This is a genomic window from Luteolibacter yonseiensis, assembly GCF_016595465.1.
In the GTDB taxonomy this organism is placed as follows: Bacteria; Verrucomicrobiota; Verrucomicrobiia; order Verrucomicrobiales; family Akkermansiaceae; genus Luteolibacter; species Luteolibacter yonseiensis.
The window spans coordinates 863,268-920,938 of sequence record NZ_JAENIK010000004.1 but is presented as its reverse complement, the minus strand read 5'-3'; the positions used below and the strand labels follow the sequence as shown (position 1 = coordinate 920,938).

Annotated in this window: 43 protein-coding genes (2 of these 43 cut by a window edge); 18 read left to right on the top strand and 25 right to left on the bottom strand. The window is 60.8% G+C overall.

The window, feature by feature from the left end; genetic code table 11:
• Window positions 1-1,600 carry the 3' portion of a CehA/McbA family metallohydrolase domain-containing protein gene (locus JIN84_RS05450; RefSeq protein WP_200349996.1) on the top strand. 1,031 nt of this gene lie to the left of the window's left edge, so the window shows 1,600 of its 2,631 coding nt (coding positions 1,032-2,631); the start codon falls outside the window, past its left edge; the stop codon is at window positions 1,598-1,600.
• A 93-nt stretch (window positions 1,601-1,693) separates the two neighbouring features.
• Entirely contained in the window at window positions 1,694-3,013 is a 1,320-nt protein-coding gene (locus JIN84_RS05445) for a hypothetical protein (RefSeq protein ID WP_200349995.1), read from the top strand.
• Between the two features lie 52 nt (window positions 3,014-3,065).
• Here JIN84_RS05445 and JIN84_RS05440 read toward each other — a convergent pair whose 3' ends face one another.
• On the bottom strand, window positions 3,066-4,382 hold the full coding sequence (locus tag JIN84_RS05440) for a DUF1501 domain-containing protein (protein ID WP_200349994.1): 1,317 nt from the start codon (window positions 4,380-4,382) through the stop codon (window positions 3,066-3,068).
• Window positions 4,383-4,394: 12 nt separating this feature from the next.
• Window positions 4,395-5,915 carry a DUF1800 domain-containing protein gene (locus JIN84_RS05435; RefSeq protein ID WP_200349993.1) on the bottom strand — a complete coding sequence of 507 codons (1,521 nt, stop codon included), beginning with the start codon at window positions 5,913-5,915 and terminating at the stop codon, window positions 4,395-4,397.
• Between the two features lie 129 nt (window positions 5,916-6,044).
• Here JIN84_RS05435 and JIN84_RS05430 point away from each other — a divergent pair, with 129 nt between their 5' ends.
• Complete coding sequence (locus tag JIN84_RS05430; RefSeq protein ID WP_200349992.1) at window positions 6,045-7,112, top strand: LacI family DNA-binding transcriptional regulator; 1,068 nt, start codon at window positions 6,045-6,047, stop codon at window positions 7,110-7,112.
• A 178-nt stretch (window positions 7,113-7,290) separates the two neighbouring features.
• Window positions 7,291-9,771, top strand: a complete 2,481-nt coding sequence (locus JIN84_RS05425; RefSeq protein ID WP_200349991.1) for a U32 family peptidase — start codon at window positions 7,291-7,293, stop codon at window positions 9,769-9,771.
• 15 nt (window positions 9,772-9,786) lie between these two features.
• Here JIN84_RS05425 and JIN84_RS05420 read toward each other — a convergent pair whose 3' ends face one another.
• The 5 genes from JIN84_RS05420 to JIN84_RS05400 all read right to left on the bottom strand — a co-directional run bounded on the left by JIN84_RS05420 (window position 9,787) and on the right by JIN84_RS05400 (window position 14,372).
• Entirely contained in the window at window positions 9,787-10,605 is an 819-nt protein-coding gene (locus tag JIN84_RS05420; RefSeq protein ID WP_200349990.1) for an SIR2 family NAD-dependent protein deacylase, read from the bottom strand.
• 83 nt (window positions 10,606-10,688) lie between these two features.
• Window positions 10,689-11,549 (bottom strand): STM4011 family radical SAM protein, encoded by an 861-nt coding sequence (locus JIN84_RS05415; RefSeq protein ID WP_200349989.1) that lies wholly within the window; start codon window positions 11,547-11,549, stop codon window positions 10,689-10,691.
• Complete coding sequence (locus JIN84_RS05410) at window positions 11,546-12,871, bottom strand: STM4012 family radical SAM protein (RefSeq protein ID WP_200349988.1); 1,326 nt, start codon at window positions 12,869-12,871, stop codon at window positions 11,546-11,548. The genes JIN84_RS05415 and JIN84_RS05410 overlap by 4 nt, the downstream gene beginning before the upstream one ends.
• Before the next feature lie 5 nt (window positions 12,872-12,876).
• Window positions 12,877-13,665: an STM4013/SEN3800 family hydrolase gene (locus JIN84_RS05405; RefSeq protein WP_234043185.1), complete on the bottom strand. Its 789-nt coding sequence runs from the start codon at window positions 13,663-13,665 to the stop codon at window positions 12,877-12,879.
• A gap of 20 nt (window positions 13,666-13,685) precedes the next feature.
• Window positions 13,686-14,372 (bottom strand): HAD family hydrolase, encoded by a 687-nt coding sequence (locus JIN84_RS05400; RefSeq protein WP_200349986.1) that lies wholly within the window; start codon window positions 14,370-14,372, stop codon window positions 13,686-13,688.
• Window positions 14,373-14,427: 55 nt separating this feature from the next.
• Between JIN84_RS05400 and JIN84_RS05395 the strand changes: the two genes are divergently transcribed.
• Entirely contained in the window at window positions 14,428-15,354 is a 927-nt protein-coding gene (locus JIN84_RS05395; protein ID WP_200349985.1) for an STM4015 family protein, read from the top strand.
• Window positions 15,355-16,518, top strand: coding sequence for an STM4014 family protein (locus tag JIN84_RS05390; RefSeq protein WP_200349984.1), 1,164 nt, complete (start codon window positions 15,355-15,357; stop codon window positions 16,516-16,518).
• Here JIN84_RS05390 and JIN84_RS05385 read toward each other — a convergent pair.
• Both JIN84_RS05385 and leuA read right to left on the bottom strand, forming a co-directional pair.
• Window positions 16,499-21,850, bottom strand: a complete 5,352-nt coding sequence (locus JIN84_RS05385) for a LamG-like jellyroll fold domain-containing protein (protein WP_200349983.1) — start codon at window positions 21,848-21,850, stop codon at window positions 16,499-16,501. The genes JIN84_RS05390 and JIN84_RS05385 overlap by 20 nt on opposite strands.
• Window positions 21,851-22,001: 151 nt before the next feature.
• A complete protein-coding gene (leuA, locus tag JIN84_RS05380) occupies window positions 22,002-23,684 on the bottom strand; it encodes a 2-isopropylmalate synthase (RefSeq protein WP_200349982.1) in 1,683 nt (560 codons plus the stop codon).
• A gap of 346 nt (window positions 23,685-24,030) precedes the next feature.
• On the opposite strand from leuA, the gene JIN84_RS05375 reads away from it, so the two are divergent.
• Complete coding sequence (locus JIN84_RS05375; protein ID WP_200349981.1) at window positions 24,031-24,810, top strand: hypothetical protein; 780 nt, start codon at window positions 24,031-24,033, stop codon at window positions 24,808-24,810.
• A gap of 15 nt (window positions 24,811-24,825) precedes the next feature.
• Here JIN84_RS05375 and lpxA read toward each other — a convergent pair whose 3' ends face one another.
• From lpxA to JIN84_RS05360, 3 genes are all read right to left on the bottom strand, one after another.
• Window positions 24,826-25,599 (bottom strand): acyl-ACP--UDP-N-acetylglucosamine O-acyltransferase, encoded by a 774-nt coding sequence (lpxA, locus tag JIN84_RS05370; protein WP_200349980.1) that lies wholly within the window; start codon window positions 25,597-25,599, stop codon window positions 24,826-24,828.
• A gap of 97 nt (window positions 25,600-25,696) precedes the next feature.
• A complete protein-coding gene (locus tag JIN84_RS05365) occupies window positions 25,697-26,758 on the bottom strand; it encodes a choice-of-anchor M domain-containing protein (protein WP_200349979.1) in 1,062 nt (353 codons plus the stop codon).
• Window positions 26,759-26,760: 2 nt separating this feature from the next.
• Window positions 26,761-27,480, bottom strand: coding sequence for a type II secretion system protein (locus JIN84_RS05360; RefSeq protein WP_200349978.1), 720 nt, complete (start codon window positions 27,478-27,480; stop codon window positions 26,761-26,763).
• 137 nt (window positions 27,481-27,617) lie between these two features.
• On the opposite strand from JIN84_RS05360, the gene JIN84_RS05355 reads away from it, so the two are divergent.
• Both JIN84_RS05355 and JIN84_RS05350 read left to right on the top strand, forming a co-directional pair.
• Window positions 27,618-28,457 (top strand): all3515 family Zur-repressed PEP-CTERM protein, encoded by an 840-nt coding sequence (locus tag JIN84_RS05355; RefSeq protein ID WP_200349977.1) that lies wholly within the window; start codon window positions 27,618-27,620, stop codon window positions 28,455-28,457.
• 84 nt (window positions 28,458-28,541) lie between these two features.
• A complete protein-coding gene (locus JIN84_RS05350; RefSeq protein ID WP_200349976.1) occupies window positions 28,542-30,014 on the top strand; it encodes a protein adenylyltransferase SelO in 1,473 nt (490 codons plus the stop codon).
• A gap of 85 nt (window positions 30,015-30,099) precedes the next feature.
• Here the strand turns inward: JIN84_RS05350 and JIN84_RS05345 are convergent, their stop codons facing one another.
• Window positions 30,100-32,214, bottom strand: a complete 2,115-nt coding sequence (locus JIN84_RS05345) for a prolyl oligopeptidase family serine peptidase (RefSeq protein ID WP_200349975.1) — start codon at window positions 32,212-32,214, stop codon at window positions 30,100-30,102.
• A gap of 329 nt (window positions 32,215-32,543) precedes the next feature.
• On the opposite strand from JIN84_RS05345, the gene JIN84_RS05340 reads away from it, so the two are divergent.
• Window positions 32,544-33,872: a PA14 domain-containing protein gene (locus JIN84_RS05340; RefSeq protein WP_200349974.1), complete on the top strand. Its 1,329-nt coding sequence runs from the start codon at window positions 32,544-32,546 to the stop codon at window positions 33,870-33,872.
• A gap of 43 nt (window positions 33,873-33,915) precedes the next feature.
• Here the strand turns inward: JIN84_RS05340 and JIN84_RS05335 are convergent, their stop codons facing one another.
• The gene (locus tag JIN84_RS05335; RefSeq protein WP_200349973.1) at window positions 33,916-34,353 is read right to left on the bottom strand and encodes a nucleotidyltransferase; all 438 of its coding nucleotides are present in this window, start codon (window positions 34,351-34,353) and stop codon (window positions 33,916-33,918) included.
• A 242-nt stretch (window positions 34,354-34,595) separates the two neighbouring features.
• A complete protein-coding gene (gene lpdA / locus JIN84_RS05330) occupies window positions 34,596-35,975 on the bottom strand; it encodes a dihydrolipoyl dehydrogenase (protein WP_200349972.1) in 1,380 nt (459 codons plus the stop codon).
• Window positions 35,976-36,127: 152 nt separating this feature from the next.
• On the opposite strand from lpdA, the gene JIN84_RS05325 reads away from it, so the two are divergent.
• Window positions 36,128-36,808 (top strand): M23 family metallopeptidase, encoded by a 681-nt coding sequence (locus JIN84_RS05325; RefSeq protein ID WP_200349971.1) that lies wholly within the window; start codon window positions 36,128-36,130, stop codon window positions 36,806-36,808.
• Window positions 36,809-36,927: 119 nt separating this feature from the next.
• Window positions 36,928-37,128 carry a hypothetical protein gene (locus JIN84_RS05320; RefSeq protein WP_200349970.1) on the top strand — a complete coding sequence of 67 codons (201 nt, stop codon included), beginning with the start codon at window positions 36,928-36,930 and terminating at the stop codon, window positions 37,126-37,128.
• 174 nt (window positions 37,129-37,302) lie between these two features.
• On the opposite strand, the gene JIN84_RS05315 is transcribed toward JIN84_RS05320, so the two are convergent.
• The 4 genes from JIN84_RS05315 to JIN84_RS05300 form a co-directional block, all read right to left on the bottom strand.
• The gene (locus tag JIN84_RS05315) at window positions 37,303-42,960 is read right to left on the bottom strand and encodes a beta strand repeat-containing protein (RefSeq protein ID WP_200349969.1); all 5,658 of its coding nucleotides are present in this window, start codon (window positions 42,958-42,960) and stop codon (window positions 37,303-37,305) included.
• A 246-nt stretch (window positions 42,961-43,206) separates the two neighbouring features.
• Entirely contained in the window at window positions 43,207-44,508 is a 1,302-nt protein-coding gene (locus tag JIN84_RS05310; protein ID WP_200349968.1) for a glycoside hydrolase family 43 protein, read from the bottom strand.
• Between the two features lie 155 nt (window positions 44,509-44,663).
• Window positions 44,664-46,922 carry a serine/threonine protein kinase gene (locus JIN84_RS05305; RefSeq protein ID WP_200349967.1) on the bottom strand — a complete coding sequence of 753 codons (2,259 nt, stop codon included), beginning with the start codon at window positions 46,920-46,922 and terminating at the stop codon, window positions 44,664-44,666.
• A 52-nt stretch (window positions 46,923-46,974) separates the two neighbouring features.
• On the bottom strand, window positions 46,975-47,505 hold the full coding sequence (locus JIN84_RS05300; protein ID WP_234043184.1) for an ECF-type sigma factor: 531 nt from the start codon (window positions 47,503-47,505) through the stop codon (window positions 46,975-46,977).
• A gap of 230 nt (window positions 47,506-47,735) precedes the next feature.
• Here JIN84_RS05300 and JIN84_RS05295 point away from each other — a divergent pair, with 230 nt between their 5' ends.
• The 3 genes from JIN84_RS05295 to JIN84_RS05285 all read left to right on the top strand — a co-directional run bounded on the left by JIN84_RS05295 (window position 47,736) and on the right by JIN84_RS05285 (window position 50,025).
• Window positions 47,736-48,440, top strand: a complete 705-nt coding sequence (locus JIN84_RS05295) for a response regulator transcription factor (protein ID WP_200349965.1) — start codon at window positions 47,736-47,738, stop codon at window positions 48,438-48,440.
• 92 nt (window positions 48,441-48,532) lie between these two features.
• Window positions 48,533-49,297: a hypothetical protein gene (locus tag JIN84_RS05290; protein WP_200349964.1), complete on the top strand. Its 765-nt coding sequence runs from the start codon at window positions 48,533-48,535 to the stop codon at window positions 49,295-49,297.
• The gene (locus JIN84_RS05285; protein WP_200349963.1) at window positions 49,294-50,025 is read left to right on the top strand and encodes a hypothetical protein; all 732 of its coding nucleotides are present in this window, start codon (window positions 49,294-49,296) and stop codon (window positions 50,023-50,025) included. The genes JIN84_RS05290 and JIN84_RS05285 overlap by 4 nt, the downstream gene beginning before the upstream one ends.
• Before the next feature lie 302 nt (window positions 50,026-50,327).
• On the opposite strand, the gene JIN84_RS05280 is transcribed toward JIN84_RS05285, so the two are convergent.
• The 6 genes from JIN84_RS05280 to JIN84_RS05255 all read right to left on the bottom strand — a co-directional run bounded on the left by JIN84_RS05280 (window position 50,328) and on the right by JIN84_RS05255 (window position 55,050).
• Window positions 50,328-50,738 (bottom strand): hypothetical protein, encoded by a 411-nt coding sequence (locus JIN84_RS05280; protein ID WP_200349962.1) that lies wholly within the window; start codon window positions 50,736-50,738, stop codon window positions 50,328-50,330.
• 111 nt (window positions 50,739-50,849) lie between these two features.
• Window positions 50,850-51,257 (bottom strand): hypothetical protein, encoded by a 408-nt coding sequence (locus JIN84_RS05275; RefSeq protein WP_200349961.1) that lies wholly within the window; start codon window positions 51,255-51,257, stop codon window positions 50,850-50,852.
• 62 nt (window positions 51,258-51,319) lie between these two features.
• Window positions 51,320-52,006 carry a response regulator transcription factor gene (locus tag JIN84_RS05270; protein WP_200349960.1) on the bottom strand — a complete coding sequence of 229 codons (687 nt, stop codon included), beginning with the start codon at window positions 52,004-52,006 and terminating at the stop codon, window positions 51,320-51,322.
• Window positions 52,003-53,568 (bottom strand): sensor histidine kinase, encoded by a 1,566-nt coding sequence (locus JIN84_RS05265; protein WP_200349959.1) that lies wholly within the window; start codon window positions 53,566-53,568, stop codon window positions 52,003-52,005. The genes JIN84_RS05270 and JIN84_RS05265 overlap by 4 nt, the downstream gene beginning before the upstream one ends.
• Window positions 53,565-54,308: a hypothetical protein gene (locus tag JIN84_RS05260; RefSeq protein WP_200349958.1), complete on the bottom strand. Its 744-nt coding sequence runs from the start codon at window positions 54,306-54,308 to the stop codon at window positions 53,565-53,567. Before JIN84_RS05260 ends, JIN84_RS05265 begins: the two co-directional genes overlap by 4 nt.
• 49 nt (window positions 54,309-54,357) lie before the next feature.
• Window positions 54,358-55,050, bottom strand: a complete 693-nt coding sequence (locus JIN84_RS05255) for a hypothetical protein (RefSeq protein ID WP_200349957.1) — start codon at window positions 55,048-55,050, stop codon at window positions 54,358-54,360.
• A gap of 185 nt (window positions 55,051-55,235) precedes the next feature.
• Here JIN84_RS05255 and JIN84_RS05250 point away from each other — a divergent pair, with 185 nt between their 5' ends.
• The 3 genes from JIN84_RS05250 to JIN84_RS05240 all read left to right on the top strand — a co-directional run.
• The gene (locus JIN84_RS05250; RefSeq protein ID WP_200349956.1) at window positions 55,236-55,895 is read left to right on the top strand and encodes a dioxygenase family protein; all 660 of its coding nucleotides are present in this window, start codon (window positions 55,236-55,238) and stop codon (window positions 55,893-55,895) included.
• Window positions 55,896-56,045: 150 nt separating this feature from the next.
• Window positions 56,046-56,306: a 30S ribosomal protein S15 gene (gene rpsO, locus JIN84_RS05245; RefSeq protein WP_200349955.1), complete on the top strand. Its 261-nt coding sequence runs from the start codon at window positions 56,046-56,048 to the stop codon at window positions 56,304-56,306.
• A gap of 206 nt (window positions 56,307-56,512) precedes the next feature.
• A protein-coding gene (locus JIN84_RS05240; protein WP_200349954.1) for a polyribonucleotide nucleotidyltransferase crosses the window boundary here: on the top strand, window positions 56,513-57,671 show its 5' portion. 992 nt of this gene lie beyond the right edge of the window; 1,159 of the gene's 2,151 nt are visible here — the first part of the coding sequence; the start codon lies at window positions 56,513-56,515; the stop codon falls past the right edge of the window.

Genomic DNA, 57,671 nt, shown 5'->3' with positions numbered 1-57,671 from the left:
GGAGTACATCCGCAAACAGAAGGAACAGAACACCACCGGTGTGCCGAAAGGTTTGGAAGTCCCCGGCATGGTCAAAACCTTCAAGGCACGCGGCGTGAACATCGTGCACCTGGCGGAACTTCACATTGGTGACACCCCGCGCATGAAGCCGGAGGAAAGGCTGCCGCTTCTCAAAGTGATGCATGAGGAGTGCGACCGCCTGTCGGACGACCAGCTGTTGATGCTGCCGGGCGAAGAGCCGAACGTGCACCTCGGCGGCCACTGGATCAGCCTGTTTCCGAAACCGATCTACTGGGTCCTGAACCGCCCTGCGGAAAAACCATTCATCGAGGAAGTCCCGGGCTATGGAAAAGTCTATCACGTCGGAAACCCGGAAGAGGTGCTCAAGCTGATGGAACTGGAGAAAGGCCTCATGTGGACGGCCCACGCACGTATCAAGGCGTCGATCGGCTACCCGGACCGCTACAAGAAGAGCGATTTCTACAAGTCCGAGCACTTCCTCGGCGCGGCATGGAAGGCCATGCCTGCGGACCTCTCACGTCCCACGCTCGGCTGGCGGGTGCTGGACCTGCTGGATGATTCGTCGAACTGGGGAATGCGCAAGCAGGCCATCGGCGAGTCGGACCTCTTCCGGATGGAACCTGACTTCGAAACCTACGCCCACATGAACATCAACTATGTGAAGCTCGGCACGCTGCCGAAGTTCAAGGAGGGCTGGCAGCCCCTGCTCGACAGCCTGCGCGGCGGACAATTCTTCACGACCACCGGTGAGATCCTCATTCCGGAATTCTCCGTCGCCGGGAAATCCAGCGGTGAGGAGATCACCGACGACTCCGGAGAAAAAATGCTGGAAGCCGACGTCGAGTGGACCTTCCCGATGTCCTTTGCGAACGTGGTTTCCGGCGATGGCAGACAGATCTTCCGCCAGCGCATCGACCTCAGCGACACAGACGGCTTCGGCAGCAAGAAGCTGCGGATTCCCTTGGATCTGAAGGGACGTACGTGGGTCCGCTTCGAGGCATGGGACATCGCGGGCAACGGAGCCTTCACCCAGCCTGTGTGGATCGGACCAAAACCCGCCGGAGATTTCGCGGAAGAGGCCCGCAGCCTTCCCGTGCCGAAGGAACAACTGACCGCCGGCTACGATGAAGTCGTCCCCACCGCCGCCAAACAGCCCGCCATCTGGAAATGGACCAAGGCGGATCCCGGTGACGACTGGGTCAGTCCCGACTTCGACGACTCGGCGTGGGCGGAAGGCAGATCCGCCTTCGGCACGCCGACGACACCGGGCACCGATGGCATCCTCAACACCATCTGGGACACGAAGGACATCTGGATCCGGCGCAAGATCAAGCTGCCGGATGACCTCGGGGCGAAGCTCCGGCTGCTCGTCCACCACGACAACAAAGCGGAGGTTTACATCAACGGCATCCTCGCCTGGAGCGCCGCGAACATCGAGACGCGCGACTACGAGGTTTTTGAAATCACACCGGAAGCCGCCGCAAAACTGAAACCCGGAGCCACCATCACCCTCTCCGCCCACGGCCACAACGGGGTCGGCGGTCAGGTGCTGGATGTGGGTATCGTGACTTTGAAGTAAATCGAGACTCATCCTCCGATTCGGAGTCGGAGGATGAGTCACTTACAAAAAATCCACTTGCCAAGGCACTGTGGATTTCCAGCATGCCCGGTAGTGAAGAAAAGGATTCCCATCGCTGCCGCCACCTTGCTTGTCGTTGCTTGTTTGTGGGGTGGAAATCGTGAGTTCCGGCTTCACAAGCGTGTGGCGGCTCATCCGCAGGATTCACGCCGGGGATACCAACCCGATCCCACCGGCCTTGGCGGAGAATCCTCCGCGCTCAAGACCAAGTCCGTGGTTCGCGATGCGGGCAAACCACGGCCCACCCATGGGCCGGAGCGGTTGAAAGATTTTTTCCTGCCGGCTGTGGAAATCGACGGACTGACACTCGGCGAGGCACTGCACAAGTTGACGGGTGCTTACGAAGAGGCCTGCCGGAAAGCAGGCGAGGTGCCCTTGCATCTGACCTTCAACATCTCACCCGGCAGCTCCAAACGGCTTCATCTCAAGCTGGCTAGCCGGAATTTGGATTCATCCATCCGGCTTCTTGCCACTCACGCCGGAATGAAGGTCAACCGTGATAAGACGGAGTACCGGTTCGAATCTTTCGCAACCGGACGCAAGGATGTGGAACGGAAATTCACCGTGTCGCCCTATTTCAAATCCGGTTTGAGTGAGTGCGCCGGACTGACCTCTCCGGATGATTCTTCTCCGAACGGAGATGCGGCCCTTTCCAGCAGGCAAGCGACAACCGCGGAGTCTTCACTCGATGACATACTCAAGGCTTCCGGGCTGGAGCTGGATCCAACCACGCGGCTGTCTCTCAATCATCAGGACGAGTTGGTGTTGGAAACGACGAACGCCTCCGACGCCGAGATGATTTCCGCGCTGGTGAACTCGCTCAAAAGCGACGTTCCACGGCAGCACAAATTCGTCACCCATGTCATCGAAATGGGTTCGGATCTCGCCTTCACTCCATCCTACAACCCGCGGATGACAGCTTCGGAACTCCAGTTGCTGATACGCCAAATGTCTCAGAAGCGGAGTGTGGATGTCGCGACAATGCCTGCGGTGACAGGCAAAGACGGCCAAAGTGTCGATATCAAACTCACCAAACTGCTCGTCACACCTGCGAATGAGGAAGCCGCCGCTCTCGAACCGAAATACGTCGGAACCGTGTTGCAAGTAAAGGGCGGCGCACTGGGTTTCGGACACGACGTGGCTTTCAACTTCACCAACACCACGGGCGAATTGGACAGTTCCGGAAAAAAAACAATCGTTCGGAAACGGTCGGACGTTTCAGACTCCGGATACACCGATGATCACGGTACGAGGGTGGCGGTGCAGACACGCCCGGATGGCTCCCGTGTGATGATATTGCTCACGACGACCATGATCGACGCCACCGGGCGGCCTGTTCATCCGGAAAATTGACAAAGACGGCTGCGCTGCTTCAGAGCCCGGATCTCCGGAAACACCGGGAACCTCAGCCGATCAAACCCATCTTCGGATATTCCGCCCCGAGGATGGGTTTCATCTTCGGCGCTTTCAACCAGTCGCCCAGCACGCCGCCATAGACACTGCGGAAGTCCACCGTGTGCCTGATGTCTCCCTCCGACAGATCCGTCAGGCTCGGGTGGACGCCGTGGAGGCCGCCTTTCACCGCGGCTCCGGCCAGGAAAAGGCAGGATGCTTTTCCGTGATCCGTCCCGGCGCTGGCGTTTTCCGCGACGCGCCGGCCGAATTCCGAGAAGGTCATGAGCACGACCCGCTTGTCATTTCCCTGCTGCTTGAGATCCGCGAAGAAGGATTTGAGCGCGCTGTCGAGCTGTCCGAGCAGGCGGTCATGTGAGTTCGCCTGCTGGTTGTGGGTGTCGAAGCCGCCGTGGCTGACGTAGTAAACCCGTGTGGGCATGCCGCCCGCGATCATGCGGGAAACGAGGTTGAGGTTCCGCGCGAGCGGTGTGCCGTCGTAGCGCACGTTCGTCTTATGCTTCGCGGCGAGCTCGAGGATCGTCTTCGAGCTGACACGGGCATCCAGCGCGACGCGTTCGAGAAACGCCAGGTTCCCCTCGCCTGCGATGCCACCGGTTTTTCCACCGGCGGGCATGGCGATGGAACCGCCGTCGGCGGGCATGTCATCGTCCGCGTGGTCGTCGGGCTGGTTGAGTTCGGCGAAAAACTCCTCCGCCTGCGCCTTTTCACCGCCGCCGTGGATCCAGCGGTAGAGTTCGGGAGAATTCAGGCAGACACCGGGGTTCTTCGCCGCGCCGAAGGCTTCCGGCTGCGTCTTGTTGAAGCTGATGCCGACGGTGGGATCCGCGCCGGGGCAGGCGTTGTCGAAATACCGCCCGAGCCATCCCGTGGCGGAACGGTTGGAGGTATCCGCCGTTTCCCAGATGGAGGTGGAGACGAAGTGGGAGCGGTTCGGATTCGGATAGCCCACACCCTGGACGATTCCGAGGTTCCCTTCCTTGAACATCGAGCCAAGGAACGGCATCGAGCTGTTCAAGCCCACGTGGTCATTCAGCCGGATGATGTCCTTCTCCTTTTTCGCAATGCGGGGACGCGCCTTGTGGTAGGCGTCGTCCGCATAAGGAACGAGCGTGTTCAGACCGTCATTCCCGCCCGCGAGCTGGAGCACGACGAGAATGGTGTCATCCTTGCCGGTCACCGGCTGGATGGCGATGTCACGGGCACCTTCATGAAGCTGGCCGAAGGTGCGCTCGACAAACATGGGCACTGTCCACGCGGCGGAGGCGCCGAGAACGGTGGTTCGGAGGAAGTCACGACGTGTTTTCATCGGATGGCGTAGTCAGTAAAGTTGGTAATAGGGTGTGCTGAGCATGAGGTGGCACAGCTCGGCGGTTTCCTTGTTGGTGAAGATGGCGCCTTTTTTGGCGATGGCGTATTCGACAAGCGGGCCGCGCGCTTTTTCGGGTAGCGGTCCTTGGAAGAAGCGGAAAATGAGCGAGTCCACGAGGTTTTCGGGATTCTCGCGCAGGGGACGGGGGGCGATCTTCTCGTAGTCCGGTCCATCCCAGCCACGGGCCGCCCGCTTGGGGGTGTCTTTCATCCCGGGCATCCTCACCTTTTCACTCGCCATGACTTTTTCCGTCTCTCCGGCCCCTTTTGTGAGGTATCCGGCGAGATTGTAGCGGGTGAGAAGGGTGTTCGTGTTGATCCACGCCTGCCCCCAGTCCCAGCCAGCCACGTTCGGCGGCATGAAGAGCACCTGACCGAGCTGTTCTCCGGAGGTGATCGGAAAGCCGGCGGGCGGGGTGGAAATCTCAAGTTGTTTGAGCAGCCCGACCGAATACTGGACGGGGCATTTGATCTGGCTGCGGATGGAGGAGGCGGCGTAGAATTCGCGGGAGAGAAATATCTCCCGCAGCAGTGGCCCGGTCCGGAAGTCCGCCTGCTGGAAAACCTCCGCAAGCGCGTCGAGAGCGGCGGCGTTCGGCTTTTCGTAAACAAAGAACTCCCAGAGTTTTCCCGCCATGAAACGCGCGGTCTCCTTTTTCGTGAAAATGAGATCGATGACACCCTTGCCGTCGTAGGGAGCGGTTTTACCGAAGATGGTTTTATTGGAACCGTCCCATTGTTTCTTGTTGTGGGTGACGGTGCCGGTGGCACGGTTGATCTGGTATCCCGTGAAGGCCCGGGCGGCCTCCCGGATGTCCTGCTCGCTGTAATTCCCTTCCCCGAGCGTGAAAAGTTCCATCACCTCGCGGGCGAAATTCTCATTGGGCATGCCCTTTTTCGAACTCTGTGTGTCGAGGTAGAGAGTCATCGCCGGGTCCATGAGGATGGCCTGGGTGAGATCGCGGAAGCTGCCGAAGGCATGTCTGCGGAAGAGATCGTTCTGGCGCACGACCAGTGCGGTCTGCTTCACCTTCTGGACGGAGGTGGCGAAATGGTCGTGCCAGAAAAGCGTCATTTTCTCCCGCAGGGGAGCCTCTGTCGTCAGCATGCGGCGGAACCACCACGTCCGCGCCTCCGCCTCGCGTTCGCGGTATTCCCGCCGTACCGCGCGCTGGGCTTCGCGTTTTGCCATCTCCGCCTTCTCGGGCGAGAGGCCGCGCGACTGCTGCCGCAGGGCCTGCCGCCCGGCGATGAGTTTCTTGTAATCTTCCGCCACCTGCTCGTCGGAACTCCACTCCGGAAGCGGGAAGGCGTCCAAGGGCTCTGCGGGTGAAACCAGGGACTCCACCGCCTTCTCCCGGCCCAGCCCATGGAAATTTCTGATATCGGAGGGACTCCCGCCGAAACCCGCACGGTTCAGCAGGTGGGCGGCTTCGAAGATGGTCCAGGTTTGATCGGCTTTCGGCAGCATGGCAGGATGATAGCTGGTCCATTAACCCCCCTGCCCCGGGGAAGTTTCGGGAAATGACGGGAAGAGATTTACCCAAAGCCGAGAATACCCGGCGGTGGCGGGAGAGCGGTTCCCGTGCTTGCATCTGCCATGCAACAAATTGCCGAACGTCGCGCCGTGTCCCAATCCGCCATCGCCCGTGAAGCGGGTGTCGCCCGAACCACCGTCTCCCTCGCCCTGCGCGGGGGTGAGGGACTGAATCACAAGACCATCGCCCGTGTCATGGACGCGGCGGACGCGCTCGGCTACCGGCCGAACAACCTGGTCCACGCCATCCGCTCCGGACGCACCCGCATGATCGGCGTGATGGTCCCGCCCTCCAACAGCTTTTGGTCGGACGTGCTGCACGGCATCCATGACGGTCTCACCGAGCATGACTATGTGCCGCTCGCCCTCTGGTCTCAGCACCAGATGCCGCAGACCAACGAGGTCCTGGAACTCCGCCAGATCGAGCGGCTCATGGATTGGCGGGTGGATGGCGCGATTCTCTGGCCATGGTTCGCGAATTTGTACCGCACCCATATTTCCGACCTGAAACGCCGTGATCTGCCGCTGGTGACCATCGATTCCATGCTGCCGGATTCCTTCCGCGCCGACGTCGTTCAAACGGACGAAGCACAGGGAGCGGAGGCGGTCGTGGACCACCTGCTCTCGCTGGGACACAAGGAGATCCTGCATTTCGCCGGGCCGAATTCCGAGTCCTGGGCGAGGGACCGCCGTTCCTGCTTTGCCGAAGTGCTGCGCCGCGCGCCCGGCGTGAAGCCGCATTTTGTGGAGCTCCCGGTGACGCAATCGCGAAGGACGTATATTCGCGAGACGCTGGAATGCCTGGACAAGGTGACCGCCGTTTTCTGCGCGACCGACGAGATCGCCGAGGATGTCTATCGCGAGGCCGCCGCTCTCGGCAAAAGGATTCCAGAGGACCTCTCGGTCATCGGCTATGGAAACGAGAGCTTCGGCAGCCGTCTCACGCCGGCCCTCACCACCGTGAAGCAAAAGCCTTACAGCATGGGACTTGCAGCGGCCCGGATGATCGTCTCACGCATCGAACAAACCAAGGCCGCCAAGCCGAAGATGGAGCGGATGCCGGTGGAACTCGTGCCCCGCATGTCCACCGCGGTCGCTCGTGGCGGCGACACAAGCGGATACCAGATCTGAGGAACAGACACACGGACCTGGCGAATCTTCAAGACGGGACAACCCGTCGTTTTTGATCCGTCCGGTTCGCGGATCCGCGATTTCCGACCCCTTTTCAGGAAAAATCGCGGAATGAATCAGAAAAGTGTCGCCATTTTCTCGGCTGTTCGTAGTCGGGCAGGCGTGCTTCACTTTCCTCATGCCTTCGCTTCCACCTGACACGACTCCTGAACTCCTTGCCCCTGCGGGCAACTGGGACTGCGCCCGTGCGGCGGTGGCGGCCGGGGCGGACGCGATCTTTTTCGGCCTGCCGAAGTTCAACGCCCGCCTCCGTGCGGACAACTTCATCGAAGCGGATCTCGTGGAGCTGATGGATTTCCTCCACCGCCACGGCGTGAAGGGATTCGTCACGATGAACACCCTGATTTTCACCAGCGAGTTGAAAGCGGCGGAGGAGCAGCTCCGGAAAATCGCCGCCGCCGGAGTGGACGCGCTCATCATCCAGGATCTGGGCCTCGCGAAACTCGCCCGCACCGTCGCCCCGAATGTGGAACTGCACGCCTCCACGCAGATGACGATCACCTCCCCCGAAGGACTGGCGTTCGCCGAGACGCTTTTCCCGATGGAACGCGCCGTGCTCGCACGTGAACTCTCCATCAAGGAAATCGAACGGTTCCACGCACACAATACCGAAAGCCTTGATCTCAAGACCCCTCTGGAGGTCTTCGTGCACGGCGCGCTCTGCGTGGCCTACTCCGGCCAGTGTCTGACAAGCGAGTCGCTCGGCCAGCGCAGCGCGAACCGTGGCGAATGCGCGCAAGCCTGCCGCATGCCTTACGAAATCGTCGTCGATGGCGAGAAACGCGAACTCGGCGCGGTGCGATACCTGCTCAGCCCCCAGGACCTCGCGGCGGTGGACCTCGTCCCGCAACTGGTGAAGGCCGGAGTGAAGTCATTCAAGATCGAAGGCCGGTTGAAATCCCCCGAATACGTCTCCGCCGTCACCCGGGTCTATCGAAAGGCGCTCGACGCAACGATTTCCGACAGTGAATCGCCGATCACTCCCTCCGACCGCTACGAGCTGGAAATGACCTTTTCCCGCGGCCTCAGCACCGGTTGGTTCGCAGGGACGAACCACCCGTACCTCACTCACGGGAAATTTGGGAAAAAGCGAGGACCGCTGCTGGGCACCATCATCGACTGCGGCCCCGGCTGGATCCGTCTCGGAAATCTGACAGGCGTCCCCTTCACCGCCGGCGATGGCGTGGTCTTCGACGCGGGGGAAAACCGCGACCTCGAACAAGGCGCCCGCATCTGGGTCATCGAGGGGGACCGTCTCATTTTCCACCTCACCTACAGCGGCATCAACTTCGACCGCATCAAGCCCGGCCACACGCTCTACAAGACGTCCGACCCGAAACTCGACTCCGAACTCCGCCGCTTCTGGCAGAACACGCGACCCGCTGAGAAAAAGACGCCGCTGCACTTCGTCGTCACCGGCCAACCCGGCGAACCGATCACCGTGGCGGCGGCATATGCCGGCCGCACCTTCTCGGAATCCTCGGCCATGGCCCTTCTGGAGGCGGAAAAACATCCGCTGGGAGCGGAAAAGCTCGCCGAGCAATTGGGCCGGCTCGGCGACTCATCCTTCGAACTCGGCTCGCTCGACAACCGTTTGCAGGGAAACTGCCACATCGCCGTTTCCGCCCTTAACCAGCTCCGCCGCGCGCTCGTCAAACAGCTTGAGGACGCCGCAGCCATCAAGCCGGAACCGCCGAAGATCACCACCACCCATCGGGATCTTCTGCCCGCCGTCACCCGGTCCGCCACTTCCACCGCTCCACACCTGTCCGTGCTCTGCCGCACCATGGACCAGGTGTCCTCGGCGCTCGAATGCGGAGTGGAAACCCTCTACTGCGATTTCGAAGACCCCCGCCGCTACAAGGAAGCGGTCGCGCTCGTCAGAACATCGGACTCGGCGATTCATCTCGCCACTCCCCGCATCCTCAAGCCCGGCGAGATGGGCTACCTGAAACTGATTGAAAAAGCCGCGCCTGACGGCCTGCTGCTCCGCAACCTCGCATCACTCCACTTCTACAAGGACCGCCACGACCTGAAAAAAATCGGCGACTTCTCCCTCAATGTCGCCAACCCGATCACAGCGAAACTGCTGATGGAGAATGCGTCCCTCGACCACCTCACCATTTCCTACGACCTGAACATCGGCCAGGTGCTGGACCTGCTGGCGGGCGCGCCGCCGGAGTGGTTCGAGCTCACGCTGCACCAGCACATGCCGATGTTCCATATGGAGCACTGCGTGTTCTGCACCTTCCTCAGCAAGGGGACGACCTACAAGGACTGCGGCCGCCCGTGTGAATCGCACGTCGTGCACCTGCGCGACCGCGTCGGCCAGCTCCACCGCCTGCAGGCCGACGTCGGCTGCCGCAACACCCTCTTCAACGGCAAGGCCCAGACCGGCGCCCGCTACTACGAACACCTGCGCGCAGCCGGACTCTCACGTTTCCGCATCGAGTTGTTGGACGAAACCGACGACGCAGCAAAAACCATCCGCGCCTACCAGGATCTCCTCTCAGGAAAATCGGACGCCTTCGACCTCATCGACAAGGTGCACGCCCTTGAAAAACTCGGCGTCACCGAGGGAACGCTGGCGGAGTTGTGACCACCGCAGGATTTTTCAAGGCGTGAGGAGCTGCCGGATCCCTTCCTGCGCGCCGACCGGCAGAGAAATTTCTCCGGGGCCGACGTCGCAGTCACGCGGATTGATCCGGATCAACGTTGCTTCCGGCGCTTCCGCAACTCTGGAGGACAGCATCCGGATGCTAGGGATAGCGGTGCCGGCACCGCACTCGACCACCACCAGCCGCTTCCCCCGCACCGACTCCAGCCAGCGGTCGTAGGCGGCCCTCTGTTCCTTTTCCCGCTTCCCGAGCCACCAATAGTCACCGAACATCATGATGTTGGGGCGGGCCATCTCCCCGCAGGCCGGACACGATGGCAATTTGGAGGTTGCTTCGCAACTTTCCAGGTCCACCTCGATTTCCAATCCATCCGCCGACCAGAGGCCTGCCTTGCATGCGGTCCGACATTGCAGGTGATGGATGGAACCATGGATCTCAAGGATGTTGTCCGGCGAAAACCCGGCCTTCTGAAAATGGCCATCCACATTCGAAGTCACCACGAAATAGCCGGCCTTCATCCGGAGCGCGGCTTCCAACAACATCCCGAATCCCTCGTGGGGCAACGTCCGGCGGTAGAGATTGAGGCGATGTCCATAGAATCCCCAGGCCAGCGCCGGATCTTCCTCAAACCATCCCGGATTGGCGATGTCGTGGAAGGCAATCCCTCTGGCCGCCAGCGGCGGGTATGCCTTCCAGAACCCCTCGTTGCCACGGAAATCCGGCAGTCCGGAATCCACACCCATCCCCGCTCCCGCGGTGATCAACAGTGCCTCCGCTTCCTCAAGCGCCTTCCTTGCATGGGTGAGTGATGTCATGATCGGGGGTGACACATCGGCGTCATGGTGATGACAGGAGAAACAACTGACAGGCTTCGAATTTTTTCAAAGGGCAAACGCCATCAACCCATCGGTATACGTTCCAAAATCCCATCGCCATAAACCTCATCCAATCCGAGATGCGGCAGATGCACATACCCGATATGACAGCCGCAGGTGTCGTTGACACACGGGACAGGCGACGGAGCCAGGAACTTGTCGAAGTCCGCATCGTAGAAGCTCCCCAGCGGACTGGCAATGAAATGGCAGCGGCGCGCCATTCCATCACCATCCACGGTGAAACTCGCGTGCCCGGAGTGGCAGGGCAGCCCCCGGCTCGGATGACGTTGGTTGTTGATGGGAAACAGGCGATCGATCGAGCGCAGGAATTCGACGTCCTCCGCACCATAATAGTCCGCCACACGCTTGTAGGCGTTTACCCATAAATAAGTATCCTCCGGCAGAGCGGAGCGAAGGGCGGCGATATCCGCCTGATGTTCCTTCAATCCTACCACGCCGACACTGTGACGGATACCCGTTTCCCGCAGCCGGTGGATTTTTGCGGCGAACTTTCCCACGGTGGTCTCCGTCGGGTGAAACGTGCACCAGAGTGCCACGGTATCCCGGTCAGCCTCTTCCAACCAATCCAGAGAGCACGCCAGATTGGTCTGGATCGCGGCTCGATAGACGTGGTTCATGCGTCCCAACCGGAGCAATGCCTGCTGATAGGCACGATGGACCAGTGCCTCCCCCCATGGCGTGAAGAGCACGCCGATCTCACGATCTTCGCGGCGTTCCACCTGGTCGATAAAACGTGTGAGCTTCGCCGCGTCATCCCGCAATTCCTCACCGGTGTTCCGCGTCTTGGCGAACGGGCAATAGTCACACGCGTAATTGCAGCTCGAAAGCGGACCGCGATAGAGGATGTTCCATCTGTGGCTCATGCGAACTGATAGTGCTGCATTTCATCCGCCACGACAGTGGAATAGAGCCATGGGCCGATGGTATCCGCCCGCTCGAACCCCGCATCCGTCAGAATCAACACACCGTCACACCAAGTGGCGAGCGGCGAACTTTCGAGCTCACCGAGTTCCGGAAAATCCATAAGGCATTCCGTGCCGAAATAATCCGCGTATGCGGAAGCGCACAATCCATCGGCACGAAGCAGGGACTTGATGACGTAACGGCGTTTCTGCTCCGCCGTGTCGAGGGTGCAACCATAAACCGCTGAGGAATGCTCGGCGGCGCTCCTGTCCACATAGTCTCCGATGATTTCCATGATGCCGCCGCGCCCCACCGCGTATTCGGTGCAATAATGCACGTGTCTGGTATAACTCCTCGCGCCCGCGCCAAGCCCCACCATCCCATCCTCCTGGCAACAATAGGCCGCGGATCCCCCATCTTCCGCAGCGCATCCGATCCGACGGAAAAGCCTCATGGAAATCTGCCGGTAACCACGCTGGAGCAGGAAATCCCGGCCCGCCCGATACAGATCCAGCCTCAGATCGGATGGATCACGTCCGATGCGGTCCAGTCCTGTCAACGGTCGCACATAAAGCGGATAAAGGAAAATTTCCTCCGGCGAGTATTCGAGAGCGGCCCGCAACGATTCCTCCCAGGAAACAACCGTCTGCCCCACCGCTCCGTAGATCAGATCAATGTTCAATACCGGAAACGCCGCGTCCCGGAGCCGTCCCAACGCCTGGTGCACGGTGGCGGGTTTTTGCGGCCTGCCGAGCGTCCGGGTCTCGCTCTCGATGAAACTCTGCACACCGATGCTGGCGCGCGTGACACCGCAAGCTTTCAGAACCGCGAGTTTTTCGGGATCCGCCGTGGCGGGGGAAAGCTCACATGAAAGAGGCATCCCGGGCAAAAGCGAACAATGGCGGTCAAGCATTTCAAAAAGCCGTCCCAGCTCATCTGGTGTTAGAAACGTGGGCGTGCCTCCACCGATCGCGCCCCGGACAAAGCCATGCTGCCCGAGCGCTTCCACAGTACAAGCCGTCTGGGTTTCCAGTGCGGCGAGATAACGTTGCACAAGGCCTTCCGCGGGATTCGTGGTGGTGAAGAGATTGCAGAAGCCGCAACGCATTTCACAAAACGGGAGATGCACATACAGAAAGAGCGAGTCCCGATCCTCCCCTTGCCACAGGTTCCGCAGCGGAATGGATTTGTCAAAGTGCCGATAGGCGGTCTTGTGCGGATAAGCGTAGGCATAGCCCTGATAGGGATCATCGGAGAGGCGCTCGGCAAGTGTGTGCGGCATGATTGTCAGGGAAGAAGAGCCGCTGCATACGGCACGGTATAGATGTCAGGATGGCCGAAGCGGTGTCCGGTGAATCCATCCTCACCGTAAAGCGTGCCGTGGTCGGAAAATACCAGCAAATGAACCGGGCCTCGGGATTTCAACGCTTCCAGCAGGATCGGAAACCGGCTGTCCACCTCCCGCAGCGCCGCCGCATGGGTTGCCAGATTGTCCTCCCTGGCACCGGGAATATAATGCCGGTTCGGTTGGTGGATCGCGCTGAGATTGACGAACAGGAAAACCTTCTGGTCCACCCGTATCTCGCCAAGCCGGCGCGCCGCGAGTTCGAACTGGATGCGAGCGGAGTCCGGATGGGTGACGCCGGTTTCCTCGGACCAATGGCTCTCCGCGAAATAGCCGGGTAACACCCTGCTGAGCTCCGTCTGGCGGTTGAAGAAACCCACTCCTCCGATGCACAATGTATGATAGCCCCTCGCCTCCAAACCATGGACGATGTCCGGCTCGTCAAACAACACCGTGCCTGCACCGGCGGTCTCGCTGCCCGCGAAACGTGCCGCAAAAAGCCGTTGTCTATCAGCTGCCGGGTCCGCAGGCGTCGGCAGGAATCCCGCGAAAAACGCCTGATGCGCCGGAAAGGTGAAACTCCCTGGCGAGTGCCGTTTTTCCCAGCCGCTGGGAAAAAGCGCGGCCAGATTCGGCGTGCCGCCATTTCGCATTTCCCGCTCCGCGACATCAAATCGCAAGGCATCCGGCACGACCCAGACCAGATCGTGTGTGCCGAGAAGCTGATTCATGTCCGGAGGCATGTGATGAGCTAAACGTCGGGGATTGCCTTGTCCAGCATCGCCAATCGCCGGAAGGGGTTCATCAATTCAAACAATGAATCAATCGCGAGATCTGCATCTCCACAGTTTCCACTCCCATTACGCCTTCTCAGCCAGCAGGTCTTCAATCCGGCGCACTTCGCCCCTGCGACATCGAACACAGGATCATCTCCAATGAAAAGAATGTGCTCCGGGGGCAAGCCCAGCACTCCGGTCAAAGCGACGAATGCCCCGGGATCCGGCTTGTCCATACCAAGCGCTTCGGAAATGAGAACGCGCTCCGGCAGAAAATACCCGGCCAGTCCGGTGGCTTGCAGCTTGGCCAACTGATGGACCGTGCCGCCATTCGACAACAAGCCAAGGGAAAGACCGCTGGAGGCAATTTGCTCCAACAACCCGCGAGCGGCCGGATCAACCATGACATGCGCGGAAATCTCCTCCCGGAAGCGCCTCCACAGATCATCGCCCAGTCCCGGAAAAGTCTTTCCGAGCCAGTCAAAAAAAAGTTCGCGGGGAGAATGGCCGCCCGCATCCCGCCATAAAATTTCCTCCATGGTTCCGGACGGAACAGGGCCGAGCCATGAACCCAGCAACGACCTAACAGACTCCTCCCGGTCAAACAAGGTGTCGTCCAAATCGAAGGCGACGGCTTTGATATCCGGGAAAAAACTTTGCATCGCCGACGGATCATGTCATCTGAATCAGAGCTTTCGATCAAAAACCATCTCTTCCATGCTCAACGATTCGCATCTTGAAAATTGGTTCGGCCTGCCGGTCGAAGAAGCCTCGGGCGACACGCGATTCCAGCCTTCCGGGGCCATCTATCGCTTCGGTTATTCCTATGATGCGGAAGAAAGCCCGCTCGAACATTTCCAACGCTACCTGGAATCGCCCGAAGTCGCGGATACGGTGGCGATCATTTTTGGAATGGCCGACGAGGCAGGCGGAGAAACGGGGCAGGAGGCGTTTCTCGACCTCTTGGAATCAGGCCGTGCCAAGCTTCCCAAGCTGCGGGGAATGTTTCTCGGTGACATCACCCAGGAAGAGAACGAGATGTCGTGGATCCAACAGGGCGACATTTCGCGGGTCCTGCGGATTTTCCCTGAATTGGAGGAACTGCGGTCCCGCGGGCAGGACGGACTCGCATTCCAGCCCTGCCGACATCTGGGACTCAAGCGGTTGATCATCGAAACCGGCGGCATGCCGAAGGCGGTGCTGCATGGCATCGCGGATTCCGCATTTCCCGAATTGGAGCGTCTCGAGTTGTGGCTTGGAACGGACGAATACGGATTCGACGGTTCCCTGACGGATGTCCTGCCGCTTTTGAATCCGGAGATTTTTCCGAAACTGAAACATCTCGCGCTTGGAAACAGCGACATCCAGAACGAAATCGCCACAGCGCTGGCAGACTCTCCGATATTGGACAAACTGGAATCCCTGGATCTCTCACTTGGTGTCATGACTGACGAAGGCGCGGCAAAGCTTTTGGACAGCCCACGGGTGAGAAATCTCAAAAAACTCAATCTCCACAGGAACTTCATCTCGGAATCCGTGGCCAACCGTTTTCAGTCTCTCGGCATCGAGGTGGACGTGGACGGACAGGAAAAACCGGACGAATATAATGGAGAAATTTACCGCTACGTGGCGGTGGGCGAATAGATGAGCGGACGCATCGCCCTCATCTGCAACCCCGGGAACCGGCGTGCGGCGTTCTTCCGGGACGCCTGTGTAAGGGTTGGGCATCCGGAGCCCCTGATACTGCCATGGATCAACGTCCTGCGGGATGATTTCCCGCTTCATGAACATCTGCAGGGAGCATGCGCCTTGCGTATCGAGTCCGCAGGTGAGGATTTTGAAGTGGAACGGCGGTTGATCTGCTTGGGAAGTGGAACGTCCCAGGTGGAGAATCTCTGGCCTTGGATTTCCGCAGCAGACGCAGGGAACCTTGAGGAAGATCCCGGGCGCGTGCGATTGCAGCGACAATGGTATCACGGCTGGTTCTCGGCCTTGGGAATCATCCAATCCGCGGCTGATGTTTCAGGCGTCCCGATCATGAACGAACCTTTGGACATTGCCGTGGCATTCGACAAGGCTGCCACTCAGGAGCTTCTTCATGATGCCGGAGTTCCGATCGCCAAGAATCTGGGAATTTGCAGAGACTTCCAGGATCTTCACAACCGCATGAGCGAAGCCGGACTGTCCCGGGTTTTCCTCAAGCCATGTCACAGTTCATCCGCCTCCGGAGTGATCGCTTTGGAAACAGACGGCCGGAACCGCTGGCAAGCCACCACCTCGGCGGTTTTTTCTGGAAATCAGCATGTCCACAATTCCCTGCGTCTCGAAAAACTCAAGGATCTGTCACAAATCCGCGAACGGGTGGATGCCATCTGCCAAGAGCGTGCGATGGCGGAAAGATGGATTCCCAAGGCTTCCATCGGTGGACGGACTTATGATCTGCGGATTCTTGTCATTGCCGGACAAGCCGCCCACGTTGTGGTGAGAACCAGCCGCTCTCCGATCACCAACCTCCATCTTGGAAACCAGCGCGGTGATGCGGATGCGGTACGAACCCAGCTGGGAGAGGCGAAATGGCTTGCCGCAATGCGCACAGCGGAAGCTGCCGCAGTCTGCTTTTCCAGATGCCATTACCTTGCGGTTGATCTCATGGTGGATTCCTCCTTCCGCCGTTTCGTGGTCGCCGAGGTGAACGCATTCGGAGATCTCCTGCCAAAAGTGCTGTGGAACGGAATGGACACCTACGAAGCGGAATTGCGAGCGTGGGCCCAAGCACCACCGCAGCATCTCACGGCTCGCTCACCTTGAAGCGGAAGAACTGCCTGCCATCGGGGCTCTCAGGCAACGGGATCTGAATCGGCTCGTCGGTGGCTTTGTAGCTGTTTTCCAATTCCGGGATGGACCATGGCTGCCATTGGCCCAGCTCGTTACTGGTCTGGATGGAATAATAGCGATGGGATTTCCTGAGGAAGTTCAATGAACCATCGGAAATGGCCGCCTGCCATGATCCGCCGCCGGAGAGAGGTGAGCTGCCCAACAGGTATTCCTGATAGTTGGTGACGCCGTCTCCGTCCGGGTCGGCGTTCTTGTCCCCTTTCGAGTCGAACACGCTGAAGAATCCATCGCGCCATTGGTCGTAAAGCGGACGGTTCGGCAGCTCGTTGTTGATCCACTCGGTGATGAGCTGGATGTTGGCGGGGTCCGTTTCCGAGCTCCCCAGCGGGGGCATGCGTCCGAAGCCGTTGGTTCCGGCCATGCGGTTGAGCACGATGCTGTGGGTGGTGTCGCCGGGCACGATGTACTGGTTCAGCGAACTCCCGCCGTTGTTCACCGCGGCACCGTGGATGAGCCCGGTTTCCTCAAGCGTCAGATGGGCGCGGCCATCCCAGAATCCACCGACACTGCCACCCGCCTGATGGCAGTAGGAACAATTCACGGCGAAGTAGGAGCGGGCCCGTTGCTCCAGCGGATACTGCGTTTCCTCCGGCCGGACGTGGCGGGCGAGCGTTGCCACGGGGTCCGGGGCATTTGTGAGAAAACCGTTGTTTGTCAGGGTCTCCAACTGGTTTCCACCGTAGCCGTTGATGTTGAAATCCATGTTGAGCTGGCGGGTGTTGAAGGAAAGCGCGTGCCCGGCCTGCGGCGTGTGGCAGGTGAGGCAGCTCGACCGGCTGGGGATCTGCCAGCGTTGGGTGTGGGGCGTGCCGTGGTCGTCAATGGCCACATCGAACTCCGCTCCCGCATCCTCCACCAGGGTCGCTTCGGTCTGTGCTTCGTTCCAACGGTAACTGACTCCGTAGCTGCCGGTATCGGTTTTCACGAGGACGCGGGTCTCGATGCGTTTCCTGGTCGCCGGATTTCCCCGGCTGAGTTCGAGGTCGAAGTGCTTTACCCAGACCATGCCCGTGGGGCAGGTCCAGTTTCCGTCCTTGCTCCAGGTCATCCTGCTCCCGGCATCGGGAATGGTGAACCAGCGACGCTTGACCGCGAAGTCGCTCCAGAACGTGAGGTTCGGCTGGTAGGGAAGCAGGCCGGGCGCGGGTGACAGGTCGGTGAGATCCGAGAACAATCCGGTGGCGGTCAGGGTTTTCGGGAATCCGTCGTTCGCCGTGCTGCCCGTGGTGAGGCGCATGATTTTCCCGGTGAGATACGCGCAGAAAAACAGATCCTTGTTCGAGGGATCGATCCCCTGGGCGGAAAAAACCCCATAGGCACCGGGCAAGCCCGTCAGGCGGCCTACGGCCCCCGTCGCCGTGTCCATCTGCCAGACATGACCCGAAACAGAGTCGCTGAAAACATAAGTGCCCACCAGCGATGGATAACGCGTTCCCCGATAGACGTATCCTCCCACAACGGAGTTCCCCTTGAAATTCGCATCCCCGGAGATGGCGGCGTGGACGTATTCGTAAACGGGATCGATGCTGGTGAATCCCGCGGGCTTGGCCGGCGGCACGGGATTGGTGAAAGCGGTGTTGTGTTTTCCTTCGCGATAAACCCAACCGTAGTTGCCGCCTTTGACCACTTTGTTCACCTCCTCATAGGTGTCCTGGCCGACGTCTCCGGCCCAGAGGTCGCCGGTCACGGAGTCGAATGACATGCGCCAGACGTGACGCAATCCGGTGGCCCAGAACTCGGTGCGGATGTTCGCGAGTGGAGAAATTTCCACTCCGTTGTAAGTGCCATCCCATGTGCCGCCGAGGCTGGTGTGGACGTAGGGATTGTCCGCGGGAACGGAAAACCGCGCGATCCCGCCGTCGGTGGGAATCGCAGCGTGTGGATTGGGTTCGAGGTTGCCGGGCTTCTTGTCCACATCGATGCGGAACACACCGCCGAAGAAGTCCTTGTTCACCTTCTGGCTGTTCAGACGGAAATCGTTCGGGTTCTCCTCGTCTCCCGCGGCGTAGTAAAGATAGCCGTCCGCGGGGCCGAAGTGGAGGTCTCCGCCGTCGTGGTTCGAACCCTCGTCGAGCTGCTGGAGCAGGATCAGTTCGGAGGATGGATCAGCCACAGCCGGATCAGAACCGACACGGAAGCGCGAGATGCGTTGGTAGTAGATCGTGCTGATGCGGACGGTGTAGGCGACGTAGAAATAACCGTTGGACGCATACTGCGGATGGAAGGCGAGACCCAGCAAACCATGCTCGGCATTCCCTCCACCCTCGATGGTCTCGGTGGGGGTGCGTCCGGCGATGGCCGTCTGCAGATCCAGGAAGGTGCTCTGGGTCGGCGAGGTCGCCGTCACGTCCGGGACGAGCTTGATCTTCGCCATCCGCTCGCAGATGAACAACCTCCTGGCGTCACCCGGTGGAGAGGTGAGGCAGAGAGGTTGGTTGAAGGTGAGACCGGGCAATCCCTCCACAAGCTGCCAGGCGTTCGTCGGCGGAGCCGCGGGCATGGCGAGTTTTTCATTGGTGAGACGGAGGCTGTTTGAAAAGCGGATGGTGACGGTGCCTGTCGCGGTGTTCCCGCTGATATTTCCCACGCGATAGGTGAATGTGACGGGTGCCGTTCCGGCGCCATGGTGGGCATAGAGGATTTTTCCATTGGAAACCGTGGCGGTCCCGGTGGCGGGAGGAATGAGAATTTCCAAAGTTCCGGGCAGCGGTCCTCCGGTGTCGTTTTCCAACACGTCCACGAGCACCTTCTGATCCGGGTGGATGGTCGCCTCGTCACCCGCCGCGACAGGTGGGGGAAACACGGCATCCGGACCCGCGGCAAAGGATGAATTCACCTCCGCGGCGGAGATGGCGCGATCGTAGAGGCGGAGTTCGTTGAGCCTGAAATGAGCGTTCGAATCGGCGGCCCACATCGAGCGGCCGATCCAGTTGTTCACGTCGTGGAGATCCGGCAGGCGGTAGGGCAGATCGATGGAGCCGCCCAGCACGCCGTTGCGATACCATTTCACCAGGCAACCCGTCGCACCACTTACACCCGCGCCATCGGCGACGGTCATGGTGAACTGGTACTGGGTGCCGACGGTGGTGGTGGAGGAAAGGTCCGTGTTCAATGCGGTGGCGGCCCCGTTCGCCAGCTTCGCCTCGACCCGGTTCGAACCGAGCGTTCCGCCGTTGTTGAGCGAAAGGAAAAGATTGTCGTTCGAGACAAAATTTCCCGGTGCGTTCGGGCCGTCGATGATTTCTCCGGTGGAAGCACCAGGCCCGCTGGTGAAGGTGGTGTTTCCGAAGTCAAAGATACGCTGCCAGTTTTTCGATGACAGCGGAGTGAGCCACGCCTCGACGGTCATGCTCGGGCGTGAGGAGATGATTCCATCCGGCAGATCCAGATAGGCGGAGATGTTGGTGGCGGACTGGTTCCCGGTGGTGGCGGTGGATGGCAGGATGAGCTCGGTGCCGTTGGTGGTGGCTCCGTTTCCCCGGACCGTGGCGATTTCTCCGGTAGCGGTATCGAGGAATTCAGTGCCGGAAACGGCGTTTCCAGCGGGGGAGTCAAAGCTCCAGCGCCGCGACGGCAGTGGTGCGGGAACCGGTGGCTCCGGCGGACCGATGGTCGGATCCGGCCCGGCGGCATAGCTGGCGAGGATTTCCGCCGGGGTCACGACACGGCGGTAGATGCGGAGTTCGTCGAGCGAAAGATGTGAATTCGAATCCCCCGTGTACATCGAGCGGCCGATCCAGTTGTTCACGTCTTCCATGCCAGACAGATGGAAGGCGAAGTTCGCGGTATTCTGCAGCGCGCCATTCCGATACCACCGCACCTGGCAGCCGGTGGAGGTGTCCTCGACGACGAAGAAGTAATGATACTTCGTGCCCGCCGTGGTGGCGGCGGTGGTGAAGGTGTATTGCGCGGGATTGCCGTCATACTGGCCCTCCAATTGTTGGGAATTCATGTTTCCCGCGTTGTTGAAGGTGAGGCTGAGGTTGTCGTAGGCGGAGGTGTTTCCCGGAGCGACGGCGGTATCCAGGATTTCACCTGGAGCCGCGCCCGCTCCGTGGGATGAGACACAGCGTCCGAAGTCGAAAAGACGAGCCCAGTTTTTCGATGACAACGGCGCGGCCCATGCCTCGAAGCTCACGCTCGGCGTGGCGGTGACGATGCCGTTCGGCAGATCCAGATAGGCGGAAATGGTCGCCGCGGTCTGATTGCCGGTCGTGCTGCCGGGAAGGACGACGGCACCACCGGTGAGAGAGCCGCCATTGCCGCGCAACGTCGCGATTTTCCCGCCCAGACTGTCGGTGAATGCCGTGCCGGAGGAAGCTTCCGAATCCGCCTGGGTGGTGAAAGTCCAGAGGTGGTCAGGGACCGGTGCGGGGACGACCTCGGGCTCGCCGAGATTGTCGGGACCGGCCGTGAGATTGGCGGAGATCTCCGCCGGGGTGAGGGCGTGGTTGTAGAGCCGCACCTCGTTGTAGGAAATGTTCGCGTTGCTGTCCGCCGTGTACATCGACCGGCCCAGCCAGTTGTTGCGGTCCTGGATCTCGGAAAGATGGAAATTGACGTCCAGCGTGGAGATGAGCGTCCCATTCAAATACCATGCCACCTGCCCCCCCGACGCACCGGCGCCCCCCGCGCCGTCGGTGAAGGTGCACACGAAGTGATACTGGGTCCCGGCTGCCAGAGCCGCACCTGTGTTGCTGCCGAGTTCCGCGGCCCCGTCCAGCTTGGCCATGACACGCTGCGTGTTCGCGGTGTTGTCACGATGAAATGCCATGGCGAGGTCGTCGCTCGAGGTGGCGTTCGCCGGGGCCGCGGTGGCCGTGGGCAGGATTTCACCGCTCGACGCACCGTCTCCACGGGCGTTCGCGCTCAACTGGCCGTTGTTGCTGGCCATGCGCCCGAAGTCGAAAAGCCTCTGCCAGTTTTTCACCGACATCGGCGTGGCCCAGATTTCCACGGTGAGATTGGTCTTCGAGGAAATCAGTCCGTTGGGCAGATCCACGTAAGCCGAAATGGCGGCAGGTGTCTGATTGCCGGTCGTCGAACCGGGCAAGGTGAGCGACGTTCCGGTAAAACTCGCGTTCATGCCCACCACGGTCGCGGCGGAAGAACCCACGCGGTCGCTCACGGTGGTGCCGGCGGGGGCCGATCCCGCGTCATTGCCGAAAGACCAACGGTTCGTCAGCTCCGCCGAGACAGGCAGGACGAGGGCGCAGTGAGCCACGACGGCGAGCAATCTCGCCACGGATGGAGGGTTTTCTATGATTGGGGGAAGCTCACGGGAGTCGTGGCCACGGTCAAGGCCTCAAAAAGGGGAGGAAAGGATCGATGAGTGATGAATGCGGGCGATGATCTACGAGGAAATGTTCACCCGTAGATCATCTCTCGTCCGTCATCTACCGCAGCAGGTTCCACGCGGTGACCAACGCCTTGAGACCCGCCATCTCGATCGACGGGTCCACGCCCGCGCCCCAGAGGATGCGGCCGTCCTCCGCCTGGAGCTGGACGTAGGCGGCGGCGTTCGCGTCCGAGCCTCCGCGCACGGCATGCGAGCGGTAGTCGGTGACCTTGAAATCCTTCAGGCCGATGCCCTCCAGCGCGTGGACGAAGGCGTTGATCGGACCGTTGCCCAAGCCTTCGACGGTTTTCACCTCTCCATCCAGCGTGATGCTCGCCTTGCACTGGACCTGCCCGCGCTCGGTGGTGTGGTGGACGAGTTCGTAGTCGGTCACATCAAGCGGACTGGCCAGATTCACGAACTCACGGAAGAAAGCCTCGCGGATTTCGTCGGTGGACAGCTCGCGCCCGTGTTCGTCAGCGAGATCATAAATGCGTTTGCCGACCTGCGGGTGCATCGTCTTCGGCAGATCGAAACCATGCTCGCGGTCGAGGACGTAGGCGACCCCGCCCTTGCCCGACTGCGAATTGATCCGGATGATCGCCTCATAAGAGCGGCCGATGTCCTGCGGATCGATGGTCAGGTAAGGCACGCCCCATGGCACCTCGGGTTCCGAGGCGGTTTCCTTTTCCCGGCGGTCCAGACCCTTCTTGATGGCATCCTGGTGCGAACCGGAAAATGCGGTGAAGACAAGTTCACCGGCATATGGCTGGCGCTCCGGGACGGTCAGGCGGGTGACCCGCTCGTAAACGTTCCGGATGGACTGGAGGTCGGAGAAATCGAGTCCCGTCGCCACGCCATGGCTATTCAGGTTCAGCGCGACGGTGACGATGTCGAGATTGCCCGTGCGCTCGCCATTGCCGAAAAGCGTGCCTTCCACCCGATCCGCGCCCGCCATCAGGCCGAGTTCGGTCGCCGCGACACCGGTGCCGCGGTCATTGTGGGTGTGCAGGGAAACGACGAGCGATTCGCGGTTTTTCAGATTCCGGCACATCCACTCGATCATGTCCGCGTGGATGTTCGGCGTGGTCCATTGCACCGTGTCGGGCAGGTTGACGATCATCTTCCGTTCCGGCGTCGGCTGCCAGACGTCGATGACGCTGTTGCAGCAATCCAAGGCGAAATCCAGTTCCGTGTCGGAAAACGACTCAGGAGAATATTGCAACACCACCTCCGTGCGCGGAATCGTGGGCACGAGCTTCTTCACCAGTTCCGCACCGTCCACCGCGATCTGTTTGATCGATTCGCGCGACGCATCGCCGAAGGTCACCCGCCGTTGCAACGGAGAGGTGGAATTGTAGATGTGGACGATCGCTCGCTTCGCCCCGTCGATGGCTTCGAAGGTGCGGCGGATGAGCGCCTCGCGCGTCTGGACGAGCACCTGGATCGTCACATCCTCCGGGATGCGGTTTTCATCGATCAAGCGGCGCAGGAAATTGAACTCCGTGTCCGCGGCGGATGGAAAGCCCACCTCGATCTGCTTGAAGCCCACCCGCACGAGCAGGTCGAAAAATTCGAGCTTCTCCTCGATCGACATCGGTTGCGGCAGGGCCTGGTTGCCATCGCGGAGATCCACCGAGCACCACTGCGGCGCGTGGTCGAGGATCTGGTCGGGCCAGGTGCGGTCGGGCAGGGAAACCGGCGGGAAAGGCCGGTATTTCGAGAGAGAATTCGGATGCATTTTTTAAAATAGGAAAAGGTGAACAAAGGGTGGCAGCGCCTCAAAAACGGGCGGGCCTGTGAACAAAAGTGGCAGGTGGGGATGGGTCAACGGGAGGCCAACCCTAGAAGAAGGGGGCGCAGCAAATAGCCGTTGAGAAGGAGGTTCACGCCCGAGAGCCTAGGAATTTTCCCGGCCCGGTCAAACGGGAAATTCCGGATGCGGGAAAATCGAACGCTTCCTGAGGAGGGATGGAGGAGCCTTTCCCTTCGGGATCCGGTGCTTCCGGCATTTCAAAATCCATCTGATATTTCCGGTGTTTTCAATTGCCAATCGTCAGCGGGTGTCATCGTTATGAGCCGCCTTTATGAATCGTCCCCTCCTCTCCCTCGTTCTGTTTGTTTTCTCTATCGTCCAGGCCCACGCCCTGACCGATTCACAACTCGCCGCGGCCATTGCCGATGGGAGGGCGCTGGTATTCATGAACTCGCCCGAGACGACCGCCCCCGGACAGGAGCCCGGTTGGAAATTGAAGCTGAAGCCTTCGTCACATGATTTCAATTTCAGCAGGCCGATGAATGACATCAACGGTTCATTCACCATGACCCGCCGCGGAGGCGTGACATCCATCGTTCTTGCCGGACTTTCGGAGGATCCGATCACCCTGACCTTATCCGTTTCGGATGGCGTGGGAACTTTCCGGATGACCGCTTCTCCCCAGTTCGACCAGCCTGTAAACGGAATATTCCACATCAAGCCCAAGGTCACGATTCCCCACGAGATCACCGTCCGGGGAGCGGGCTCGGATTATTCCTGGAAGCTGTACGACGGCAAATCCACGGTCGATCTTGGCATTGATGCTCTGGGGAACCCATCGTTTTCCTACGATCTCGTCATCAAGAACGCCGGTGCCACTCCCTTGAAAGGACTGAGGATCACCACCACCGGCGCGGATCGCTCGAAATTCAGCGTCAGCAAGCTGAAGACGACCACACTGGCCCCGGGAAAAAGAGCAATCTTCACCGTGAGTTATGATGGCAAGGCACCACTCACCACGAAAAGGGCCCGCCTCCACATCTGGAGCAACGACAAGGACGAGAGCCCGTTCGATATCAACGTCACCTGCAAGGTTCCGGCCATCGACTGAGGCCGCACGTCCCGCTCACCGCGTCACACCGCGCTCGGACTCCTCGACGAATTTGATGAGATGCGCGACCTGGGGCGTGTCCGCCGAATGGGTCGCCTTGAGGGAACTGAGCGCGGTGGAGAGATTTCCGTCCTTTTTCAGGAAGAGTTTTTTGTAAGCGAGCTTGAGGTGTTTGATGTCGTCTTCGGAGAACCCCCGGCGTTGCAGGCCCACGAGATTGATGCCGCGGGTGTTCGCAGGGTTTCCATCCACGATCATATACGGTGGCACGTCCTGCACCACCTTCGAGCATCCTCCGACGATGGAGTGCTTCCCGATGCGGCAGAACTGGTGCACCGCCGCCACGCCGGAAACGATGGCGTGGTCCTCGATGATGATGTGCCCCGCGATGCCGACGGAGTTTGAAAGGATGATGTGATCGCCGAGCTGGCAGTCATGGGCGACGTGGGAGTAGCACAGCATCAGGTTGTGCGAGCCGATGCGGGTCGGCAGGTTTTCAAAGGTGCCGCGATGCACGGTGACGTTTTCCCGGAACACGTTGTGGTCGCCCACTTCAAGGTAGGTCGGCTCGCCGATGTATTTCAGGTCCTGCGTTTTCCCGCCGAGCATGGAGAACGGGAAGAACTCGTTGCCCTTGCCGAATTTGGAATGGCCTTCGAGGACCACATGCGAGTGCAGCACGCAATCATCACCGAGTTCCACATTCGCACCGATGATGCAATAGGGCCCGATGCGGACGTTGTGCCCGATTTTGGCGGCAGGAGAAACAATGGCGGTAGGGTGGATCACCCGGCAAATGTCTGCGGATCAGCGGGGAAAAGACGAGGTTTTTTTCCGCAGGCTCCCGGCGGCGGAAAACAAGCCCCGGATTCCGGCGGAATCGTCCTCACCGCAGGGTGTTGATCCGGATCCGGACGAATCCCGGATCCGCAGTCAATTCCGCGGGGTCTCGGATGGTCACACGCTCCCACGTGGCGTCGACGGCCTGCGTCTGGTGGACCACCCCCCCTTCCGTCCACCCGGAGTCCGCGAGGCCTGCCTGCCATTGCACGGCATATCCGATGCCCGCGGCCTGTGGGTCCCGATGGCGGAAGAAGGTGATGGTGGCATGGGGTTTTCCGAGATGCTGGACGACTCCATGCACAGGAGCCGCGGAGGTCCGGGAGTTCGCACGGTGCAGGCCGGTCATCAGCGGATTTCCTCCGAAGGCGTATTCCAGCAGGTTCGACCAACCATCGTGGTCCGGATCGGCGTTGGCTCCGGCGATGGATTCGTCCATCACATGGGCGGCGGCGAAGTTGCGGGCACGCCACTCCGCCTGTTTTCCGATCGCGAAAAACAACCGGGTGGTGTCGGTCGGGCCGGCCACGGCCGGTCCCCTGCCACCGGATTGGCTGGCGGAAACCTTGAGATCCACCGCCCACATCCCAGCTCTGCTGAAAGACCAGTTCAAATGATGATGACCGGCGGGCTTGGAAAAAACGTCACCTTCGCTGATCCCGTCGTGGGTGGACATGAAGACCACAGGCATCCCTGAAATCACCCGGTAGAGCGCGAAATGGCCTCCGGACGGACCGAGGACTTTCACGAGTTTGAACCTCACCGGATCCATCAGGCCTGAAGCCGTGTTGTCAAAGCCAAGCCACGAATGAGCGCTGCTGGATTCCGGATAAATCCACAGTGGCCCGCCCTCCCGGACTCCAAGGAAATTCCATTCATTTCCCGGCGGGCGGTAATCCCTTTCCCCGTCCGGATACTCCGCATCTCTTGCCGGGAAATAGGCGAGCGAAGGATCCACATTCTCACCCTCCGTCATCAGGCTCCATTGCCAGTCCTGCATGGAGGACCGGTAGGCGACCCTGAGATCGATGTGATCCTGAAGTGGGAAAAGCGCCATCGCCTGCTGATGGATCGCGAGGATGATGAAACAGGTACTGAAGGTTCTCATGGTCATGGGTTCCATCCGGGAGGTTGCGCGGGGTTGATGCCGGATTCGATCTGGCGCTTGAGTTCGGTCGCCCGGATGAACGAGACATGGCCGTCGGCGTAGAGATAGTTCGAGCCGCCGTCCATGCCATCGCCGCGGGAAGAGCCGTGACGCCCTGGGGCGATATCGCGGCAAACGACCGACCATTTCTTCCAGCTTTCGGAGTGGGTGTGATCATTTCCCGGTGCGACTCCGACATCGTCCGAGCATACCGTGGCGAGCAGCGTCCGTGTCGGGTCATCCATGTTGATCAGCCGGTTCATCGCCTTCCCCCGGGGTCTGCCGAAGGCATCGACCGATGGGACAAAAACGAAGCTGTTGAGAATGTAGCTGGTGCCACGCGCCTCGAGCCGTTCCTTTCCTCTTGGATCGGAAGGACAGATCCGCACTTCGTCGAAGTTTCCCAGATGATCTTCCAAACGGTAGATCCAGGCCTGATCGAGAGTGGTGGAATGGGTCGTCAGCGGCAGGACACCGCCGTTCTCCTGGGCATGGGCGTGCATCGCCACACCGATGGTCCGGAGATTCCCCATGCAGATGACTTTTTTGGCACTGCTCGAAGACTTCCGCCAGACAGCGGCTCCCACGGCGCAGAGGCCGATCATCAGGCTCATCACCACCAGCAACTCCAACAGGGTGAAACCGCGACGCAGGCGTCGCGGAACGATTCGGGGACATTTCAACGGGCTCACGCCGAAAAATTAATACACAACATTTCCAAATGCAATATTATTGCATTTGGAAATACATGGCATTAGTGCTCTTGCATCTCGCGGAGCCCCACGAGGCCGAGCGGGAGCCCTGAAATCAATCCACACCCATGAAAATCAAACACTTCACATCTTCCAGAAACCCAATTTCGATCCTGAATGTCGCAACCGCCCTGATGCTCGCGGTTGCTCCGGAGGGCGATGCCGCATTCGTCAGTTACTATGTCGGGGTCGACGGGCTCGCCACCATCGCCAGCGGAACCTACGCCGGGCTGTCCAATCCCAACCTCAACCGGCTGACCCTGCTCTATGCGCACGTTTATCCGGACACTCCGGCCAGCAACCACTACCACAGCAAGGGCGTCTACCGATACACCGGCCCGAATCTCGGCGAAGGGCAGACCTCCACGGAAATCAACCCGGCGAACTATCTCCCGGAAGGAACCGCACCGCCACTTCTGATGACGGTGGGGACCGGCGGCCTCTACGATGGAAAATTCGTCAGCGCGCCCGAGCCGGGAAATCCGTTTTCGCTTTCGACCATCCAGGACACCGGAAAACTCTCCGGTTTCTCTCCGGGAAGCGGAGAGAGCATCCTGTTCAACTCCGGTGCGAACCGTTGGAACGGTTCGCTCATCGGAGCGGACGTCCACCTCGAGCTGGTTTCGCTCAGCGCCGGACTGAACGTCGGAAACTCCACCGTGCTGAATCTCTTCTCCAGCCCGGGCGACAACCACCACCTCGACGACAGCTTCAGTTTCACTCCGGTCTTCTGGACCGATGCGGATGCTTCACCGGGAACCTACACCGCGCAGTTCAAACTGACGGATGAGTCCGGCATCTTTGGCGACTCCGGCACGTTCGAATATCGTTTCGATGTCGTTCCGGAACCTTCTTCCGCATCGCTCGGAGCGTTCGGAGTCCTTGCACTGTTCCGCCGCCGCCGCTGATCCGTGGTCCCTCGCCGCCGCATCGATTTTCCGGTGCGGCGGTTTTCGCATTTTGAATCAACCGGGATGGGGGTAGTGTGGGCCATGCAAGGCCCCTTATCCGGCAATCCACCCGCTCCAGTTGGCTGGAACTGGGATCATTCCTACACCCGCCTGCCGGAAATCTTCTTCACTCCCACCTTGCCCACACGGGTCCCGGCTCCCGGACTGGCCATTCTCAACCGCCCTCTCGCCGGCGCGCTAGGTCTGGATGCCGGCGCTCTGGAAAAAGCCGCGGACATTTTCGCAGGAAATGAAATTCCTCCCGGCTCCGAACCCATCGCCCAAGCCTACGCCGGACACCAGTTCGGAAATTTCACCAACCTCGGCGACGGACGCGCCATCTTGTTGGGAGAGCATCTGGCACCTTCCGGCATCAGGTCCGACATCCAGCTCAAGGGTCCCGGGCGCACCCGCTACTCACGCGGCGGAGACGGACGGGCCACACTCGGCCCGATGCTGCGTGAGTACATCATCAGCGAGGCGATGCACGCGCTCGGCATCCCCACCACCCGCAGTCTCGCGGTGGCGACCACGGGTGAGGAGATTTTCCGCAACGAGTTTCTTCCCGGTGCGGTGCTGACCCGTGTCGCCGCCAGCCACATCCGCGTCGGCACTTTCCAGTATGCCGCCGCCCACGAAGACCTTCCCGCCCTCACCGCCCTGGCGGACCACACCTTGAAACGGCATTTTCCCGAACTGGCCGGGTCCGGCACCCGCTACTTCGACTTCTTCGAAGCGGTGATGGACCGGCAGGCATCCCTGATCGCGAGATGGCTGTGCGTCGGTTTCATCCACGGTGTCATGAACACCGACAACATGGCCCTCTCCGGTGAAACCATCGACTACGGGCCCTGCGCGTTCATGGATGACTACGATCCGGAAACCGTCTTCAGCTCCATCGACCGTTACGGACGATATGCCTACGACAAGCAGCCGCAGATCGCCCGCTGGAATCTCGCACGCCTCGCGGAGACGCTGCTGCCGCTTTTCCATGAGGATCAGAACATCGCCATCGACCTCGCCAATGACGCGCTCGGGTCTTTCGAAGCGCGGTTCCAAGCATACTGGTTGTTAGGGATGCGTTCCAAGCTGGGGCTCTTCACCGCGGAAAAAGAGGACGCGGCGCTCGTCCAGGAACTCCTCGACTGGATGCACGCCAACCATCAGGACTTCACCAACACCTTCCGCTCCCTCAGCTCCGCCTCCTCCATCGCGGAGCCGCCGTTCATCGATGCCGCCTTTCTGGCATGGCATGAGAAATGGACCGCACGGCTCGGCCGCCAGCCGGCCACAACCGCCGAAGTTGTGGAAAAAATGCGCGCCCACAATCCCGTCGTGATCCCCCGCAACCACAAGGTCGAGCAAGCTCTCGACACCGCCATCAAGGGAGATCTGACGGTGACGCACCGGCTGCTGGAGATTTTGACAAACCCCTATGCCGACAGCGCGCCGCCGGAATACACCACACCACCCCCTCAGGGCGGTGCGGCCTATCAGACCTTCTGCGGCACGTGAGAAAACCATTCGGAAAATCCGCCGGCTTCGGAGGGTTCGACTCCGGCTGACCCGTTTATCGCGGCCTTTCACAGGAGAATCCCCATCATTTCCCCGGCAGCGCGGCTTCCAGGAACGCCCACTCGTCCGCCGTGCGGTCCATGACTTTGGTAAGGGACGTCCCGGCACCATGACCCGCGCTGGTCTCGATGCGGATCAGAACCGGCGGGCCGTCCTTCGCTTGATATTCCTGCAGCCGTGCCGCGAACTTGAAGCTGTGGGCCGGGACGACGCGGTCGTCGTGGTCCGCCGTGCTCACCAGAGTGGCTGGGTAGCGGGTTTCCGGTTTCAGCGCGTGGTAAGGTGAATACTTGTGAAGCAGTGGGAAATCCTTCGCCTTGTCCGAGCTGCCGTATTCCGCCTGCCATGCCCAGCCGATGGTGAATTTCTGAAAGCGGAGCATGTCCATCACCCCCACCGCGGGAAGTGCCGCACCGAAGAGTTCGGGGCGCTGGGTCATGCAGGCTCCGACCAGCAGGCCGCCATTGCTGCCGCCCTGGATGGCCAGGTTCGCGGACTTGGTGTAGCCTTTCTTGATCAGGGTTTCCGCCGCGCCAATGAAGTCGTCGAAGACATTCTGCTTCTTGGAAATCTTGCCGGCCTCATGCCACTCGGTGCCGTACTCGCCGCCGCCGCGCAGGTTCACGACGACGAGGATTCCACCGCGCTCCAACCACACGGCGCGGGCCACCGAAAAGCCGGGGAGCATGTTGATTTGGAATCCGCCGTAACCATAAAGCAGCGTCCTGTTGGAACCGTCCATCGGCGCGTCCTTCTTGCGGACGATGAACATCGGAACCTTCGTGCCGTCCTTGCTTTCGAAAAACACCTGCTCGGTGACATACGCCCCGCCCTCGAAACCAACCTCCGGCTTTTTCCAAAGCTTGCTTCCGCCGCCGGCCAGATCGAGCTGATAGATCGCACCCGGGTTGGTGAAGCTGGTGTGGCTGTAGAAGACGCTCGTGTCCTTTTCCTCACCACCGAAGCCACCGACCGTGCCGATGCCCGGCAGTTCCAGTTCCTTCGGATTCTTCCCGTCCGCGTCGAAGCGGACCACCCGGCTCTTCGCATCCTTCATGTAGGTGGCGATGAGCTTGCCGCCGACCTTGCTCACGTCATCCAACGGCTCGGCGGTCTGTGGGATGATTTCCTTCCATTCCTTCCGGTCGGGATTTTTCGTATCGATGGCGATCACGCGGAAGCGCGGCGCATCAAGGTCGGTCTTGAAGTAGAACACCGACCCGTTGTTTCCAAGGAAGCCGTAGTCCGCATCCCCGTCCGGCAGAAGCTGGACCACTTCCGCATCCGGAGTCTCCAGGGATTTATAGAACACCCGGTTCTTCGTGTCGCTGCCTTGTGAGAGGTGGATGATCAGGTAGCGGCCGTCTTCCGTAACCCCGCCGCCGATGCCCCACTGGGGCTGGTCCTTGCGCTCGTAGATGAGGGTGTCCTTCTCCTGGGGATCGCCAAGCTTGTGGAAATACAACTTCTGGAACTCATTCTTCTGCGTGAGGGCCGCGCCTTCCTTGGGGGCGTCGTAGCGGCTGTAGTAGAAGCCGCTGTTGTCCTTGGCCCAGGACATGCCGCTGAATTTCACCCATTTCAGGTGGTCTTCCAGATCCTTGCCGGTGGCGATGTCGCGCACGCGGATCTCCAACCAGTCGCTGCCACCGCCGGAGGTCGCGTAGGCGAGCAGCCTGCCATCTTCGCTCGGCCTGCTCTGGGCAAGGGCCACGGTGCCGTCCTTGGACATCGTGTTGGGGTCGAGGAGGACGCGGGGTTCGCCGTCGAGCGTGTCCGCCACGTAGAGGACGGCCTGGTTCTGCAGGCCCGAGTTTTTCGAATAGAACCATTTCCCGCCCTCTTCGTAAGGCAGGCCGATGCGTTCGTAGTTCCACAATTTTTTCAACCGCGCGTGGATCTCGTCGCGCTGCGGGATGGTTTTGATGAATCCGTCCGTCACCTTGTTTTCCGCCGATACCCAGGCTTTGGTCTCGGCCGAATTGTCATCTTCCAGCCAGCGGTAGGGATCCTTGACTTCCGTGCCATGGTAAACATCGGTCACGGATTCCTTGCGGGCTTCGGGATATTTCAACTCCGCGGCGGTCAGATGACCGGCGACGAGGAGAACGCTGGGGATGATGAGATTTTGGGCGAACATGGTTTTTTGGTGCCGGATGACTACACGGTGGAAGAGCGTTCTCAAACAAGGATCATGTCTTTCCGAGTGAAATACATTCATCGCCGGACGATCGGAGTTTGAGAGTGCTGGCATTTTCCAACGTCCGTTCAAGTGACTTGTAATAAGCCAAATGGCCGAAATCCGGGAGCCGGCCTTGGCACGAATCGGGAATCCCCTCCTGCAGAAAATGGGAGCAGCTTCATCCTTGGACTGCGGGAGGGATTGCCAGAGCATGGACAACCAAACCCATTTCCTGACGGCGCGGAGGAATCTCCGGGCGCGTGTTGGAACGATCCCGCTCATTCATCATGGCAAAAACCCTTCCATCCGCCCCACCTTCCGAAACCACTGTCGTCTCCGGTAGGAAACGCACGCTCAGGGAGAAGATCGGCACCGGACCGTTGTTCATCTCGATCGTTTTCCACCTCATCCTCGTGATCGTCGGGTTCCTGTGGGTGTTCCGGATCATCCTGCCCGAAGAGGAAAAGGTGGACTTCATGCCGGCCTCGGGCGGAGGAGGAACCCCTCTTTCCGACTCCAAGGCGAACCAACACCGCGTGCGGATGACACAGCCGAACATGGCCCGGATCGCGGCGCTCGGCGCGACTTCGAACCTCGTGCTTCCCGATCCTGACGAGTCCTCAAGCATCGTCTCGGTGGGCGATATGAGTTCCGGCGGTCTGGCAGGCGGCTTGGGTGGCAGCGGTACCGGCGGAGGAAAAGGAACCGGAGACGGAAAAGGGATCGGCGCCGGTTTTGGCTCCGGACTGGGAACCGGCGGCGGAATGAAAAACCCCTTCGGCATGCTGACCCAGGACAAGGACGCGCTGGTGGGGACGTTTTACGACCTGAAACAGAACAAGGACGGCACGCCGACCGGATTTCAGGAAAAGGAGACGCTCGAGGCGATTTCACAATTCGTCACGCGGGGAAACTGGAACATCCGCCTGCTGGAAAAGTATTATAAGGCACCGAACACGCTCTATCAAACGAAACTCTACATCCCGATCATGGACGCAGCGGAGGCCCCGAACGCGTTCGGCTGCGGCAAGGATGTCCAGCCGGTCAACTGGGTCGCGCTTTACCGGGGCTACGTCACCCCGCCGCGTTCCGGAAAATTCCGGTTCGTCGGCCGCGCGGACAACGTGCTGGTGATCCGCTTCAATTCCAAGGTCGTGCTGGATGGCGGCGACTACTCGGCGGGGATGGCGAGACCGATCTGGGACAAGGGGTCCATCGACCTGCTCGCCGGACGTTCCGGAAACCGCGATGCGGAAAAGGAAGCGCGGCGCGGCGGCTACGATCTCCCGGTGAAAAGCTACGACTACTCGAACGCGGGGCAGTACAACGAACGCGGCGGCCTGATGGCTGGCAAGCACTTCACCGTGAACCAGGGCCAGCGCTATCCCGTGGAAATCCTCATCAGCGAGCTGGGCGGACTCTTCGGTGCCTCGCTGATGATCGAGGAGGACGGGGTGAACTATGAAAAGGACAGTACCGGTTCACCGATCCTCCCGCTCTTCCGGCTCGACCAGAGCCAGCCCGCGCCATCGCAGGAATCGCGCGGCTCGCCTCCTTATGTTTTGGAAAACGCGACCTGGAAAGTCGTGCCTGGGCAGATGGTGGATGGGATTTAGGCTGCCGATAAATCACCTGAACGCATCAGGATCCCGCTGCAATCTACGTAGCGCCAAACTGGTCTTTTTCCCGAACTGAAGCAGATTTCCAATCAATCAAGGAACCTTTCGAAGCGATGGCCACCTGATGTCCACCAACCTCGAAACGATCAGCGTCGATAATGACATCTCCATACTTCCGGCCTGACATACGGGTGAAAATATCAATCTGACATTGCTCTGTTTCTTCGACGATGCGGATAGCTCCTTCTTCATCATCGAAGTCTTCGGCCGAAAGTTCCCGGGCGAATCCTTCTCCATAATTGGCCAACCGTGCCAGCATACGATTCACATTCGCAAGACTGTCCTCAATGAGAATATCCACATCTTCCGTGAGACGGACGTAGCCTTGGATCGAGACTGCGATGCCACCGACTACGATGAATTTCACCTCAGCTTCTGCGAGCAAGGCCAACAACTTTTCGAACGAGGGTTCCATCATCGGCAGGGGGTGACCATGCGGCTTTGCGGATCATCCACGCATTCCGGCGGAGCATCTCCAAACGGGCGAACACCGGCAGCCTTGCAAGGCTTCCACCCACCCTTTTTTTCAGCGGCTCTTGGAAAGGATCGACCACGCGCCAAACCTAATGGCGGAACCCGATAACAACAAGATGAAATCCCGCACACAAGACCTCCTCCCCGGCATAAGCCGGAGAGGAGGTGGAGAACGGGCGGTAATGGTCAGAAATGAATCGCGTGGCCTTCCGCGGCGAGGGTGGCCTCGTGGATGACCTCGCTCATCGTCGGGTGGGCGTGGATGGTGGCGTGGATCTCCTCGCCGGTCAGCTCCTGGTCGAGCGCGAGACCCATCTCGGCGATGAGTTCCGTGGCGTTGTCACCGATGATGTGCGCGCCGAGCAGCTCGCCGTGCTTCTTGCCGTAGAGGAGTTTCGCGAAGCCGTCCGGTTCTCCGGAGGCGATGGCCTTGCCGATGGCGACGAACGGGATTTTCCCGACGACATATTCGATGCCTTCCGCCTTGAGCGCGCGCTCGGTCTTGCCGACGGAGGCAACCTGCGGGTGGCAGTAGGTGCAACCGGGGAAATTCCTGACCTTGCGTGGCTTGTGGCCTTCCACGTAGAGGCCTTCGACCGCCTGGACGGCTTCGAACGACGCGACGTGGGCAAGCCACGGAGGACCGGTGATGTCACCCGCGGCATACACGCCGGGGATGGAGGTTTCGTAGCGGTCGCCGACCTTGATGTAGCCGCGATCCAGCTCCGGCTCCTGGCCGCCGGGAAGGACGGGCTGGATGCCGATGGCGACGAGGCACACAGGCGCGCTGATGGTGCCGTTTTCCTTCGGACCTTCCACGGTGAGCTCCACGGACGTGCCCTTGTCCACCGCGTTGGTGATCTTGGTGTTCGTCAGGACGCGGATGCCCTGCTTGATGAGGGATTTTTCCAACGCATCACCGACCTCGTCGTCCTCGACGGGAAGGATGCGCGGGGCCATCTCGACGAGGGTGACCTTGGTGCCGAAGGCGTTGTAAATGTAGGCGAACTCGACGCCGATGGCTCCGGCACCGATGATGATGAGCTCCTTCGGCTGCTCGGCGAGGATCATCGCTTCCTTGGAACCGATGACGCTCTTGCCGTTGAACGGAAGGTTCGGCAGTCCACGGGATTTGCAACCGGTGGAAACCAGGATGTCCTTCGCTTCATAAAGGGTGCGGCTGCCGTCGTTGGCGATGACGCCGACTTTTCCGGTGCCTTCGATGGAACCGAGGCCGCGGATGTAGTCCACCTTGTTCTTCTTGAAAAGGAACTCGATGCCGCCGGCGAGGCGGTCGGAAACCTTGCGGGAACGACCGATCACCGTGGACCAGTCATAGCTGAATCCTTCGATCTTGAAGCCGAACTCCGCGGCCCGGTGGGAGAGGGTGTGGTAAAGCTCGGCGTTTTTCAACAGGGCCTTGGTGGGAAGGCAGCCCCAGTTGAGGCAGGTGCCCCCGGCGCGGTCTGCTTCGACACAGGCGACTTTTTTTCCAAGTTGAGCGGCGCGGATGGCGGCGACGTAGCCGGCCGGGCCGCCACCGATGACAATGAGATCGTAGGCCATAAGATTGAAGATTGCTGGTTTGCGGCGAGAAACTGTCGTTCCGCGGGGGGATTGTCAAAGATGGAAAGGCGGAAACGGCGGTCTTGAATGTTTCCCGGCCCATCCCCAGTATTGGCGGAGTGAATTGGGCCCGCGCGTATATTTTCGGAATCATGCTGTTCCTGCTGGCCGGCGTCCTCATGCTGAGGAGGATCGGCCCCGGAACGATCGATGCGGACACGCCTCTCGAAATGCCGCGGAATGGCGAGGTGGACCATCGGTTCAACTTCCTTTCCGCATGGGAGACCGCACAAATCCCCAACGCCTCTCGGTTCGACCCGGCGCTGGGCACCGAGCACGGCGGGCTGGTTTACAACGCGCAGAAGTTCTGGGAAATGAACGAGAAGCGTGGCGGCCACCACACGGGTGATGACCTGAACGGCATCGGCGGCATGAACACGGACTTCGGCGACCCCATTTTCTGCACGGCGGACGGACGCGTCGTTTACGCGGGCGAGCCGTCTCCGGGCTGGGGAAATCTGGTGGTCATCGCGCACAGGGCTCCGGATGGCCGTCCGCTGCACTCGATGTACGCCCATCTCCACCGCATCGATGTGAAACGCGGCGATCTCGTCCCGCGCGGCGGAAAGGTCGGCATCGTCGGCACCGCGAACGGCCACTACCCGGCACACCTCCATTTCGAAATGCGAACCAGCGACGGTGTGGACATCGGCGCGGGTTACGCGATGTTTCCACTGAACCGGCTCGACCCGGCGGCCACCATCGTGGGATTGAGAAATGCGGCGGTGGACGAACTCTCGCCATCGCCCCTGGCGGTGGAAGAGTCGAAATGACGGGATTGCCTTTTCGCAAGCCACCACGTCCCGGCCCCGGAACCACTTGACCGCCACGGATTCCCGTGCGGTGATGCAGGCACGCCCGGACATTTACCGGCATACCAGCCTCAACGACCATGAACGAACTCAAACAACGACTCATCGCGCTGGGACTCAGCGAGGAAATGACGGACAAGGCCATTGCGACGGTGGCGGATTTCGTGAAATCCAAGATCCCCGCAGGCTATCATTCGATGATTGATGACGTCCTCGCAGGCAAAACACCGGAACTCGGCGGCCTCCTCGGCGGACTGGGTGGCCTGTTCGGCGGCAAGTGACCGCATGGAGGGTTCCACCGGCATTGGAACCGGCTCATTTTCAAAATAGAACCGCCGCAGTGGACCCAAACCACTGCGGCGGTTCTTTTTGTTCTCCAGTCAGAAAAAATCAGCCGGCTCGATCCGCCTGACCCGGCTGGTTCGCCGGATCCGACGGATCGACCATTTTCCAGATCACTTCACGACCTTGAGGCGGGCGAAGAATTTCGTCGCCCCTGCGGTCGGGATGGTGACGGTGACGGTATCGAGATCGGCGCTTGGGGTGTTTTCGCTGATGCTGACGGCACCGCTGCCGGGAGAGGCTCCGATGGCGAAGCTGCCCCAGACGGTCATGTTATCACCATATTCCACAAACTGTGTGGTGTCCCCCTCGGAGGCGTCGCTACGCTTGAAGGTGAAGATATAGTTCGCTCCGTCCTTATGTCCGGTTGGCAGGACCGAGCTGCCCGACTGGGATGGATTTCCACCGAGCACGTATTCCACCAGGTTGGACAATCCGTCGTGATCCGGATCGTCGGACGGGTCCTGGTCTCCCGCGGCGAGACCGAAGCCGGACGCCCACGAGGAATAACCGGAACCGCCGGAAACCGCGAGCGTGAGCTTGCCGGTGGCTTCGTCGAATGTCCAGGTATTGGAGCCCTCGACCTTGGTCCACTTGTTGTCCAGATCGGCATCGTCGAAACCGATCACGGCGAAGTTCGTGGTGAAGGACTTGGTGGTGGTGTCCACCAGCGTCCAGCTGTTTCCGTTAGCAAGCGCCGCACCGCCGAGGTTGATGGTGAAATCACCATCAATCGTCGCGCTGCCGATGCCGGTGACCTTGTTGCTGACGCCGTTCGCAACTGGAGCGAACGTCAGTCCCGCGTTGTCGGCGAGCGTGAAGGTTCCTGCGTTGATGGTGGTGTTCCCGAGATAGCTGTTGGCACCGCCGAGTGTCAGGGAACCAAGCCCGTTCTTGGCCAGTCCGCCGGTTCCGGTCGCTCCCGCGTTCAGGGACTGCGGAATGGTGATCGCGTAGGACTGGGTATCGATCGTGACTCCGCCCGCCTCGATGTCGGTGGTGTTGACGGCGATGAATGTGGCGTTGGTGGCATTGGCCCGGATGGTGCCCCCGTCCAGATACACACGGGAAACACCGGTTCCCCCGGCAAGGGCGCCGGTGTCGAGAACTCCGCCATTCAGGTGGATGATGCCCTCGCTTCCCTCGTTTTTACCAACGGTGAGGCCGACTCCGGCACTGACGGTGCCCGAGGTGACATTAAGCGTTCCTTTGCCGGAAACCCCGACCGATTTGTTTGCAAGGGTGCCGTTCGTAAGGTTGAGGGTGGCGGTTCCCTGCACGTTGACGGTGGCGTCCGACCCGCTGGATTCCCCTACATTGAGCGACCCGGCAACGTTCACGACCGAGGCACCCTTGATGTTCAGCACCGGTGCGGCGTTGAAACCAGGTATCGCGGCGTCAAAGCCCATGGCGAGACCGGCGGTTGCGAGTGTCTGGTTCAGCGTTCCCCCATCGACGGTGAGCACCGAACCCAGGCCCGTGACGCCGTTGCCCCTGCCGATGGAAATCCAGCTCGGCACGTTGAGCGTGCCTGCGTTGGTGACATCGAGGTAGGCATCCGTGTAGTTGCCGCCGGTCTGCAGCTGGCCTCCGACAACGAGCTCTCCAACAGTGGCGAAGGTGCCGTTTTTCAAGGCAAGCTTGCCGAGGGCGACATTCACTCCGAACACGCCTGCCCCACCGTTTGCTCCGTTGCTGAGTTTCTGGGTGGTGCCGCTGTTGCTGAGGGTCAGGGTGCCGGTGCCGAATTTGACGAAACCACCGGCGTTGACGCCGTTGACGGCACCGGTGAAGGTCATGTTCGCGTTCGTGTCGAGGACGCCGCTGTTGCCCGCGTTCGCACCGGTGGTGAAACCACGGTCGAGCGTGACATCCGTTCCGGTGTAGAGAAGGGTGCCGGTACCGGCGTTGTTCCCGAGATAGATGCCCGCGGGATCGACGCCGCCCGCTCCGATGGGGCTGGGAAGACCGCCATTGGAAATGGTCGCCACGCTGAGGGTTCCGGCGGTGATGCTGGTGCGACCGGTATAGGTATTGGTTCCGGTGACGGTGAGGGTGGCCGTGCCGCCCTTGTTGAATCCGAGAGGACCCGCCCCGCCGTTCTGCAGCAGACCGGGGAAGGTCTGGTCCGTGGACAGGTTGGCAAACAACCAGCGCTCGACACCACCGCCGTTTTCAATGGTGCCGCTTCCGGTGAGACCCGTGGCGATGAAATCGTTGGTGGTCGCCGCGTCGGCTCCGGTGTTCATTCGGAATTTCGAACCCGCGGCCACATCCAGAGTGCCGGCGATGTTGCTGGCGGTTCCGGAGCTGATGGCCAGCAACCCGGGACCTGTGAGCGAGAGCCCCGTGTCCGGACTGGTGATGTTTCCAGTGGTGAGAGTACCGGCAGCCACGTTCACCGTCCGGGAGCCCCCGTTCGAAAGAGTGACGGTTCCGCCATTGAAGTTGAGGTTGTTGGAGCCCGCGAACGAGAAGTCACCGCTCCAGGTCTGTGTCTTCGCGGTGGTGGTGGTGATGGCGGCGCCACTGGTGTTGTTCAGGGTGCCACCGCTGATGATGAGGGAGCCACCGGTGGTGGAACCGATTGCGGACGCGTGGTTCACATTGAGCGTTCCCGACGCCACACCGATGCCGCCGCCGGTGAAGGCATTGGCTCCCACGAGCGTCAGGGAACCTGTTCCTGTCATGGTCGCCACACCGATGCCCGTGATCGGATTGGTGAGAGTCTGGCTGCCCTTGGTTTGGAAATTCAGCGCCGCATTGTTGACGATGGACGCGCTGGCGGCGATCGATCCGTCCGTGGTTCCGTCACCGATTTGAAGGATGCCACCGGTGATGGTGACGATGCCTGTGGTGGTGTTCGTCGTGGTGAGGATGGTCGTGCCCGTGTTGCTCTTGAGCACCGAACCACCGCTGATGCCGAAACCGCCCGCGCTGGCGACGGTATAGGTATGGAGATCGCTGTTATCGAAAATGGTGGTGGCCGGACTGACATTCGAGCCGAGATCCACCGCGAAGTTGTCCGCGAAGTCATTGAAGACGACCGGACTGCCGTTGGCGAACTCCGAGGTAAGCCCCGACGTCGGATATTTCCAGTTCTTCTGCCCGCCCACTGCGGCAGTGGTCCAGTTCGAGCTTTGTTTTCCGGTCCAGGTCAGGGAATCCCCCACGATATGCAGGGTGACGGCGCCGCCGACGTACTGCAATGACGCTGTCTGTCCGCCGCTAAGACCGGCGACCGTTCCCAAGGTGAAATTGTTTCCGGTGAGCGAGGTGTATTCGATGATCTTGTAGTCGCCGGGGGACCAGAAACCGCTGGTGTTGGTCGCGTTGATGACGACCTGTCCCGCGGCGTTGGTCACGACTGCTTCGGCCTGGATGTTTTCCACCATGTCGGAACCCGCCGCGGTCACGTTCACCGTGGCCGCTCCTTGGAAGGTGAGTGTGCCTACCTGCAATGTGCCCGGTGCGCCGTTGCCCACGGAAAGCGTGTTCCCCACCGCGTTGGCGACGGTGAGCGAGGTGATCGAACCGTTTCCATCGAGCGCTCCCTGGGTGAGTGTCACCGGAGTGGAAACCTCGCCGAAGCTGTCGGTGAGGAGCAGTTTCGCCCCACTGCCGTTGATCGTGATGCCGGAGCTGGTGTTGACGCTGCCGCCGGTTGCGAGGGCCAGGGTGCCTCCGCTGACGAGCGTGGGTCCCGTGTAGGTGTTCATTCCGCTCAGGGTGAGCGTCCCCGCCGACAGCTTGGTGAGCCCGCCATCCGTCGCGGCATCTTCCCCGAGGGGGCTGTGGAGCAGAGGCTGCGCGATGCCGATGCTGAAGCTGTTGGTGTCGATCTTCGCTCCGCCGTTGCGGACGTTCGCGCTGGCAACCCCCGCCCCCAGCGTGAGGAGGGCGGCCTGGTTTCCGGCGGCCTTGAGGGTCCCTCCGTTGAAATTGAACGTTCTGGCCCCGGTCGTGGCGGTGGAGATGATCCTCGGCACGGTCAGCGTTCCCCCATCCAGATTGTAGGTGTTGTTGCCCGCCGCCCCCCCCGAGCGCTGGAGGTCGAGATCTCCCGTGCCACCGACGGTGGTGCCGGAATTGCTGTAGAATGTCACATTCCCGCCGGTTTGGTTCACCACGTTCGCTCCGGTGGAATTGTCACCGCTGAGCTTGAGGGAGGAGTTGTTCTGCAGATTCACCGAGCCGCTGGAGATGTTGAGCTCGCCCTTGCTGGTATCCCAGCGTCCCACGTAGAACCACTTGGTGGCGGTGGTCCCCACATTGAGCGTGCCGCCGCTGACGGTGAGCTTGCCGAGATTGTTCGACCCCGCGAAGCCGAGGATGACGTCGTTCACCACGTTCACCGTGCCGCCGCTGAGCGTGGCGGAGCCGGATGCGACGGCGGCGTTGTTGTTTCCTCTCGCGATGACGAGTGTGTTCAGATTCGCGGTGCCTCCGCTGATATTGAAGGTGCCGACGGCGTTTTCCGCCGCGCCGTTGTTCGTGTCCGAACCTCCCACCCGGACCTCTCCGGCCGTCGTGAAGGTTCCCCCGGTCTGGTTCACCGTGCCATTTCCCGTGCGGTAGCCGAGATAGACAAGCTGGTTGCCGAAGTTCACGTTCCCGCTGTCATTGATGTTGAGCACGCCGGTTCCGTTGTTCCCGATGCGCTTGATGCCCGTTCCCGCCGCGATGACCTGCGCGGTGCCGTTGACGGTCATCGTCATGTTCGAGCCGGTGGACTCGCCCAGGTTGAAGGCCCCGTTCGCATTGATGGTGAAGGACGAGCTGTTGTTCAGGGTGAAGGTGCCCTTCGCCATGTTCGAGGTGGCGCCACCGTTGAACCCGGCGCTGAAGTCCGCCGTGGTGATGGCTCCGGAATTGTTCACCACGATGTCCGAAGAGACGCCACCGACTCCGTTTCCGCGTCCGAGCGAAAGCCAGCTGCTCACCGCGAGGGTGCCGGCGTCCACTTGGATTTTCGCGTTTTGACCCGGTCCGGCATCCGCAACGACGCCGCCGACGACGAGTTCGCCAGTAACTGTGTGGGTACCGCCATTGAGGAGGAGAACCCCTTCCCGCGCGACGAGCGGATATCCCGAGGACGATGGGACGCGGCCGATGGCTCCGGCACCGCTCCAGACGCTGCCGTTGCCCAACGTCAACGTGCCGGAGCCGGTTTTAAGCAAGGCGTTGGAACCCGCGCCGGGCTTGGTGACCGCGCCTGTGACCGTGGTGTTTCCGGTGCCGCCGACGGTGAGGACGCCGTTGCCACTGACGGCATTCGCGGCAATCGAGCCCGCAAAGGTCAGCAGGCCGGTGCCGTTGTTGGTGAACGTGGTGGCCGCTGCGGCCGCATTGGACAGGCTCACATTCGCGTTCACCAGTTGGTTCGTCGTGACCGTGTTGGAGAGATTCAGCAAGCCCGCGCTGGAAAAGGGAAGCGACTGGCTGCCGACCGCGCCGGAGCCCAGGGTGTAGGAGGCGGTCGACGAGGTATCGAACACGAGGCCGCCGATGGGGGACATTCCGGCGAGATCGATCACCGTGTTACCGTTTCCCGCATTGTTGAAGGTGGCGATATCAGAGGGGGTGAGATTCCCGACAACCCCACCGGGAACGACGCTTGGCGGCCCCTGCCAGTTGGTGATGGTTGCCCAGGTGGCGTTGGTGGTTCCGCTCCATGTCGCGCTGGCGGCATATGCGGAAGAGGTGACGAAGCTGGCGACGATGAGTGCTGCGGAGCCGGTGAAGAGACGGGAAGTGCCTTTGGGTTTCATATGACAAATGAAGGAGCGCGGAGCGCGGGGTTTGTTTTTGGGGTGGGTTAAATCGCGGATTCACCGGGAGTTATGGGTTTCCCGGCGGGCAAAAGGCGGCCGGATTTGCTCCGGTCCATGGCAAGAAGCGGGATCGCGGAAAAAAACCCGACATGATCGGTGAATTTTTTTCCGGATGGCCCGGATATCGGATTCACCGGTTCAATCGCCCACCGGAGCCACGGCAAAACGGTCCCGGAATACTCCTCAATACACCACCCGGAAGGTCGAGTCTTCCCTGTCGCCCTGGGTGCTGACGCCCTCCACCCTCAGGTGGTGGCTGGCGTGGCGCAGGTAGAGATCCGGCGCGCTCCACGCATGGAAGGACGACCAGCCGGGCTCCGCGAGGCCGGAGACCTTCACGAATGTCGCCCGGTCCCGGAACTCCGGCGTGTCCTCGTATTTCACGAGCCGCGCGTGTTCGGCCACACGGAGAAGAAAGTGCCCGGGGTAGTTCACGGACTCGAAGGAAACCCCGCCGGCGTCGGCGAGACCGGGAACGATGATCCATTGGGAATCCTGATAGGGATCGAACGGATAGGGCGAGATCATCGCCAACATGGACTCATGCCGCAGGTAGCAGTCCGGGTAGTTCCACGACTTGAGACGGTTCCACTTGGGCCTGCCCCAGTGGGCGACGAGCCGGTCCATCTCGCTGCGGGTGATGGGCAGGACGGTGGCGTGCTTGGCATTCAGCGGCGGGTTGAAATCGCGCTTGTTGATTTCCTGCCAGGAGTCCCGCGCGAGGTCGTCGGTCTGCCAGGCGTAGAACTCGGCGTTCACTGGGTTGTTGGACTCGGCGTAGAGAAACCAGCGGTTCTCCTGACGGGCGGGAACGAGCAAGGGCGCTTCGGTGAGGTTCTGACCGGGCGGCTTCGCATAAGGGATTTCAGGAAAACCGCCGGGGGACGGACCTGAGGAATGGCTGCCACGCACGCGGTTCGCCTCACCGTCACGATAATAGAGAAAGCTTCCGGCGGCCGCGGGTGCGGTGACCAGCGTGGCGTCACGCACGTCATGACCCGGGTCGAAATAGATTTCGCTCGGGCTGACGTTCACGAAATCCCGGGTATGGTTCACATAGATGCGGTGGTAGCCGGCGTCCCCGGTCCAGATGATGCCATATTCGTTTTTCACCGGATCGAAAAACGCTTCGGGAGCCTGGGTCCACATGTCCGTGTCATGCAGCTTGAGCAGACGGGGGTTTTCGAAGGTGATGAAGTCCGCCGTTTCACAGACAAAGATGTTCGGCGTGGCGATCATCTTTTTCCCGGTCAGATCCGTGGCGAGCACCACGAAACCGCCCTCCTGCTTCCGCAGGAAATAGGGATCACGGATGCCTTTCTGCCCGAGCTTGGAAACGAGCACCGGTTCGTTCTGATTGAGCGGCATCCAGTCGAGGCCGTCCTCGCTCACGGCGATCTGCAGGTTCCATGAATCCCCCCGGCCCGTGAGCGACTCGGTGAAGTAGCCCATCAGATAACCGGCGGGAGGTTCGGCGGCACGCATGGATGGCGCGCGGCAGAACGCCAGGATAAGGATGATCGAAAGGAGGAATCGGAGGAAAAGAACCTTCCCGACCTTCTCTTCCCGACCGGACGGGCCAGGGGCGCCACCAAGGGCGCCGCTCCTTCTGTGATGAGCGCGGTCGTCCATTTCGAAAATCAGGATTTCGTTTCGATGAGGGTTTCCGCTTCACGGTAAAGGATCCTCGCCAGCACCCAGTCCCACCAATAGCCTTGGCCGCGACCGACCGGTTCGTAGGATGGCTCCAATTCCGGCGTGAAGGCGAAGTGGATGAGCTCGCGGGCTTTCGCCAGCTCAGCCCGGGCCGCGTCGGTCCGCCCGGCACCATAGTGCGCCATCGCCATCACCGGATGCCGGATCGCCGAGGTACAGGAGTTCGGGTCCCGGAAAGCGGCGGAAATCCCCCCCCAGATGAGAGCCTGTTCGTAGTCGCCACGGCGGTATTCGTAGAGGGCCATCGACCAGGTCCTCCAGACGCCCGTGCCGTTTTCGGCACCGGGTTTCGCCGCGTGGGCGCTCTCGATCGTGGTCTTGCAGGGTTCCAGTTTCCTCAGGAAATCAGAATCCGCCGGGAGCAGAAGAGTGGCCTGGATGATTTGCGAAGCCACACGCGGCTCGGTGGTGTCTCCAAACCGCGCGATCACCCAGTCCCGGAACTTTCTGAAATCCTCACGGTTGCCGTTTTCCACCAGCGCGGGTCCCGGAGCGACGAGGTCGTTGTTCGCGTAAATCCGTTCGGGACTGGTGATGCGGTTCGCCTGGGTGAGCAGCAGGAAACACTCGGACGCCTGCGGCCACCGGCCGCGCAGCGCGTTCCAACCGCCGAGCGAGCGCAGGACGTTCGCCGCTTCCAGCGATGGCTCGACGGAGGCGAGCGGCGTGAGCCGGAGCTGGGCATCCGCTTCCTCGGTTTTCCCTTCGCTCATGAGCACGGCCACCTGTGCGATGTTCTCGCGGACGGTCGCGTTCGAACGGAGTTTCTCCTCGTTCGTGCGGGCCGTTTCGGCGATCTCGCGCAGATGGGCCTGTTCCTGCCGCGCCTTGTGCTCGCGCAGGTAGGAGCCATAGGCGAGGCCCATCCCGAGCACCAGCGCCGCCGCCACACCCGCCACGGAAGTGACGGCCAGCCGGTTTCTCCGGACGAATTTCTGGAACAGATAGATCTGGCTCGGAGGGCTCGCGGTGACCGCTTCGTTATCGATGAAGCGCCGCAGGTCCATGGCCAGCGCGTTGACCGTCTCATAGCGGCGCTGGCGGTCTTTCTCCAGCGCTTTCATCACCACCCAATCGAGATCCCCCTTCACGGTGGAGATGAGTTTCGCCGGCTCGGTATGACAACAGGCCGCCGTTTCCGCCAGTTTTTCACGATCCAACGTGCGGAGCAGCGCGGACGGAGCGGGCGGCTCCCGCTCCATGAGGATCTGCCGCATTTCGATCACCCCCGCGGTGGCCAGCTCCTTCGGATCGAAAGGCGTGCGCCCGGCGAGGAGTTCGTAAAGCAGGATGCCGAGGCTGTACACGTCGCTGCGGGTGTCCACATCCAGCCCCTTGCGATCCGCCTGTTCCGGGCTCATGTAAACCGGCGTGCCGACGAAGTGCTCGTTCGCGGTGAGCATCGTCTCTCCCACGGATTTTCCCGAGGTGGCCTTCGCGATTCCGAAGTCGATCACCTTCGGCGCGGGCCGGCCGTTGTGGAGGGTGATGAGGATGTTCGACGGCTTGATGTCCCGGTGGATGACTCCCTTCTGGTGCGCGTGCTGGATGGCGTGGCAGACGGAGATAAACAGGTCGATACGCTGCCGGACGTCCAACCGGTTCTCGTTGCAATAGTCCGTGATGCGCGTGCCCCGCACCCACTCCATGACGAAATACGGACGCCCCGCCTCCGTCGCCCCGGCGTCCAACACGCGGGCGATGTTCGGGTGGTCCATCACGGCGAGCGACTGCCGCTCCATTTCAAACCGGGCGATGACATTTTCCGTATCCATGCCAAGCCGGATGACCTTGAGCGCCACGAGGCGCTGTACCGGCTCCATCTGCTCCGCGAGGTAGACCACACCGCATCCTCCCTCGCCGATCCGTTCCAGCACCTTGTAGCGCCCGATCCAGGTGCCCGGTCCGTCGGATTCGGGGAAATAATCCCCTGCTGCCGATGCCGCTCCCGCGGGGATCTCCGTCAGATTCTCATACGCCTCCGCCGCCACCACTGTGCGGGCGTGCTCGGCTTCCTCCATCCATCCGTCCGCCGCCTCGTGCGCCGCCAGCAGCCGTACGAGACGTGTCCGCTGCGCGGCGTCCTCGCACGCCTGGTCGAGGAACACCTCGCGCACGTCCGGTGCGTCGATGATGACCGCCGCCTCAAACAGGGCTTTTTCAATTTCTCTGGATCCCGTCATTTTTCCAACTTCCTGCTGAGAAGCGTAAGGCGGCGAAAAAAACCGACACCCCTCAATGGGGGGGGCGTGACCCGTCCTCGATTTCCTTCACCATCTGAAACAAACTCGCCTTCGCATAGGCCCATTGCCGCTCGACGGTGCGGACGTTCACTCCGAGCGTGGCCGCCGCCTCCTGGTTGGTAAGTCCCGCGAAAAACTTGAGCAGGACGATGCGGGCGCTCTCCGGGTCTTCTTTTTCCAGGCGCTGGAGGCTCTCGTCGATCAGCAGCAGGCGTTCGTCCGGCGTGACCTCCACCGGGGTCATCGCGGTGATGTCCAACTCCGCCCGCAACCCGCCGCTCTTGAGGCTGGATTTCTGCCGCGCGCGGTCCACCAGGATGCGGCGCATGGCCAGCGCCGCCGCGCGGAAGAAATGGGTGCGGTCGTTCCAGTTTCTCCCGCCTTTCTCCGACAGGCGGAGCCATGCCTCATGGACCAGCGCGGTCGGCTGCAAGGTCATTCCCGCGGACTCCCGCGCCATGCGGGATGCCGCAAGACGCCGCAGTTCGTCGTAGACCAGCGGCAACAGCTGCTCGGACGACAAGTCTGCGAAAGAATGTCCATCGGTATCCATTTTCCTGAGGATTTTTCCCCTTGCGTGACGATGGCAGGGTTGCCGCCGGGTATGCGCTCAGCAAGGAAATTTCACGACGCGGGCCGTCCCGGCGGGATTTCCATGGAAAGAAAATCACCGCCACTGTCGGGAAATTTTCCGGAATTCCGCTTCTGGGGAAAAGTGCTGCCAGATCCGGCCGCATCGAACCCACCGCCACCATGTATTCTGACACACCCCTGGAATTCGATCACGCAGTCACAGTCGGCATCGTGGAAGGAAACCACATCCTTGCCGAAAACCTGCGCCGCGCGGTGGATGCCGCACCCAACACCCGTTGTGCCGGTGTCTGGCATTCCGCGAAGGAGTGCCTGCAGAAGATCGGCGAAGCCCGCCCGCTCATGGTCCTGATGGACATCGACCTGCCCGGCATCTCCGGCATCGCCGCCACCGCGGCTCTGAAACGGCTGATGCCGGACGTACAGGTGATGATCGTCTCGCTGGATGCGAACCCCCAGCGGATCTCCGAAGCCATCCAGGCCGGAGCCTGTGGTTACTTCATCAAACCCACTCCCGGCGGCGGAATGGGCTCCTCCGGAACCGTCCCTCCTTTCGGTTGTGAAAACACCGTCACGGAGATGGCCCGCAGCGTGATCGAAAAACTCCACACCCGCGGACAGAAGACCCGGTTGGACAAGACCTCGGAGCCTCTCACGCCACGCGAGACCGTCGTCGCCCGGCTCATCGCCGAAGGCTGCACCAACAAGGAAATCGCCTGCCAGATGGATGTGGGCTTGGAAACCGTCCGCACGCACATCCGCACCATTTTCCGGAAACTCAACGTCCGCTCAAGGACGGAGGTGGCGGTCAAATACCTCAAGTCCTTGAAAAATTGGAGCGCGGGCGAGATGAGCGCCGCGTCCTGAAACGACGATTGCCAGGACATCGCTCCGTGATTTCATGGAATTTTCACGCAGCCGGCATCCGCGGTTCACACGGAAGATCTTGAGTATGCGGCATGCACCTACGCCGCCTGATCCAGCCTGACACCGGTTGGCTGGACGCGCCCACGCCCGGGCGCATCGTCCGGGTCGCGCTGATGGCGGTTGCGGGGCTGGCGTGTTATGGTTTTTCCGTCGGGTATTGGCGGGATCCGCTCATGGGTGTTTACGTGGCGGTGAAACTTCCGCTGCTCGTCGCGCTCACCCGGGCCTGCAATTCCCTGCTGAACGGACTCCTCGGCCTCCTTCTCGGCACCGGCCTGGGTTTCCGCCAGTCGTTCTTCGCCCTGCTCAGCGCCTTCGCCCTCGCCGGGGTCATGCTCGGCTCCCTCTCCCCCGTCACCTTCCTGTTGGCTTGGAATGCCCCGGCCCCTGACGCCGCCGGCGCTCAAAACGCCCACGCCGCCTACCTTGTCACGCACACCGTTCTCATCGGATTGGCGGGTATCGCCGCGAACATCCACCTGCATCGCCTGCTCGCGGCCCGTGCGCCGACCCGCATGGCCGCAACCGCCACCCTGCTGGCGTGGCTCGGGGGCAATGGATTCCTCGGCGCGCAGTTCTCGTGGATCCTGCGGCCGTTTTTCGGCACGCCACGGCTTGAGGTCCAGTTTCTCCGCGAGCATCCCATGGACGGGAACTTCTACTTCGCGGTCTGGGCATCCATCCAACAGGTCACCGGCGGCAACGGCATCCCGCTGCTCTGCGCCATCGTCCTTTCCATCTTCATTCCCATCGCCAGCGCCCTGACCACCAACCATGCAATCAACAGAAAACCATGAACACGCCTGAAAATCCCACACCTGCAGTACCTCCACCTCTCGAAGCTCCGTTGCCTGCGAAGCTTGATCTGAAATCCCTCTTCGAGGCCCTCCTCCGCCGCCCGCACTCCCTCGTGGAACGGTTGTCCGAACCGGATCATGGAGCGACCGGGAAACTCGCGCTCGTCGCCGTGGTATCCATCCTCTGCTTCGGTTTCGTCATCGGCTGCTTCGCGAAACACGAGCAACTGTGGGCGGCTCCGTTGAAGATCACCACCGGCCTGCTTTTCTCCGGCCTCATCTGCTTCCCGAGCCTCTACATCTTCTCCACCCTGGCGGGGGCGCGGGTCGGCATTTCCCAACTCGCCGCCTGCCTCGCCGGAGCGCTCGCGCTCGCCGGGCTGCTGCTGCTCGGCTTCGCGCCCGCCATCTGGATCTTCGCGGAATCCACCGACTCCTTCGGTTTCATCGGCACCCTCGCCATCGGCACATGGATCATCGCCCTCGTTTTCGCCCTGCGTTTCTTGAAATCCGTCGTCTTCACCACCGGGGGCACACAGAAAGGACCGCTCGTCATCTGGAGCGCGGTGTTCCTGCTCGTCACCCTGCAGATGACCACCTCGCTCCGTCCCATCCTCGGCCGCTCCCCCGTCCTGCTCACCCAAGAGAAGAAATTCTTCCTCCAGCACTGGGGCGAGACCATCGGAGAATCCCTGTCCCGCCCGACACCGCAAAACGCCGCGAAATAACCACCCGCACAATCTCCCGAATCCATATCACGAACCCGCCATGACCTCCGCCGAAGACGATCCCGATTACCTCGACTGGCGCTTGGAACTGCTGTGAGCGGCCCGCACCGGCATTCCCGCCTGCCCTTTCACCATCCGAAGCGGCAAGTGCCGGGTGAGCAGCGATCAGCGAGAAGTAGTAAACATGACACCGCGAGGCTCACCCCTCCCTTCCCATCACTGATCGCTGCCCTCCCGGAACTTGCCGCCCTTCCCCTCGCCCCGGTGAAAGGGCAGGCGGGGATGCCGGTGCCGCCTCATTGTTAACCAAAAATTTGAGTTGAAAGGCCGGACTTTCGAAGCAGTTTTTCCATCCCCCGATCCGCTCGATAGAAGCAATCCAAAATTCCTTTCAAGGCATCATCAGGCACATCCCTGACCGCAAACACTTCGTGAGCTGGTGTGGGAATCACTCCTAGCAGCCGGTATTTCCTCCCGCTGCGGTAGATGATCATCGAACCTCGGTCGGATGGGGAGATGGTTAGGGAGGAACCTCCGTCGTGAACCCATTCCATATGCGTCGAGAACCAACTGCGACCGTCAGATATCAACCGGTCCTCGGTCGACATCTCCGACTCCCAATCCTGTTGCCGGAAAAGTTCGAGCGCTTCGTCCACGTCGACATGGCCAAGCTGGCGCAATTCACCGTCGGCACGTTGTAGGAAAATATGCATTATCAGAACCAGCGGTATAATTCGTATACCGAACAACTGCAGCGATTTATTTCACCCGGCCAGACTATTATCCATGGCTTTAAATGTGGAATATGCGGGCATGGCCGAAGATCAGTTTTTATCCAGCAGGTCCACTTCCTGATAGGGAAACGGTCGGGTCCATCCGTGGTCGGTCGAACAACGGGATTCGATCCGGAGCAACTCAAACCGGAGTCTGCGCGTAAACGCCTGGAGAGAAAACGCCGCCTCGAAAACAGGAGCAACATGATCCGGGCTCATGATGACGATACGGATCGAATCAGATTCCCGCTGCAACCGGCAGGTCATGAAATCCGGTTCGAGTGAGAATCGAACCGTTTCGAAAACCGATCCCTTCGCAATCCGTATCGTGGCCGCAGCCAAATCCAAGAGACAATCGTTTGGAACGCCTGAAGCGGTCACCGTATAGGTCTCCGGCTCTTTTCCGAAGGTGATGTTGATCCAGCCGTGCGTCGGATCTGAAAGATGGAGGATCTTCATGACCGGCAATACCCAATTACAATGGAGGGCACGCTGGCGAGACCATTTGTCGTGGCAGGAGATCAACCCGGGACGACCGCACCACACCGATATCCCGCCGACCGCACCGTCTGGATGATCACCGGATTCGCGGGATCCCGCTCGATCTTCTTCCTCAGGAGGAAGACATGCTGGTCGAGCGTGCGGGAGTCCGGAAAATAATCGATGCCCCAGCAGGTATCGAGGAAGGCGTCGCGCGAGACAGGGTCACCGCGATGGTCGTGGAGCAGACGCAACATGGTGACCTCGCGCGGTGTGAGCTCGATGGATTTCCCATCCCTCTCGGCGATCATGGCACGTGGCCGGATGCGGAGATCACCGAGTTGGAAGTCGTCCTTCCCCTCCCGTGGTGCGATGCGGCGGAGGGCGGAACGGATGCGGGCCATCACCTCGGCGCGCGTGAAGGGCTTGCGGATGAAATCATCGGCCCCGAGATCCAGTCCGACCACCACGTCGATTTCCTGATTCTTCGCGGAAAGGAACAGGATGGGAATGTCACGGTTTCCGGCGCGTACCCGGCGGCAGACCTCGTAGCCGTCCACTCCCGGCATCATGATGTCCAGACACAGCAGATCCGGTCGGTCCGATCTCCAGAGGTCGAGCGCCTGGCGTCCGTCCGCCGCGCGCAGGGCGGTGAACCCATCGCTCTCGACGCAGGCTGCGAGGGCATCAAGCGTGAGCGGATCGTCTTCGGCGATGAGGATTTTCATGCGGCGTCGGTATCGGTGACAATGGCAAGGGCGGGTGGAGCCGGGATTCTCAGGCGAAAAGCCGCGCCCTGCCCGGTTTCCATTAGTTCAAGCGTACCACCCATTCGCCCGGCGAGGTCTTGGCCGATGGCGAGTCCCAGGCCGGTGCCGCTGGCACCTTCGTTGGTCGTCTGGAGAACGCGCTCGAAGGGTTTGAAGATCCGCTGGCGGGAGACGGCGGGGATGCCCGGCCCATGATCGCGCACCTCAAGGGTGAGCAAGCCTCCATCCTGAACCGCCTCCAGCCCCAACCACCGGCCTGCGGTTGCGTATTTTTCGACATTCGAGAGAAGGTTACCGGTGATCTGGCTGAGAGCATCGGCATCCAGTAGCGCGGGATTGTCAGCGGAAATCCGCGCTTCGATCACGATTCCCCGCCGTTCCAGCGCGGGGCGGAAACTTTCCAGCGTGCGCCCGATGATTTCCCCGGGCATGCAGCGGACGGGCTTGAGTTCCAAAGTATCCCGTTCGCGGCGGGAAAAGGTCAGGACGTTCGCGACCAAACGCGACAACCGCTCGATTTCCTCGGCCACCAGGCCGAGCCGGCGGCGCGCCTCCGCGGGACGGGAGGTGAGGACCTCCGTGGCGAGGTCGAGATTCAGCGTGAGATTCGTAAGCGGCGTGCCGAGTTCGTGGGACACCCGGTTGACAAAGGAGACGCGTTCGCTGGCGAGCCTGAGCGCACGTTTCTGCTGGATGAACAAAACACCGCCGGATGCCAGCAGCACGATGGCGAGGACCACCGCAGTCGCGAGAGTGGCGGGGTCGTACGTTCTGCTGACGACAAGACCGTCCCATGTCCGGATCTGCCAATCTCCGAACAGCGTGCGGATCGGAATAATGGAGGCTGCCGGACCATGACGGTCCGAGCCTACCTTGGCGAGGGCGCGGCCGTCAGCCAGCTCGATCTGCACCCGCTCCCCTGCTTCCCGCAACGGTGCGAGCGGCTCCTCCAACCAAGATGCGACATGACCTGACGCGCGCTCGCGGACCTGGGCCATGTCGATGAGGAAGGCGACCAGCACGCCCGGCTCCGGCTGGCGGCAGTGGACTTGCAGGGAGGGGACCGGACTGGCAAGCCAACTGCCGTTTTTTGGCAGGTCTTTTTCCAGCAATGCCGCACCCAGAACGACAGCGTTTTCCGGATCAAAAGGCCGTTTGCGTTTTTCGAGTTCGATCTCAGGAAGGCGTCCGGGATTGAATGGAGGGGAGATGGTCAGATCGTTTCCCTTCTGCCGGAAGACCCGGATCAACCGGATGCCGGAAATTTCCGCAGCCGCGGCGGTCGCATCTTCCTGTTTCGCGTACGGGCTCCGGTAGGCGAGATCCTCCATGTGATCCAGATAAAGCGACTCCAGGCGGACCAGCTCCCGGCGGAAGGAATCCGCGAAATCCAGCAGCCGGGTGCGATCCGCGGGAGTCCGTGTCTCGACTTCACGCCTGGCCATGCGTTCGCCGCCGACCATCACGAGGACGGCGGCGGCGAGCATGGGCAGTATGGTGAGAAGCGCGGGACGCATCATTTTGCAAGCGTTGCCGTGATGAAAGCAAACCAGACGCGGTTTGCCGAGTCCGGATCCGCTTTGGAAACCGGCGGACGATTCATGGTGCCCAACAAGAACGGCCGGTTGATCCGGACGGTGGCTGCGGTATTGACACGCTGGGTCTCGAAAGCAGGCATCTCGGTGGCGGAGACACCCTGACCATACGACGTGCGTCCCACCATGGTGACCCGCTCGGGAACAAGTCTGAGATCCACCAGTTTTTCGTCATCACTCAGCGTCGCCTCGAATTCCAGAGTCACTCCGGCATTCCGCGTGTCGAATGATGTGGGTGTGGCGGGGCCGTTGGTGCCATGGGCCTTCGTAACCTCCGCACTCCCCGCTTTTGATCCGGTGACAACTGGTGGCTGACCATCCTTCACCGGAGGTGGCGCCACCGGTACGACCGGCGGACCGGACGCTCCCGCAGGTTCATATTCCGTCGGATAAATCTGCTCGCCGATGCTTTCCGCAGTCGCTTTCTGGGAGGACCTGCAGCGGAGGACCGTGACAGTCTCCTGACGCACGGTCTCCTTGTTGACCGCGGCTACTAGACGTTCGTAAAGCTCCGGATCGGCAAGCCGCTCCCGATGCAGTTTCGCCGCCATGGATAAAGGCAGTGAAAACATTTCGTAGCAAACGGAGATATTCTTTGGAACGGCTTCCTCGGCCTGGAGGACAGCGAGGGACAACACACTAACTAACATCGATTGGATTTTCATAAATTATTTGATTGGAATTTTTCCATGTGAAACATGCCTTCGGAGAACTTCAGGGTTTCGCAAGCGTCGCGGTGACGAATGCGAACCAGACCCGGTTCGCCGCGTCGGGATCGGCTTCGGAATTCGGAGGACGGTTGATGGTGCTGACCAGATACGGCTGGTCCATGCGGAGGATGGCCGTGGTGTTGGTCCTCTGGGTCTCGAAGACCGGCATCTGCGTGGTCGCGGTTCCTTGCCCCCATGCCGAACGCCTGACCTGGGTCACCACCTCGGGAGCAAGACGCAGATCCAGGATTTTGTCTTCCTTACCGAGAATCGGTTCGATTTCCAACGTCATTCCGGCATTGCGGGTTTCGAAGGCCACGGGAGTCGCAGGATCGGAGTCGACAGGAGGTTCATATTCCGTCGGATAGATATCCTCGCTGATGGATTCGGAAACCGCCTTCTGCCCGGACTTGGCGCGCAGCAGCGTGAAAGCCTCCTGCCGGGCCGTCTGCTTCTCCACCGCGGACACAAGACGGGCGTAGAGTTCGAAATCCGGCAGCTGTTCCCGCTGGAGCTGCGCGGCCGTCGCCATCGGCAGCGAGAACGTTTCCCAACAGATGGATATATTGGTGGGACCGGATTTTTCGGGAGCAACATTCTCCCCGGTATTGTTTTCCCGAAACGGATCCGCAGGTTTTTCCTGTGCGTGGAGGATGGTGGTGGCGAGCACGCCGGCGAGCAATGAATGGATTTTCATAACCCCGCCACTCTAGCAACCGCTTGTCCTCGAAGTGTCAAAGGATTGTCAATTTTCACGAAATTTATGGAAGATCGATCCCGCTCCCGCCTCTTCCGTTCCGAAGAGAGGAACAAAACCCAGTCCCTCCCTCCGCGTCACATCCCCCCTTGCCCCCGTTTCCTAAAACCACTTCAATACCCGACATGATCGAAATGCCCCATCTCTGGACCCGGCGGAAAATCATCGGCACCATGGCGCTCGCCTTCGGCGCGCCGGGTGCCTTCGCCGAGCAACTCACGCTCACCCCCAGACAGACCGAGGGACCGCTCTACCCGGACCACCTCCCGCTGGATACCGACAACGACCTGCTGGTCGTCAATGACGGCATCACCGCGAACATCGGCGAGGTGACCCACTTGTCCGGCAGGCTCCTCGACCCGAAAGGCGATCCGATCCGCAACGCGGTCATCGAGATCTGGCAGGTCGATGGCAACGGAGTCTACATCCACAGCGAAAGCGGTGATGCGGAAAAACGGGACAAGAACTTCCAAGGCTTCGGCCGTTTCCTCACCAGTTCGACCGGCGAGTATTATTTCCGCACCATCAAGCCCATCGCCTACCCCGGCCGGACGCCGCACATCCATTTCGCGGTGAAGATGAAGGGCCGGGAGAAATGGACCACCCAGTGTTATGTCAAGGGCGCGCCACAGAATGAGAAGGACTTCGTCCTGCAGGGCATCAAGGACGTGAAGGCGCGCGAGTCCGTCATCGTGGACTTCGCCGCCATCAAGGAGTCGAAGATCGGCGAGCTCGCGGCCAGGTTTGACATCGTGATGGGCTTCACGCCCGAGGACAACCATTGAGAGTCTCGCCTTCTGTGGGAGGGGGCGTGATGGGGCCGGCACCGGCCTCATCCACGATTTGACTTGCAAATCCTCCGCCCAGCCGCTTTCTTGCGCGCTCAACCTCAACTAGGACGGTCCGGTTAACCACTGGATCCATCCCCTACGACCATGGCCGAACAAAAAGAAATCAACGTAGCAGACTATCAACTCCACGAAGGAGACACCGGAAGCGCCCCTTACCAAGTGGCTCTTCTCACGAAGCGGATCTTCCATCTCACGGACCACCTGAACGCCCACAAGAAGGACTTCTCGTCCCGCCGTGGCCTTCTGACCCTCGTTTCCCAACGCCGCAAGCTTCTTGATTACATCAAGAAAGGCTCCGAGGAGAAATACCAGCAGGTCATCTCCGGCCTCGGACTCCGCCGCTAACCCAATCTCGCAAGGCAGCCACTGGGAACTCCAGTGGCTGTTTTGCAAAGCGGCCCGGGCACTTTTTCCCGCCCGGTTCGCCAGACTCACCACTCCGCAGCCGCCTGTTCGTGCGCTGCGGAATTTGTCTGAAAACGATGAATGCCCTTTCCGCACCCTGCGGGACGGGCCGTACGCAAAGAAAAAAGAAGCAAATAAAACTGATTATGAATATCCACACACTTACGGCCGACGTCGGAACCAACCCGATGACGTTCGAAACCGGCAAGATCGCCAAACTCGCCGATGGAGCCGTCACCGTCCGTTGCGGCGACACCATCATCCTCGTCACCGCCGTCTCCGCCACCAAGGTGAAGTCCGGCCAGACCTGGTTCCCACTTTCCGTGGAATATAAGGAAAAAGCCACCGCTGCCGGCGTATTCCCAGGCGGCTACTTCAAGCGCGAAGGCCGCCCGACCGAAAAGGAAATCCTCACCTGTCGCATGACGGACCGCCCGCTCCGTCCGCTTTTCCCAAAAGGCTACCTCTACGAAACCCAGATCGTCGCCATCCTGCTCAGCGCCGATGGCGTGAATGATTCCGACATTCTCTCGATGAACGGCGCCTCCGCCGCCCTCGCTCTCTCGGACATCCCGTTCGCCGGCCCGATCGGCGCCGTGCGCGTCGGCCGCGTCGATGGCGAATTCGTCATCAACCCGACCCACGACCAACGCGCTGACAGCGACCTCGACCTGATCTACGTCGGCGACAAGGAAAACGTCATCATGATCGAAGGCCAGGCCGACGAGCTTCCGGAAGACGAGTTCATCAAGGCGCTTCACTTCGCCCAGGCCGCCGTCGTCAAGCTCGTCGCCGCCCAGGAAGAACTGGTGAAACTCGCCGGTAAGGAAAAGCGCTCCTACGAGCTCACCGTCGCCAAGGACAACTTGCTTGAAATCGCCTACGAAATCGCCGGCGACCGCATCGAAGCCGCCATCTACGCTCCCTCCAAAACCGAACGCGCCAAGAAAGTCGGCGCGCTGCGCGACGAGGTGGAGGCCGCCATCAAGGAGCGCGCCCCCGAGGCGACCGATTTCGACGTCGAGCAAGCCTTCGAATACCTTCAGAAGAAGGCGTTCCGCATCTCCATCATGGAAAAAGGCGTTCGCGCCGACGGACGCTCCATCAACGACCTGCGCACCCTCTACGGAGAAGTCGGCACCCTGCCACGCGTCCACGGCTCCGCCATTTTCTCCCGCGGAGAAACCCAGGCGCTCGCCATCACCACGCTGGCACCTGCGGACGAGAAGCAACACTTCGACAACTACGCCGGTGGCGAGGACGAGAAGCGCTTCATCCTCCACTACAACTTCCCTCCCTTCTCCG

Excerpts from the sequence above, each read along its gene's own strand:
- JIN84_RS05440 (WP_200349994.1), bottom strand. The coding sequence starts at position 4,382 with ATGAAAACACGTCGTGACTTCCTCCGAACCACCGTTCTCGGCGCCTCC.
- JIN84_RS05435 (WP_200349993.1), bottom strand. The coding sequence starts at position 5,915 with ATGCTGCCGAAAGCCGATCAAACCTGGACCATCTTCGAAGCCGCCCAC.
- JIN84_RS05430 (WP_200349992.1), top strand. The coding sequence starts at position 6,045 with ATGCAACAAATTGCCGAACGTCGCGCCGTGTCCCAATCCGCCATCGCC.
- JIN84_RS05425 (WP_200349991.1), top strand. The coding sequence starts at position 7,291 with ATGCCTTCGCTTCCACCTGACACGACTCCTGAACTCCTTGCCCCTGCG.
- JIN84_RS05420 (WP_200349990.1), bottom strand. The coding sequence starts at position 10,605 with ATGACATCACTCACCCATGCAAGGAAGGCGCTTGAGGAAGCGGAGGCA.
- JIN84_RS05415 (WP_200349989.1), bottom strand. The coding sequence starts at position 11,549 with ATGAGCCACAGATGGAACATCCTCTATCGCGGTCCGCTTTCGAGCTGC.
- JIN84_RS05410 (WP_200349988.1), bottom strand. The coding sequence starts at position 12,871 with ATGCCGCACACACTTGCCGAGCGCCTCTCCGATGATCCCTATCAGGGC.
- JIN84_RS05405 (WP_234043185.1), bottom strand. The coding sequence starts at position 13,665 with ATGAATCAGCTTCTCGGCACACACGATCTGGTCTGGGTCGTGCCGGAT.
- JIN84_RS05400 (WP_200349986.1), bottom strand. The coding sequence starts at position 14,372 with ATGCAAAGTTTTTTCCCGGATATCAAAGCCGTCGCCTTCGATTTGGAC.
- JIN84_RS05395 (WP_200349985.1), top strand. The coding sequence starts at position 14,428 with ATGCTCAACGATTCGCATCTTGAAAATTGGTTCGGCCTGCCGGTCGAA.
- JIN84_RS05390 (WP_200349984.1), top strand. The coding sequence starts at position 15,355 with ATGAGCGGACGCATCGCCCTCATCTGCAACCCCGGGAACCGGCGTGCG.
- leuA (WP_200349982.1), bottom strand. The coding sequence starts at position 23,684 with ATGCATCCGAATTCTCTCTCGAAATACCGGCCTTTCCCGCCGGTTTCC.
- JIN84_RS05375 (WP_200349981.1), top strand. The coding sequence starts at position 24,031 with ATGAATCGTCCCCTCCTCTCCCTCGTTCTGTTTGTTTTCTCTATCGTC.
- JIN84_RS05365 (WP_200349979.1), bottom strand. The coding sequence starts at position 26,758 with ATGAGAACCTTCAGTACCTGTTTCATCATCCTCGCGATCCATCAGCAG.
- JIN84_RS05355 (WP_200349977.1), top strand. The coding sequence starts at position 27,618 with ATGAAAATCAAACACTTCACATCTTCCAGAAACCCAATTTCGATCCTG.
- JIN84_RS05350 (WP_200349976.1), top strand. The coding sequence starts at position 28,542 with ATGCAAGGCCCCTTATCCGGCAATCCACCCGCTCCAGTTGGCTGGAAC.
- JIN84_RS05345 (WP_200349975.1), bottom strand. The coding sequence starts at position 32,214 with ATGTTCGCCCAAAATCTCATCATCCCCAGCGTTCTCCTCGTCGCCGGT.
- JIN84_RS05340 (WP_200349974.1), top strand. The coding sequence starts at position 32,544 with ATGGCAAAAACCCTTCCATCCGCCCCACCTTCCGAAACCACTGTCGTC.
- JIN84_RS05335 (WP_200349973.1), bottom strand. The coding sequence starts at position 34,353 with ATGATGGAACCCTCGTTCGAAAAGTTGTTGGCCTTGCTCGCAGAAGCT.
- lpdA (WP_200349972.1), bottom strand. The coding sequence starts at position 35,975 with ATGGCCTACGATCTCATTGTCATCGGTGGCGGCCCGGCCGGCTACGTC.
- JIN84_RS05325 (WP_200349971.1), top strand. The coding sequence starts at position 36,128 with ATGCTGTTCCTGCTGGCCGGCGTCCTCATGCTGAGGAGGATCGGCCCC.
- JIN84_RS05320 (WP_200349970.1), top strand. The coding sequence starts at position 36,928 with ATGAACGAACTCAAACAACGACTCATCGCGCTGGGACTCAGCGAGGAA.
- JIN84_RS05315 (WP_200349969.1), bottom strand. The coding sequence starts at position 42,960 with ATGAAACCCAAAGGCACTTCCCGTCTCTTCACCGGCTCCGCAGCACTC.
- JIN84_RS05310 (WP_200349968.1), bottom strand. The coding sequence starts at position 44,508 with ATGCGTGCCGCCGAACCTCCCGCCGGTTATCTGATGGGCTACTTCACC.
- JIN84_RS05305 (WP_200349967.1), bottom strand. The coding sequence starts at position 46,922 with ATGACGGGATCCAGAGAAATTGAAAAAGCCCTGTTTGAGGCGGCGGTC.
- JIN84_RS05295 (WP_200349965.1), top strand. The coding sequence starts at position 47,736 with ATGTATTCTGACACACCCCTGGAATTCGATCACGCAGTCACAGTCGGC.
- JIN84_RS05290 (WP_200349964.1), top strand. The coding sequence starts at position 48,533 with ATGCACCTACGCCGCCTGATCCAGCCTGACACCGGTTGGCTGGACGCG.
- JIN84_RS05285 (WP_200349963.1), top strand. The coding sequence starts at position 49,294 with ATGAACACGCCTGAAAATCCCACACCTGCAGTACCTCCACCTCTCGAA.
- JIN84_RS05280 (WP_200349962.1), bottom strand. The coding sequence starts at position 50,738 with ATGCATATTTTCCTACAACGTGCCGACGGTGAATTGCGCCAGCTTGGC.
- JIN84_RS05275 (WP_200349961.1), bottom strand. The coding sequence starts at position 51,257 with ATGAAGATCCTCCATCTTTCAGATCCGACGCACGGCTGGATCAACATC.
- JIN84_RS05270 (WP_200349960.1), bottom strand. The coding sequence starts at position 52,006 with ATGAAAATCCTCATCGCCGAAGACGATCCGCTCACGCTTGATGCCCTC.
- JIN84_RS05265 (WP_200349959.1), bottom strand. The coding sequence starts at position 53,568 with ATGATGCGTCCCGCGCTTCTCACCATACTGCCCATGCTCGCCGCCGCC.
- JIN84_RS05260 (WP_200349958.1), bottom strand. The coding sequence starts at position 54,308 with ATGAAAATCCAATCGATGTTAGTTAGTGTGTTGTCCCTCGCTGTCCTC.
- JIN84_RS05255 (WP_200349957.1), bottom strand. The coding sequence starts at position 55,050 with ATGAAAATCCATTCATTGCTCGCCGGCGTGCTCGCCACCACCATCCTC.
- JIN84_RS05250 (WP_200349956.1), top strand. The coding sequence starts at position 55,236 with ATGATCGAAATGCCCCATCTCTGGACCCGGCGGAAAATCATCGGCACC.
- rpsO (WP_200349955.1), top strand. The coding sequence starts at position 56,046 with ATGGCCGAACAAAAAGAAATCAACGTAGCAGACTATCAACTCCACGAA.